This is a genomic window from Streptomyces sp. NPDC005794, assembly GCF_042871445.1.
GTDB lineage: Bacteria > Actinomycetota > Actinomycetes > Streptomycetales > Streptomycetaceae > Streptomyces.
The window spans coordinates 1-56,219 of sequence record NZ_JBIAIN010000017.1; the positions used below are offsets into that span (position 1 = coordinate 1).

Annotated in this window: 53 protein-coding genes, 2 tRNA genes and 2 pseudogenes (1 of these 57 running past the window's edge); 26 read left to right on the forward strand and 31 right to left on the reverse strand. The window is 69.1% G+C overall.

Annotated elements, in window-relative coordinates:
* Nucleotides 1-343: 343 nt before the first annotated feature.
* The 7 genes from ACFYQ5_RS25365 to galU all read right to left on the reverse strand — a co-directional run bounded on the left by ACFYQ5_RS25365 (nt 344) and on the right by galU (nt 5,804).
* Nucleotides 344-417: transfer RNA gene (locus ACFYQ5_RS25365), tRNA-Ala, on the reverse strand.
* 87 nt (nt 418-504) lie between these two features.
* A complete protein-coding gene (gene glpR, locus ACFYQ5_RS25370; protein WP_389200696.1) occupies nt 505-1,668 on the reverse strand; it encodes a gephyrin-like molybdotransferase receptor GlpR in 1,164 nt (387 codons plus the stop codon).
* 124 nt (nt 1,669-1,792) lie between these two features.
* Complete coding sequence (locus ACFYQ5_RS25375; RefSeq protein ID WP_389200698.1) at nt 1,793-2,422, reverse strand: GNAT family N-acetyltransferase; 630 nt, start codon at nt 2,420-2,422, stop codon at nt 1,793-1,795.
* 17 nt (nt 2,423-2,439) lie between these two features.
* Nucleotides 2,440-2,964, reverse strand: coding sequence for a molybdenum cofactor biosynthesis protein B (locus tag ACFYQ5_RS25380; protein WP_389200700.1), 525 nt, complete (start codon nt 2,962-2,964; stop codon nt 2,440-2,442).
* A complete protein-coding gene (gene moaC / locus ACFYQ5_RS25385) occupies nt 2,961-3,461 on the reverse strand; it encodes a cyclic pyranopterin monophosphate synthase MoaC (protein ID WP_031098527.1) in 501 nt (166 codons plus the stop codon). Before moaC ends, ACFYQ5_RS25380 begins: the two co-directional genes overlap by 4 nt.
* 125 nt (nt 3,462-3,586) lie before the next feature.
* The gene (glp, locus tag ACFYQ5_RS25390; RefSeq protein WP_389200702.1) at nt 3,587-4,897 is read right to left on the reverse strand and encodes a gephyrin-like molybdotransferase Glp; all 1,311 of its coding nucleotides are present in this window, start codon (nt 4,895-4,897) and stop codon (nt 3,587-3,589) included.
* Between the two features lie 4 nt (nt 4,898-4,901).
* Nucleotides 4,902-5,804: a UTP--glucose-1-phosphate uridylyltransferase GalU gene (gene galU, locus ACFYQ5_RS25395; protein WP_389200704.1), complete on the reverse strand. Its 903-nt coding sequence runs from the start codon at nt 5,802-5,804 to the stop codon at nt 4,902-4,904.
* A 106-nt stretch (nt 5,805-5,910) separates the two neighbouring features.
* On the opposite strand from galU, the gene ACFYQ5_RS25400 reads away from it, so the two are divergent.
* The gene (locus ACFYQ5_RS25400; RefSeq protein WP_389200706.1) at nt 5,911-6,507 is read left to right on the forward strand and encodes a 5-formyltetrahydrofolate cyclo-ligase; all 597 of its coding nucleotides are present in this window, start codon (nt 5,911-5,913) and stop codon (nt 6,505-6,507) included.
* Here ACFYQ5_RS25400 and ACFYQ5_RS25405 read toward each other — a convergent pair.
* Nucleotides 6,494-9,238, reverse strand: a complete 2,745-nt coding sequence (locus ACFYQ5_RS25405) for a penicillin acylase family protein (protein WP_389200708.1) — start codon at nt 9,236-9,238, stop codon at nt 6,494-6,496. The genes ACFYQ5_RS25400 and ACFYQ5_RS25405 overlap by 14 nt on opposite strands.
* A 277-nt stretch (nt 9,239-9,515) precedes the next feature.
* On the opposite strand from ACFYQ5_RS25405, the gene ACFYQ5_RS25410 reads away from it, so the two are divergent.
* From ACFYQ5_RS25410 to ACFYQ5_RS25435, 6 genes are all read left to right on the forward strand, one after another.
* The gene (locus ACFYQ5_RS25410) at nt 9,516-11,069 is read left to right on the forward strand and encodes a potassium/proton antiporter (protein WP_389200955.1); all 1,554 of its coding nucleotides are present in this window, start codon (nt 9,516-9,518) and stop codon (nt 11,067-11,069) included.
* 319 nt (nt 11,070-11,388) lie between these two features.
* Complete coding sequence (locus ACFYQ5_RS25415) at nt 11,389-12,669, forward strand: MFS transporter (RefSeq protein WP_389200709.1); 1,281 nt, start codon at nt 11,389-11,391, stop codon at nt 12,667-12,669.
* Between the two features lie 66 nt (nt 12,670-12,735).
* Nucleotides 12,736-13,083 (forward strand): FmdB family zinc ribbon protein, encoded by a 348-nt coding sequence (locus ACFYQ5_RS25420; protein WP_389200711.1) that lies wholly within the window; start codon nt 12,736-12,738, stop codon nt 13,081-13,083.
* Nucleotides 13,084-13,171: 88 nt separating this feature from the next.
* The gene (locus ACFYQ5_RS25425; RefSeq protein WP_389200713.1) at nt 13,172-14,020 is read left to right on the forward strand and encodes an S-methyl-5'-thioadenosine phosphorylase; all 849 of its coding nucleotides are present in this window, start codon (nt 13,172-13,174) and stop codon (nt 14,018-14,020) included.
* A 277-nt stretch (nt 14,021-14,297) separates the two neighbouring features.
* Nucleotides 14,298-14,858, forward strand: coding sequence for an RcpC/CpaB family pilus assembly protein (locus ACFYQ5_RS25430; protein WP_389200715.1), 561 nt, complete (start codon nt 14,298-14,300; stop codon nt 14,856-14,858).
* A gap of 119 nt (nt 14,859-14,977) precedes the next feature.
* The gene (locus ACFYQ5_RS25435; RefSeq protein WP_389200717.1) at nt 14,978-15,439 is read left to right on the forward strand and encodes an MscL family protein; all 462 of its coding nucleotides are present in this window, start codon (nt 14,978-14,980) and stop codon (nt 15,437-15,439) included.
* A gap of 29 nt (nt 15,440-15,468) precedes the next feature.
* Here ACFYQ5_RS25435 and ACFYQ5_RS25440 read toward each other — a convergent pair whose 3' ends face one another.
* The 3 genes and pseudogenes from ACFYQ5_RS25440 to ACFYQ5_RS25450 form a co-directional block, all read right to left on the reverse strand.
* Entirely contained in the window at nt 15,469-15,696 is a 228-nt protein-coding gene (locus ACFYQ5_RS25440) for a hypothetical protein (RefSeq protein ID WP_389200718.1), read from the reverse strand.
* Between the two features lie 21 nt (nt 15,697-15,717).
* Entirely contained in the window at nt 15,718-16,122 is a 405-nt protein-coding gene (locus tag ACFYQ5_RS25445) for a hypothetical protein (RefSeq protein ID WP_389200720.1), read from the reverse strand.
* Nucleotides 16,119-16,292: pseudogene (locus tag ACFYQ5_RS25450) on the reverse strand ((2Fe-2S)-binding protein); the annotation flags it as partial. The pseudogene ACFYQ5_RS25450 and the gene ACFYQ5_RS25445, both read right to left, overlap by 4 nt.
* A gap of 307 nt (nt 16,293-16,599) precedes the next feature.
* Here ACFYQ5_RS25450 and ACFYQ5_RS25455 point away from each other — a divergent pair.
* On the forward strand, nt 16,600-17,688 hold the full coding sequence (locus ACFYQ5_RS25455; RefSeq protein WP_389200722.1) for a P1 family peptidase: 1,089 nt from the start codon (nt 16,600-16,602) through the stop codon (nt 17,686-17,688).
* A gap of 153 nt (nt 17,689-17,841) precedes the next feature.
* Nucleotides 17,842-18,588: a DUF6227 family protein gene (locus tag ACFYQ5_RS25460; RefSeq protein WP_389200723.1), complete on the forward strand. Its 747-nt coding sequence runs from the start codon at nt 17,842-17,844 to the stop codon at nt 18,586-18,588.
* A 101-nt stretch (nt 18,589-18,689) separates the two neighbouring features.
* On the opposite strand, the gene ACFYQ5_RS25465 is transcribed toward ACFYQ5_RS25460, so the two are convergent.
* On the reverse strand, nt 18,690-20,306 hold the full coding sequence (locus ACFYQ5_RS25465; RefSeq protein WP_389200724.1) for an MFS transporter: 1,617 nt from the start codon (nt 20,304-20,306) through the stop codon (nt 18,690-18,692).
* Nucleotides 20,307-20,368: 62 nt separating this feature from the next.
* Between ACFYQ5_RS25465 and ACFYQ5_RS25470 the strand changes: the two genes are divergently transcribed.
* Nucleotides 20,369-21,355 carry a helix-turn-helix transcriptional regulator gene (locus tag ACFYQ5_RS25470; RefSeq protein ID WP_389200726.1) on the forward strand — a complete coding sequence of 329 codons (987 nt, stop codon included), beginning with the start codon at nt 20,369-20,371 and terminating at the stop codon, nt 21,353-21,355.
* A gap of 147 nt (nt 21,356-21,502) precedes the next feature.
* Here ACFYQ5_RS25470 and ACFYQ5_RS25475 read toward each other — a convergent pair whose 3' ends face one another.
* Nucleotides 21,503-22,504, reverse strand: a complete 1,002-nt coding sequence (locus ACFYQ5_RS25475) for an RNA polymerase sigma factor RpoD/SigA (protein WP_389200728.1) — start codon at nt 22,502-22,504, stop codon at nt 21,503-21,505.
* Between the two features lie 147 nt (nt 22,505-22,651).
* Here ACFYQ5_RS25475 and ACFYQ5_RS25480 point away from each other — a divergent pair, with 147 nt between their 5' ends.
* Complete coding sequence (locus tag ACFYQ5_RS25480) at nt 22,652-23,233, forward strand: GNAT family N-acetyltransferase (protein ID WP_389200729.1); 582 nt, start codon at nt 22,652-22,654, stop codon at nt 23,231-23,233.
* Here the strand turns inward: ACFYQ5_RS25480 and ACFYQ5_RS25485 are convergent.
* Nucleotides 23,181-23,963: a dioxygenase gene (locus ACFYQ5_RS25485; RefSeq protein WP_389200731.1), complete on the reverse strand. Its 783-nt coding sequence runs from the start codon at nt 23,961-23,963 to the stop codon at nt 23,181-23,183. The genes ACFYQ5_RS25480 and ACFYQ5_RS25485 overlap by 53 nt on opposite strands.
* 182 nt (nt 23,964-24,145) lie before the next feature.
* On the opposite strand from ACFYQ5_RS25485, the gene ACFYQ5_RS25490 reads away from it, so the two are divergent.
* Entirely contained in the window at nt 24,146-24,658 is a 513-nt protein-coding gene (locus ACFYQ5_RS25490) for a MarR family winged helix-turn-helix transcriptional regulator (RefSeq protein WP_389200733.1), read from the forward strand.
* A 36-nt stretch (nt 24,659-24,694) separates the two neighbouring features.
* Here ACFYQ5_RS25490 and ACFYQ5_RS25495 read toward each other — a convergent pair whose 3' ends face one another.
* Together ACFYQ5_RS25495 and ACFYQ5_RS25500 are read right to left on the reverse strand one after the other, a co-directional pair.
* Nucleotides 24,695-26,215, reverse strand: a complete 1,521-nt coding sequence (locus ACFYQ5_RS25495) for an MFS transporter (protein ID WP_389200734.1) — start codon at nt 26,213-26,215, stop codon at nt 24,695-24,697.
* A 193-nt stretch (nt 26,216-26,408) separates the two neighbouring features.
* Complete coding sequence (locus ACFYQ5_RS25500; protein ID WP_389200957.1) at nt 26,409-27,026, reverse strand: TetR/AcrR family transcriptional regulator; 618 nt, start codon at nt 27,024-27,026, stop codon at nt 26,409-26,411.
* A gap of 310 nt (nt 27,027-27,336) precedes the next feature.
* Between ACFYQ5_RS25500 and ACFYQ5_RS25505 the strand changes: the two genes are divergently transcribed.
* Complete coding sequence (locus ACFYQ5_RS25505; RefSeq protein WP_389200736.1) at nt 27,337-28,614, forward strand: M6 family metalloprotease domain-containing protein; 1,278 nt, start codon at nt 27,337-27,339, stop codon at nt 28,612-28,614.
* Here the strand turns inward: ACFYQ5_RS25505 and ACFYQ5_RS25510 are convergent.
* Complete coding sequence (locus ACFYQ5_RS25510) at nt 28,601-30,340, reverse strand: class I adenylate-forming enzyme family protein (RefSeq protein ID WP_389200958.1); 1,740 nt, start codon at nt 30,338-30,340, stop codon at nt 28,601-28,603. The genes ACFYQ5_RS25505 and ACFYQ5_RS25510 overlap by 14 nt on opposite strands.
* Before the next feature lie 820 nt (nt 30,341-31,160).
* Between ACFYQ5_RS25510 and ACFYQ5_RS25515 the strand changes: the two genes are divergently transcribed.
* Nucleotides 31,161-31,233, forward strand: a tRNA-Arg gene (locus ACFYQ5_RS25515).
* Between the two features lie 460 nt (nt 31,234-31,693).
* Nucleotides 31,694-31,881: pseudogene (locus ACFYQ5_RS25520) on the forward strand (IS630 family transposase); the annotation flags it as partial.
* 89 nt (nt 31,882-31,970) lie between these two features.
* Here the strand turns inward: ACFYQ5_RS25520 and ACFYQ5_RS25525 are convergent.
* From ACFYQ5_RS25525 to ACFYQ5_RS25535, 3 genes are all read right to left on the reverse strand, one after another.
* Nucleotides 31,971-33,878 carry a hypothetical protein gene (locus tag ACFYQ5_RS25525; RefSeq protein WP_389200737.1) on the reverse strand — a complete coding sequence of 636 codons (1,908 nt, stop codon included), beginning with the start codon at nt 33,876-33,878 and terminating at the stop codon, nt 31,971-31,973.
* A 487-nt stretch (nt 33,879-34,365) separates the two neighbouring features.
* Nucleotides 34,366-35,916 (reverse strand): tyrosine recombinase XerC, encoded by a 1,551-nt coding sequence (gene xerC / locus ACFYQ5_RS25530; RefSeq protein ID WP_389200739.1) that lies wholly within the window; start codon nt 35,914-35,916, stop codon nt 34,366-34,368.
* Nucleotides 35,913-36,578 carry a helix-turn-helix domain-containing protein gene (locus ACFYQ5_RS25535; protein ID WP_389200741.1) on the reverse strand — a complete coding sequence of 222 codons (666 nt, stop codon included), beginning with the start codon at nt 36,576-36,578 and terminating at the stop codon, nt 35,913-35,915. The genes xerC and ACFYQ5_RS25535 overlap by 4 nt, the downstream gene beginning before the upstream one ends.
* A gap of 109 nt (nt 36,579-36,687) precedes the next feature.
* Here ACFYQ5_RS25535 and ACFYQ5_RS25540 point away from each other — a divergent pair, with 109 nt between their 5' ends.
* The 5 genes from ACFYQ5_RS25540 to ACFYQ5_RS25560 all read left to right on the forward strand — a co-directional run bounded on the left by ACFYQ5_RS25540 (nt 36,688) and on the right by ACFYQ5_RS25560 (nt 41,736).
* Nucleotides 36,688-36,918 (forward strand): hypothetical protein, encoded by a 231-nt coding sequence (locus tag ACFYQ5_RS25540; RefSeq protein WP_389200743.1) that lies wholly within the window; start codon nt 36,688-36,690, stop codon nt 36,916-36,918.
* Nucleotides 36,919-37,133: 215 nt separating this feature from the next.
* Nucleotides 37,134-38,369, forward strand: coding sequence for a DUF3631 domain-containing protein (locus ACFYQ5_RS25545; protein WP_389200745.1), 1,236 nt, complete (start codon nt 37,134-37,136; stop codon nt 38,367-38,369).
* A 192-nt stretch (nt 38,370-38,561) separates the two neighbouring features.
* Complete coding sequence (locus ACFYQ5_RS25550; protein ID WP_389200746.1) at nt 38,562-39,374, forward strand: DUF2637 domain-containing protein; 813 nt, start codon at nt 38,562-38,564, stop codon at nt 39,372-39,374.
* 301 nt (nt 39,375-39,675) lie between these two features.
* Complete coding sequence (mobC, locus tag ACFYQ5_RS25555; protein WP_389200748.1) at nt 39,676-40,089, forward strand: plasmid mobilization relaxosome protein MobC; 414 nt, start codon at nt 39,676-39,678, stop codon at nt 40,087-40,089.
* Nucleotides 40,090-41,736, forward strand: a complete 1,647-nt coding sequence (locus ACFYQ5_RS25560; RefSeq protein ID WP_389200750.1) for a relaxase/mobilization nuclease domain-containing protein — start codon at nt 40,090-40,092, stop codon at nt 41,734-41,736. It abuts the gene before it with no gap.
* 148 nt (nt 41,737-41,884) lie between these two features.
* On the opposite strand, the gene ACFYQ5_RS25565 is transcribed toward ACFYQ5_RS25560, so the two are convergent.
* The 5 genes from ACFYQ5_RS25565 to ACFYQ5_RS25585 form a co-directional block, all read right to left on the reverse strand.
* A complete protein-coding gene (locus ACFYQ5_RS25565; protein ID WP_389200752.1) occupies nt 41,885-42,322 on the reverse strand; it encodes an NUDIX domain-containing protein in 438 nt (145 codons plus the stop codon).
* A 30-nt stretch (nt 42,323-42,352) separates the two neighbouring features.
* The gene (locus ACFYQ5_RS25570) at nt 42,353-43,144 is read right to left on the reverse strand and encodes an SDR family NAD(P)-dependent oxidoreductase (protein WP_389200753.1); all 792 of its coding nucleotides are present in this window, start codon (nt 43,142-43,144) and stop codon (nt 42,353-42,355) included.
* Nucleotides 43,125-44,243 carry a hypothetical protein gene (locus ACFYQ5_RS25575; protein ID WP_389200755.1) on the reverse strand — a complete coding sequence of 373 codons (1,119 nt, stop codon included), beginning with the start codon at nt 44,241-44,243 and terminating at the stop codon, nt 43,125-43,127. Before ACFYQ5_RS25575 ends, ACFYQ5_RS25570 begins: the two co-directional genes overlap by 20 nt.
* Nucleotides 44,240-46,147, reverse strand: a complete 1,908-nt coding sequence (locus ACFYQ5_RS25580) for a nucleotidyltransferase domain-containing protein (RefSeq protein ID WP_389200757.1) — start codon at nt 46,145-46,147, stop codon at nt 44,240-44,242. Before ACFYQ5_RS25580 ends, ACFYQ5_RS25575 begins: the two co-directional genes overlap by 4 nt.
* 240 nt (nt 46,148-46,387) lie before the next feature.
* A complete protein-coding gene (locus ACFYQ5_RS25585; protein ID WP_389200758.1) occupies nt 46,388-46,717 on the reverse strand; it encodes a hypothetical protein in 330 nt (109 codons plus the stop codon).
* A 174-nt stretch (nt 46,718-46,891) separates the two neighbouring features.
* Between ACFYQ5_RS25585 and ACFYQ5_RS25590 the strand changes: the two genes are divergently transcribed.
* Complete coding sequence (locus ACFYQ5_RS25590) at nt 46,892-48,211, forward strand: tetratricopeptide repeat protein (protein ID WP_389200760.1); 1,320 nt, start codon at nt 46,892-46,894, stop codon at nt 48,209-48,211.
* A gap of 103 nt (nt 48,212-48,314) precedes the next feature.
* On the opposite strand, the gene trxB is transcribed toward ACFYQ5_RS25590, so the two are convergent.
* A complete protein-coding gene (gene trxB / locus ACFYQ5_RS25595; protein WP_389200762.1) occupies nt 48,315-49,295 on the reverse strand; it encodes a thioredoxin-disulfide reductase in 981 nt (326 codons plus the stop codon).
* Nucleotides 49,292-49,714 carry an arsenate reductase ArsC gene (locus ACFYQ5_RS25600; protein WP_389200764.1) on the reverse strand — a complete coding sequence of 141 codons (423 nt, stop codon included), beginning with the start codon at nt 49,712-49,714 and terminating at the stop codon, nt 49,292-49,294. The genes trxB and ACFYQ5_RS25600 overlap by 4 nt, the downstream gene beginning before the upstream one ends.
* 94 nt (nt 49,715-49,808) lie before the next feature.
* Between ACFYQ5_RS25600 and ACFYQ5_RS25605 the strand changes: the two genes are divergently transcribed.
* From ACFYQ5_RS25605 to ACFYQ5_RS25615, 3 genes are all read left to right on the forward strand, one after another.
* The gene (locus ACFYQ5_RS25605) at nt 49,809-50,117 is read left to right on the forward strand and encodes a helix-turn-helix transcriptional regulator (protein ID WP_103492416.1); all 309 of its coding nucleotides are present in this window, start codon (nt 49,809-49,811) and stop codon (nt 50,115-50,117) included.
* A complete protein-coding gene (gene arsB / locus ACFYQ5_RS25610) occupies nt 50,114-51,241 on the forward strand; it encodes an ACR3 family arsenite efflux transporter (protein WP_389200765.1) in 1,128 nt (375 codons plus the stop codon). The genes ACFYQ5_RS25605 and arsB overlap by 4 nt, the downstream gene beginning before the upstream one ends.
* Nucleotides 51,242-51,458: 217 nt before the next feature.
* Nucleotides 51,459-52,523: an ArsO family NAD(P)H-dependent flavin-containing monooxygenase gene (locus tag ACFYQ5_RS25615; RefSeq protein WP_389200767.1), complete on the forward strand. Its 1,065-nt coding sequence runs from the start codon at nt 51,459-51,461 to the stop codon at nt 52,521-52,523.
* Between the two features lie 60 nt (nt 52,524-52,583).
* On the opposite strand, the gene ACFYQ5_RS25620 is transcribed toward ACFYQ5_RS25615, so the two are convergent.
* The 3 genes from ACFYQ5_RS25620 to ACFYQ5_RS25630 all read right to left on the reverse strand — a co-directional run bounded on the left by ACFYQ5_RS25620 (nt 52,584) and on the right by ACFYQ5_RS25630 (nt 55,331).
* Complete coding sequence (locus ACFYQ5_RS25620) at nt 52,584-53,057, reverse strand: GNAT family N-acetyltransferase (protein WP_389200768.1); 474 nt, start codon at nt 53,055-53,057, stop codon at nt 52,584-52,586.
* 119 nt (nt 53,058-53,176) lie between these two features.
* A complete protein-coding gene (locus ACFYQ5_RS25625) occupies nt 53,177-53,644 on the reverse strand; it encodes a DUF4145 domain-containing protein (RefSeq protein WP_389200770.1) in 468 nt (155 codons plus the stop codon).
* A gap of 643 nt (nt 53,645-54,287) precedes the next feature.
* On the reverse strand, nt 54,288-55,331 hold the full coding sequence (locus tag ACFYQ5_RS25630) for a flavin-containing monooxygenase (protein ID WP_389200772.1): 1,044 nt from the start codon (nt 55,329-55,331) through the stop codon (nt 54,288-54,290).
* Between the two features lie 64 nt (nt 55,332-55,395).
* On the opposite strand from ACFYQ5_RS25630, the gene ACFYQ5_RS25635 reads away from it, so the two are divergent.
* Nucleotides 55,396-55,722, forward strand: coding sequence for an ArsR/SmtB family transcription factor (locus ACFYQ5_RS25635; protein ID WP_389200773.1), 327 nt, complete (start codon nt 55,396-55,398; stop codon nt 55,720-55,722).
* 22 nt (nt 55,723-55,744) lie between these two features.
* Here the strand turns inward: ACFYQ5_RS25635 and ACFYQ5_RS25640 are convergent, their stop codons facing one another.
* Entirely contained in the window at nt 55,745-56,110 is a 366-nt protein-coding gene (locus ACFYQ5_RS25640; protein ID WP_389200775.1) for an ArsR/SmtB family transcription factor, read from the reverse strand.
* A 104-nt stretch (nt 56,111-56,214) separates the two neighbouring features.
* Here ACFYQ5_RS25640 and ACFYQ5_RS25645 point away from each other — a divergent pair, with 104 nt between their 5' ends.
* A protein-coding gene (locus tag ACFYQ5_RS25645) for an NAD(P)-binding domain-containing protein (RefSeq protein WP_389200776.1) crosses the window boundary here: on the forward strand, nt 56,215-56,219 show its 5' portion. 1,390 nt of this gene lie beyond the right edge of the window; only the first 5 of its 1,395 coding nucleotides appear in the window; it begins with the start codon at nt 56,215-56,217; its stop codon lies beyond the right edge, outside the window.

Genomic DNA, 56,219 nt, shown 5'->3' on the forward strand with positions numbered 1-56,219 from the left:
CTACCTCACGCCCCACGAGACCCGATTGCGCTACCAACAGGGCCAGACCCTCGCGGCGTAACAACATCGTGTTCAAGATCACGGGGAAACTTCACGTTCCGGATAATTGAAGATCGACACGTCGCGAGACCGCAGAAACCTGCCTCCACGCCTGCGGTCCCCGCGGCATGTCCGCATCCCGACCCCCGGTCCGTTCCGACGCGGGCCGCCGCGCTTCCCGGCGGCCCGGCAGGCTGACTTTCACACAAGCAGGAGCTCAAACGACGAGATCCCGGTCAGACGGTGACCGTCTGACCGGGATCTCGTGAACCGTTCCGGGGTGAACCCGTGAACGGCCCTGCGGTGGACCTGTGGGGATTTGAACCCCAGACCCCCTCGATGCGAACGAGGTGCGCTACCAGACTGCGCCACAGGCCCTTGCAACGAGTGAAACTCTAGCACCCTCATCGGGGTGCTCGGAAATCCGTATCCCGGCAGGTCACCGAGTCGGGTTCACCGCCGGTCTCACTCGTTGGCCGCACGCGGCCGGTCCTCGTCGTCGTACTGGTCGAAGAGGGGGGTCCGGCCTCGGTCGCGGGTGCGCCGGGGCGTGTTGCCGCGGCGGCGCGGCGCCGGGTCGGCTGCGGGAGTGGCGGCGTCCTGGATGTCGTGGCTGCCCGTCCGGGTGGGCTCGGCCGAGCTGGAACGGGCCGCACTCCAGGTCTCCGGATCACCGACCTCCACCCCGCCCGTGGCGCGCGGGGCGACGGGGGCGGTGACATAGGTCGGCAGGGGGACCGGGACCGGCTCCCAGCTGTCGCCCTGGGCCGGTCCGCGTTCACGCTGCTGATCGACCCACTCCGCGTGGTCCGTCTGCTCGACGAGAGCACGCCGGCCCGCCTCCTGGGGCGAGACCGTCGGTGCGGGCGCGGGCACCCCTCCGGGCTCCTCGTCGGGCTCGGCGGGAGCCGAGGACACGGGCTGGTGCCTGCGGGGGCGGTTCTCGCGCAGCCGCTGCGCGGCCACCTCGGCCCGGCGCCGATCCATGGTGAAGACGAACCGACGGCGCTCCTGGGTGCGCAGATGCACGATGTACGTGCTCAGCAGCAAGGCCGGCACAGCCGGTGCCCACAGGAACCGCAGTCCGCCCACCGCCGCGACGACCGCGCCGAGCGTGAACGCCATGAACAGGATCGTGGTGGTACGCCGTCGGCGCGCCAGGACCTGCGAGCGCTGACGGCGCTCACGCTCGGACTCCGCGCCGGAAGGCCGTCGGCCCACCCGTCGGCCGGGTGCCGGACGGGGAGCCCGGTCCTGCGGACGCTCCTGGTCCGGACGGGCCGTCGCCGGATCGGTCAACCGCGCTTCCGTGTGCGCCGGAGGCGCGGAAAAGGCCCGGACGTCGACGGACTCCAATCGGTCCGTGACGGCATCCGGGTCGACGTCGCCAGGCGCCTGCTCGGCATCCCGCTCCCGCAGCTCCTTGGCGTAACGACGCTCCATGGCCGCCCGTCCGGACAGCAGCCGGATGGCGGTGCTGAAGCGTTCCGTCGGACGGGCCTCATTGAGTTCGTCCTGCCTGCGGAGCCACATCGGCACCAAGTAGGCGGCCCAGGCCCCGACAATGACTGCGTAGATCAGGCCGCTGCTGCTCACACGCACACCGTAGAGGGGTTTGCACGGAGGCATCCGCCAATTGGCCCGGTGTGTCGCACGATCAGGCTGATATGACGGACTTTTTTTGCGATTGTTCGGGCCAGCAGTGGCCGAAAGTGAGCCTGATTACATTCAGGGAGCGTTCAAATTCGAACACTTATTTCATTTCCCCGGGGGTGCATGGCGATCCCGATGTACCCGGCCGCATCCTGCGCCAACGCCGCAGCAGCCCGTCGGGCACCTCCTCGGCAGTGAGGGCGAAGATCAGATGGTCCCGCCACGCACCATCGATGTGAAGATAGCGTGGACGAAGTCCTTCCGCGCGGAATCCGAGTTTCTCCACGACCCTTCGACTGGGGCCGTTCTCGGGCCGAATGCACACCTCGATCCGGTGCAGTCCGACCGTACGGAAACAGTGGTCGACGGCGAGCGCCACCGCCGTCGGCATGACGCCGCGGCCCGCCACGCTCCGGTCGACCCAGTACCCCACATGGCCCGAGCACATCGAGCCCCAGGTGATGCCCGCCACCGTCAACTGGCCGACGAGACGGCCCTCGTACTCGATCGCGAACGGCAGCATCCGGCCGGCGTTCGCCTCGGCCCGCAGATGACGGACCATCTGCCGGTAGGTGGGGCGCTGGGCCACCGGGCCGCCGGGGGCGGGTGGCGGGACGGTCGCCTCCCAGGGGCGCAGCCAGTCACGGTTACGCCGGTTGACCTCACGCCACACGCTCTGGTCGCGCAGCTTTATCGGGCGGAGGGTGACGGCGCCGTCGGACAGGATCACCGGCCAGGTCCGGACGTTCAGCTCGGGCTCCCCGGTCGGGGGTGGTCTCCGCCGCGCAGCTGGTCGACGGCGTGCACCAGAAGCCTGCCCAGGACCGCGAGGCCGTCGCGTACACCACCGGTCGAGCCGGGCAGGTTCACGACGAGGGTGTGGTCCGCGATGCCTGCGAGGCCGCGGGAGAGCGCGGCGGTGGGGACCGTGTCCCGGCCCTCGGCGCGGATCGCCTCCGCGATGCCCGGGATCTCACGGTCCAGGACGCGGCGGGTGGCCTCGGGCGTCCGGTCGGTGGGCGAGATGCCCGTACCGCCGGTGGTGACGATCACGTCGTAGCCCGCGGCCACTCCGGCCCGGAGGGCCGCTTCCACCGGATCTCCGTCGGGCACGACCTGCGGACCCTCGACGGCGAATCCGAGACCGGTGAGAGCCTCGGCGATGACGGGGCCGCCTCTGTCGGCGTACACGCCGGCCGAAGCGCGGTTGGAGGCGGTCACGACGAGGGCGCGGTATCCGCCGGTGGCAGGGGGGCTGCCGGGCGTGGTCATGCGTCCGCCCCCTCCGGTGCGGGGCGCCGGTAGTCGCCGGACTTGCCGCCTGATTTCGCCTCGACGCGGACGTCCGTGATCACGGCGCTCTTGTCGACCGCCTTGATCATGTCGATCACTGTGAGCGCGGCGACCGACACGGCGGTCAGTGCCTCCATCTCGACCCCCGTACGGTCCGTGGTCTTCACGGTGGCCAGGATCTCCACCGCGTCGTCGGCCACGCTCAGGTCGACCTTCACACCGGAGACGGCGAGCGGGTGGCAGAGCGGGATCAGGTCCGGGGTGCGCTTGGCCCCCATGATCCCGGCGATGCGCGCGGTGGCGAGGGCGTCGCCCTTGGGGACACCCTCGCCCCTGAGGAGTTCGACGACACGCGGTGAAACGAGGACCCTGCCGCTCGCCCGGGCGACACGTGCCGTGACGTCCTTCTCGGACACGTCGACCATGCGGGCGGCACCCGCCTCGTCGATGTGCGTCAGCCTGTTCTGCGTACTCAACTCACTCCGCCTAGCGGTAGGGCGCCGGTTGCCCGCCCGTCCCGCACCGACGTGCGGACCGAGGGGCCCGGGGGCTTCCCCCGGTAAGGCACAGCGCCAGATACCGTACCGCCACAGCGCCGAAGTCAGCGGAGGAGGATCACCTCGGCCTCCGCGCCGGGCTCGGCGGAGGTGACGTCCTCGGGCAGCACGATCAGCGCGTCCGCCTGTGCGAGGGCGGCGATCAGGTGCGATCCGGGGCCCCCGACGGGAGTCACGGTGCCCGCCTCGGCGTCGTAGGTCCCGCGCAGGAACTGGCGCTTTCCGGATGGTGAGGCGAGCGCCCCGTCCGTGCTGAGCGTGGCCCGCACCGTGGGACGGTGGACGTCCTGAAGGCCCATCAGCGTCAGGATCGCCGGGCGGACGAACAGCTCGAACGAGACGTAGGAGGAGACCGGGTTGCCGGGCAGCGCCATCAGCGGCGTGTGGTCGGGGCCGATCGAACCGAAGCCCTGCGGCTTGCCCGGCTGCATGGCGAGCTTACGGAAGTCGACGCCGCCACCGGCCTCGTCCTCGTCCCCCACGGAGGACAGTGCCTCCTTGACCACGTCGTACGCACCGACGCTCACACCGCCCGTGGTGACGACGATGTCGGCGCGGATCAACTGGTCCTCGATCGTGGTCCGCAGCGTCTCGGCGTCGTCGGCGACCGCGGGGACACGGTAGGCGATGGCCCCCGCGTCCCGCGCGGCGGCAGTCAGCGCGAAGCTGTTGGAGTCGTAGATCCGGCCGCCGGTCAGCTCCTCGCCCGGCTGCACCAGCTCGCTTCCGGTCGACAGCACGACGACGCGCGGACGGGGCCGCACCCGCACCGTGGACCGGCCGATCGCGGCGAGCAGGCCGATCTGCGGCGGCCCGACGACCGCACCCGCGCGCAGCGCCATGTCACCGGGGCGCACATCACTTCCCTTGGCCCGGACATGGGCGCGCGGCTTGACCGGGCGGTGGATACGGACCTCGCCGCTCGCCCCCTCCGGGGCGTCGCTGTGGGCCCGCATGCCGTCGACGGGGCCGCCGCCCGTGCCGCCGTCGGTCCACTCGACCGGAACGACCGCCTCGGCGCCCGCGGGCAGCGGAGCACCGGTCATGATGCGGGCGGCCTCGCCGGGGCGGACGGACCGCCCGTCGGCCAGGCCTCCGTCGCCCGCGGCGACATCGCCGATGACGGTGAGGACCGCGGGGAACTCCTCGCTGGCGCCCTCGACGTCCGAGATCCGGACGGCGTACCCGTCCATCGAGCTGTTGTCGAAGGGCGGCAGGGCGACCTCCACCACGACGTCCTCGACCAGGACACAGCCCTGGGCGTCGAGCAGTTGCAGCTCGATGGGTTCGAGCGGCTTCACCGCGGCGAGGATGTCGTCCAGGTGCTCGTCCACCGACCAGATCGTGCTGCTCAAGCTGCTACAACTCCTCGGTGACGTAACTGCGCAGCCAGGTCCGGAAGTCCGGGCCCAGGTCTTCACGTTCGCACGCGAGTCTGACAATGGCACGCAGGTAGTCACCGCGGTCACCGGTGTCGTAACGGCGTCCCTTGAAGACGACGCCGTGCACCGGTCCGCCGATCTCCTCGTCCTCGGCCAGTAGTTGGAGGGCGTCGGTGAGCTGGATCTCGCCACCGCGTCCGGGCTCGGTCCTGCGCAGTATGCCGAAGACCGCGGGGTCGAGGACATAGCGGCCGATGACGGCGAGATTGCTGGGCGCTTCAGCCATCTCGGGCTTCTCCACGAGCCCGGTGACCCGGACCACGTCGCTGTCGGTGGTCGCCTCGGTGGCCGCACAGCCGTACATGTGGATCTGTGCGGGGTCGACCTCCATCAGGGCGACGACGCTGCCGCCCTCACGTTCCTGGATCTCGACCATCCGGGCGAGCAGGGGGTCGCGCGGGTCGATGAGGTCGTCACCGAGAAGGACGGCGAACGGCTGGTCACCGACGTGCGGCGCGGCGCAGAGGACGGCGTGGCCGAGGCCACGCGGGTCGCCCTGGCGTACGTAGTGCATGGTGGCCAGGTCGCTGGACTCCTGGACCTTGGTGAGCCGTTCGGCGTCTCCCTTGCGGGTCAGCGCGGACTCCAGCTCGTAGTTCCGGTCGAAGTGGTCCTCCAGGGGACGCTTGTTGCGACCGGTGATCATCAGTACGTCGGAGAGGCCTGCGGTGACCGCTTCCTCGACGACATACTGGATGGCGGGCTTGTCGACGACAGGCAGCATCTCTTTGGGAGTGGCCTTGGTGGCCGGCAGGAACCGGGTGCCGAGACCTGCAGCTGGAATGACAGCTTTGCTGATCCTGGGGCGCGACTGAGTCATGCGCAGAACTGTAACCGGTGCTTATGGGCGGAAGATGAGCGTCCGGTTAACTTCGTTCTCATACATCCACATAATCGAGCTATGCGAGCACCCGTTGAACGATGACATGTCCCGAAAGGCGGCGCTGCGACGCGAATTGCTCGCCGCGCGACGGCTCCTCACCTCGGAAGACGTCAGAAAGTACGCCGCGGTTCTCTCCTCGGCCGCCTCGGATCTTCCCGAGCTGACCGGCGCCCGGACCGTGGCGGCCTATGTGTCCGTGGGGCGCGAACCGGGAACCCACGCGCTCCTGGACGCTCTTCGGGCGCGGGGCGTACGCGTGCTGCTACCGGTGCTCCTGGCGGACAACGACCTGGACTGGGCCGTGTTCGAGGGTGCGGAACACCTCGTGCCCGCCGGCCGGGGGCTGCTGGAACCGTACGGCACGCGCCTCGGGCCGGAGGCGGTCCTCGAAGCGGACGCGGTTCTGCTGCCCGGGCTCGCCGTGGACGAGCGCGGGATGCGCCTGGGACGCGGCGGGGGCAGCTACGACCGGGTGCTGGCCCGGCTCTCTTCGGCCGGGGCACACCCCGCGCTGGTCGTCCTGCTGTACGACCACGAGGTGGTCGCGCGGGTTCCCGAGGAACCGCACGACCACCCCGTCGATGCCGTGGTCACGCCTGCCGGAGCGCGGCGCTTCCGCTTCCCGCCTACGGTTTCCTGAGCGTCAGGGTGTCGACCGTGGACTGCTCCACGGCGTTCTCCTTGAAGGACCAGTCGAGCAGTTCGCCCTCGACCCACTTGTCCGTCTGATCGGTGTAGTGCGCGCTGAACGCGTGCCCGGAAGCCCCGGTGAGGTTGATCCACCGGGACTTGTCCCAGTCCCCCACGTTGACGACCATCCGCATCGACGGGACCCAGATGACCTCGTAACCGCCCGCCGCGTTCCAGCCGGAGGCGTTGACCGCCGCCTCGCCGCCGCCGAGATCCCAGGGACCCCGGTTCAGGGCCCTCTGCAGAAGGTCGGGGCCTTCGGTGCCGAGCGTCTGGTTGCGCAGGGTCAGCTGGTGCAGCCGGCCCCAGCTCCAGGTGGTCACGTCCTTGCCCAGCTCGGCGGTCAGCTCCCAGCGCGCGTCCTCCATGGCACGGGCGAAGAGCTCGTCACGGCTGTCGATGGCCTCTTCGCGCCCCTTGGCCGGGACCTTCCACCACTCGCTGTCCTGGTCGTCCAGGATGCTCTCGACCACCTCGTACCAGCGGTCGCCGCCGTCCGGCTGCGCCGCTTCCGGGGCACGCTGACCGCATTCCCGTACGAGCTTGTCCTGCTCGTCCACCGGGCCGACGCCGGCGACCGGCTCCACGTAGATGCAGTCGCCCTTGGCCCGCATCTCCTTGGGGAGCTTGTTGCCGAAGGCCAGCTTGAGGATGTTGCGCCACACTCCGTTGAAGTACGCGGCGGCAGCCGAATCGGGCTCCTGGGTGTAGTCCCAGCCCTCCAGCAGCTTCTGGGCCTCACGGACGTTCTTGTCGGAGATGCCGATCTTCTTCAGTTCGGGCACCAGCTTCGCAGCGATCGCGCTCTGGTTGTCCATCTGCATCGTCTGCATGTCGTCGGTGGAGATCTTCTCGCCGCCGTCGATCTTCTTCTTGAGCAGGTCGTTGATCCGCTGGCTCCGGGCGCCGTAGCCCCAGTCCTTCGTGAGCATGTGCTCGTAACCGTCACCGATGACCGCCTGGTTGGCGGTGACGATGTAGCCCCGGTCCGGGTTGTACTCGTACGGCAGCTCGTCGAAGGGGATGGGCTCCTTCTCCCAGCCGTAGGCGGGGGACCAGCCGGGGCTCGGCAGTGTGCCGTCGCCCTTGAGACGGACCGGGATCCTGCCGGGCGCCTGGTAGCCGATGTTGCCCTCGGTGTCGGCGTAGATGAGGTTCTGGGACGGCACCTCGAAGTGCTCGGCCGCCTTCCGGAAGCTCGTGAAGTCCTTGGCCCGGTTGAGCTCGAACACCGCGTCCATGGACTTGCCGGGCTCCAGCGCCGTCCACTTCAGGGAGACCCCGTAACCGTCACCGCGGTCGGGAGCAGAGGTGGTGACAGGAGCCTTCTTGCCGACCTTCTCCAGCTCGCCGTTGCGGTCGGAGACCAGCGGGCCGTTGTTGGTCTCGCGGACCGTGATCTTCCTGGTCCTGCCCCCGGCGACCTTGATGGTCTCCTCACGGGTGACGAAGGGCTCGGTCTTGCCGTCGTACTGGTAACCGTCGGCGGAGACCTTTTCCAGGAAGAGGTCGGTGACGTCGGCTCCGAGGTTCGTGAAGCCCCACGCGATGTCCTGGTTGTGACCGATTATCACGCCGGGCATCCCGGAGAACGTGTAGCCGGCCGTGTCGTACCGGCACGACTCGGAGAGCTGACGGCAGTGCAGCCCCATCTGGTACCAGAGCGAGGGGAGCTGCGGCGCCAGGTGCGGATCGTTGGCCAGCAGCGGCTTGCCGGTGGTCGTGTTGTCGCCGGAGACGACCCAGGAGTTCGATCCGATGCCGTTGCCGTTGGGGCCGAGGAGCGCCGGGATCTCGTCCAGGGTGTCGCTGAGCGAGGAGAGCTGGGTGTTCAGGCCCTCGGTCGCGCCCTCGACGGTCCCGGATCCGATGCTGTCGGACGGCTCGGCCTCCGGGTCGAACGTTCCGGTGACCGGGGAGATCCCGCCCTGGTCGACGATCGGCTCGTTCTTCTCGTACGGGTAGTCCGGGTAAAGGTCCTTGATCTGCTTCTCGTTGAGCCTGCTGGTCATCAGCGAGCGGTCGATCTCGTCCTGCATGTTGCCGCGCAGGTCCCAGGCCATCGCCTTCAGCCAGGCGACCGAGTCGACCGGGGTCCACTCGGTGGGCTTGTAGTCGTTGGTCAGACCGAGCGCCGCGTACTCGACGGAGATGTCCGCGCCGTCCTTGCCGTCCAGATACGCGTTCACCCCCTCCGCGTACGCCTGGAGGTTCTTCTTGGTGTCCTCGTCGAGGACCTCGTCGTACTCCTTCTGCGCGACCTTGCGCCAGCCCAGCGTGCGCAGGAAGGAGTCGGTCTCGACCTGGCCGGCACCGAACATCTCCGAGAGGCGTCCGGACGTCATGTGACGGCGTACGTCCATCTCCCAGAAACGGTCCTGGGCCTGGACGAAGCCCTGGGCACGGAAGAGGTCGCTGTCGGTGTCCGCGTAGATCTGAGGGATCCCGTAGTCGTCGCGTTTGACGTCGACGTCGCCGGAAAGACCCTTGAGCTCGATCGAGCCGGTGGTCTGCGGGTACGAGGCCCGGACCGTGGAAACGGACCAGTACGCGCCGAATCCGACACCCGCGACAAGCGCCAGCACCAGGACGATCACGAACAGGCGGGCGCGTCGCCCCTTCTTCCTGCCGGTCTTCTTCGCATCGGAAGACCCGGAAGGGGCGGTTGTGTTGGCGGGCATCGCTGTCCTTCGAGGGGCAGGGTGGTCCTGGGAGTGCAGGAGCAACCATAGGCGCCCCGCCGAAGCCACTCGGACGCGGTATGGGGATGCATCCATTTGCGCACCGGTTCGCACGGGCGCTCGAAGGCGTCAAGAAAACGTTAAAGATTAGGTAAGGTAACGAAGTACTGGCCGCCGGAGGCCGATCCGGAAGGCGTACGCAGGGAAGGAACGGACCCTGACTGTCCACGCGCTCAACGAACTTCTGCTGGTCTGCTCGGTCGTGCTGCTGGTCGCCGTGGCGGCCGTCCGCATCTCGTCCCGCAGCGGGCTCCCCAGCCTGCTCCTGTACCTCGGCATCGGGATCGCCATGGGTCAGGACGGCATCTTCGACGTCAAGTTCGACAACGCCGAGTTGACCCAGGTGATCGGCTACGCCGCCCTGGTCGTCATCCTGGCCGAAGGCGGACTGGGCACGAAGTGGAAAGAAGTGAAACCCGCACTGCCCGCGGCGGCCGTCCTGTCGACCGTCGGCGTGGGCATCAGCGTGGGCGTGACCGCGAGCGCGGCGCACTACCTCGTCGGTCTGGACTGGCGGCAGGCCCTGATCATCGGCGCCGTCGTCTCCTCCACCGACGCCGCAGCCGTCTTCTCCGTCCTGCGGAAGGTCCCCCTCCCCTCCCGGATCACCGGTGTCCTGGAGGCCGAATCCGGCTTCAACGACGCCCCCGTGGTCATCCTGGTGGTGGCGTTCTCCACCGTCGGCCCGGTGGAGCACTGGTACGCGCTGGTCGGCGAGATAGCCCTGGAGCTGGCCATCGGCGCGGCGATCGGCCTCGCGGTGGGCTGGCTCGGCTCCCTCGGGATCCGCCATGTGGCACTGCCCGCCTCCGGGCTCTACCCGATCGCCGTCATGGCCATCGCGGTGTCCGCGTACGCGGCGGGCGCCATGGCCCACGGCAGCGGGTTCCTGGCCGTCTACCTGGCCGCGATGGTCCTCGGCAACTCCAAGCTTCCGCACTGGCCCGCCACCCGCGGCTTCGCCGACGGGCTCGGCTGGCTGGCGCAGATCGGCATGTTCGTCCTGCTCGGACTGCTGGTCACCCCGCACGACCTGATCGACGACTTCTGGCCCGCCGTGATCGTGGGGCTCGTCCTCACCGCCGTCGCCCGGCCGTTGTCGGTCTTCCTCAGCCTCGCGCCGTTCCGCCTGCCCAAGCGCGAGATGGCCCTGATGTCCTGGGCCGGGCTGCGCGGAGCCGTCCCCATCATCCTGGCGACGATCCCCATGGTGTCCGGCATCGAGGGCAGCACCCGGGTCTTCAACATCGTCTTCGTGCTCGTCATCGTCTACACGCTGATCCAGGGACCGACGCTTCCCTGGCTGGCGAAGGCCCTGAAGATCTCCGAGGACCCGTCGGAGACGTCGGACCTCGGCATCGAGTCGGCCCCCCTGGAACGACTGCGCGGCCATCTGCTGTCCGTCGCGGTCCCCGGCACGTCCAAGATGCACGGCGTGGAGGTGGCGGAACTCCGGCTGCCCGCCGGGGCGGCGGTCACCCTCGTCGTACGGGACGACAAGAGCTTCGTCCCCGCGCCTTCGACCGTGCTGCGCCGCGGGGACGAGCTCCTGGTCGTCGCGACGGATCCGGTGCGCGACGCCACGGAGGCACGGCTGCGCGCGGTCGGCGAGGGCGGCAAGCTGGCCGGCTGGCTGGGCACCGGCGGGGCGGATCGCCGGATCGGCGGGACGACGCACCTGCCGCACGTCGCGCGACTGGCCAAGAAGCCGGGCAAGAGCTCCGAGGACCGCCGGGAAGACAAAGCGGGCGGCAGGCGGGGCCACCACTGACCGGAGGTGTCACGTGAGCGTCCGCGCACATTCACAGGTGTGCCCGGGCCGGAGCCTGTAAGATGAAGGACTGGATCTCTTGATCCACTCGATGTGAACCTGATCGACCAACTCTGCCTGACGCAGAGCTGGCGCGACCGTATGGCGGTCGTGGCGTCCTTTCGCCTCTTGCGTGGCCTCTTTCGCCCCTGGAGCGAGCGCCCGGCATCTACCGCAGTCCCGCGCGAAGAGGACAGCTCTCGGCAGCTCCCGCAGGCCCCGCACCCCGGTGCGGGGCGCCCCGGGAGCACGGCCACCAGGCGGCAGAAAGGCAAGGACCGTGGCGTCCACGGTCTCCGACCGCCCCGGTTACGGGCAGTTGCTGCGCACCCCGGGTGCGTGGACCTTCCTCCTGCCGGGCTTCGCAGCCCGGCAGCCCTTCGCGATGCTGACCATCGGCATCGTGCTCCTGGTTCAGCACACCACCGGCTCGTACGGCAGTGCGGGCGCCGTGGCCGCCGTCTCCGGCGTCTCCATGGCCCTGTTCGCGCCGCAGAGCGGCCGTCTCGCCGACCGGTTCGGCCAACGCGCCGTGCTCCTGCCCGGCGTCCTGGTGCACGCCGCCTCCGTCGGCGCCCTCACGGCGCTGGCCCTTGCGGGCGCGCCCCTGTGGGCGCTGGCCCTGGCGGCGGTGCCCACCGGGGCCTCCATCCCGCAGATCGGGCCGATGGTGCGGGCCCGCTGGGCCGCCCGGCTCGGCGCCGCCCCGGGGCGCCCGGCCTCCCCCCTGATGACCACGGCCGCCGCCTTCGAGTCCGTGACGGACGAGTTCACGTTCGTCGTCGGACCCGTGCTCGCGACGGCGCTGTGCACCGGCGTGCACCCGGCGGCCGGGCTGATCGCGGAGGCCGCGCTGACGCTCGTCGGCGGCCTCCTGTTCGCCGCCCAGCGCTCCACCCAGCCCGCCGTCCGGAACGCCGCGACCGCCGCCGAGCCGCACCGCTCCGCGCTCTCCGTACCGGGCGTCCGTGTCCTCGCGATCACCTTCCTGGGCATCGGCGCCGTCTTCGGCGGCATGCAGGTCTCCCTGACGGCGTTCTCCGAGGAGATCGGCCGGCCCGGCGTGAACGGCCTGCTGTACGGAGTCTTCGCGGCCGGCAACATGCTGGCCGGTATCGCCTGCGGGGCCATCGCCTGGAAGAGCGGTCCGCGCCGCCGGCTGATCGTCGGCTACGTGGCCCTGACGCTGACCGCGTCCGGGCTCTGGGCCGTGCACTCCGTACCGCTGCTGGCGGGGCTCGGGCTGCTGGTCGGACTGTGCATCGCTCCCGCGCTGATCAGCGGCTACACCCTGGTCGAAGCGCTGGTCCCGGCGTCCGCCAGGACCGAGGCCTTCACCTGGCTGACGGGCGCCGTGGCGCTCGGCCAGGCGGCCGCCGTCACGGTGGCAGGACAGCTTGCGGACGCCCATGGCGCGAGCACCGGTTTCGTGGTCCCCATGGCCGGTACGGCGCTGGCGCTGGCGACCCTGCTGACCCTGCGTTCGCGGCTGACGCCGCGGCCCGGGGGCCGGACCGTGGCACGTGGGATCGGTCACCGCGAGCCGGTCACGGTGGACTGATCGCTCGGAATACGTCAGTATGGAGCGTCGTTAGCACTCATTGAGTGAGAGTGCCAGGAGGAGCAAGTGCCGACCTATCAGTACCAGTGCACCGAATGCGGCGAGGGCCTCGAAGCGGTGCAGAAGTTCACCGATGATGCCCTGACCGTGTGCCCGAACTGCGAGGGACGCCTCAAGAAGGTGTTCTCGGCCGTCGGCATCGTCTTCAAGGGATCCGGTTTCTACCGGAACGACAGCCGTGGCTCCTCGTCGAGCAGCACGCCGGCCACGTCGTCGTCCAAGGCGTCCGACTCGTCCACCGGGTCGTCCTCGTCGAAGTCGGACGCGAAGCCGGCCACTTCGGCCGCGGCGTCTTCGTCCTCGAGCTCCACCTCGGCGTCGTCCACGTCGTCGAGCGGTACGTCGGCCGCCTGAGGCCGCCCGCGTACACCACACGTTTCACCGGGACCCCGCCGATCGACTCGGCGGGGTCCCGGTTGTGCGTGCCCGTTAGTGTGACCGCATGGTGAACGCAGAAACGGGTACAGCGGAAATCGGTGTCATCGGCGGATCGGGCTTCTACTCCTTCTTGGAGGACGTGACCGAGATCCAGGTGGACACCCCGTACGGCGCGCCGAGCGACTCCCTCTTCCTGGGTGAACTCGCGGGCCGCCGGGTCGCCTTCCTCCCCCGCCACGGCCGGGGCCACCATCTCCCGCCGCACCGGATCAACTACCGCGCCAACCTCTGGGCCCTGCGTTCCGTCGGCGTACGCCAGGTGCTCGGCCCGTGCGCGGTCGGCGGCCTGCGTCCGGAGTACGGGCCCGGCACTCTGCTCGTCCCGGACCAGATGGTCGACCGCACCAAGGCCCGCGCCCAGACCTTTTACGACGGTGAGCCCTGGGCCGACGGGACCGAACCGAACGTGGTGCACCTCGGCTTCGCCGACCCGTACTGCCCCGAAGGACGCAAGGCGGCCTTGGCTGCGGCGCGCGGGCGCGCCTGGGAACCGGTGGACGGCGGCACCCTGGTCGTGGTCGAGGGCCCGCGCTTCTCGACCCGAGCGGAGTCGCGATGGCACGCGGCGATGGGCTGGTCGGTCGTCGGGATGACGGGGCACCCGGAAGCGGTACTCGCCCGTGAACTGAACCTCTGCTACACGACGCTGACGCTGGTGACCGACCTGGACGCGGGAGCCGAGGCGGGCGAGGGCGTCAACCACGCGGAGGTGCTGGAGGTGTTCGCGGCCAACGTGGACCGGCTGCGGTCGGTGCTCTTCGACGCGGTGGCCGCTCTGCCGGCGGTCGAGGACCGCGACTGCGTCTGTGCGCACGCGCTGGACGGGATCGACACGGGGATCAAGCTGCCATAGCGCGCGCAGCCCGGAGGCTTAGCGCGCAGCTCGGGGCCTTGGTGCGCGCAGCTCGGGGGCCTCGGCTCGCGGTCTGTTCCTGCCCGACCGGCCTTTCCAGCCGTTTCCAGCCGTTCCCAGCCGTTTCCAGACGCGTTTGGGTCGTACGAGTGGCCGGGTTTTCCACATCGGGTGGGTTGTCCACAGGGCTGAGCGGGATCTCCGCGGTAGGTGGATCGTGAGGGGAGTCCGGCGGGGAATCCTGCAGGGCTCCCCTTCACGGCAGGTGGTGTCAGCCATGTCCTCTTCGGTGCCCGATACACGTCCCGCGCCTCCCGCACCGTGCGGGGTCCCGTCCTTCGGGCCCCTGCGGGTGCGGGGCGGCGGCGGGCAACGACTCCGGCGGGCGATCCGCGGCCAGCGCCGGGCGCTGGCCGCGGGATTCGCACTGACCTCCGCCTTGCTCGCCGCTTCGGGGCTGGACGGCCAGAGGGGGGCGGCCGCCCTTCCCGGAGGCGCACCACCGGGGCCTGAGCGGCGGGCCGTACGGCTGGTGTCCGCTCCGGTGCGGATCGCCGACGCGGCGACGGTCGGGCTGCTGAGGCCGGGCGACCGCGTCGATGTGATCGCCGCGGTCGACGGGGACCCCGAGGCCCGGGTGGTGGCACGCGACGTACGGGTGGCAGAGGTTCCGCGCGGTGCTGGCGAGGGGCAGATGTCATCCCCGGAGGCCGATGTCGGGGCGGGTGTGGGAGGCGGCGCCCTGGTGGTCCTGTCCGTGGAGCGGGACACCGCGACGGCCCTGGCGGGTGCTGGCGCCTCGGGGCGGCTCGCGGTGGCGGTGTCCCATGCCGAATAGAACGGGGACCGCGTCAATTCACCCGATGGAAGTGCCCGATTGGACAACGTGGTCTTCTGCCGCCTTATGCGGCGGGGCAGTTCGCTCCCCCTTCCGCACGCACAGAGGAAGGCTCGCATGTGAGCGAGAAGAAGGTCAGCCTGCTGGAAGGGTTCAAAGCCTTCCTGACACGCGGCAATGTGATCGACCTCGCGGTGGCCGTCGTCATCGGTGCCGCGTTCACGAACGTGGTGAACGCGGTCGTGAAGGGAATCATCAATCCGCTGGTCGGTGCCTTCGGCACCCAGGACCTGGAGAACTACAGATCCTGCCTCCAGGGTCCCTGCGTGGTGGATCCGAAGACCGGGAAGATGGACGGCATCGAGATCCTGTGGGGCTCGGTGCTCAGTGCCACCCTCAGTTTCCTGATCACCGCCGCCGTCGTCTACTTCCTGATGGTGCTGCCGATGGCGAAGTACCTCGCCAGGCGCGCGGCCGCCCGGGCGGCGAAGGAGGGCGTGCAGGAGACGCTGGAGGTGAGCGAGCTGGAGGTGCTGAAGGAGATCCGGGACGCTCTGGTCGCCCAGCGGGGCCAGGCGTAGTCAGCCGGAATCCTCACCGGCCGCCGATGTCAGATGTGGTGGGGCGGCTTCTCGTCCAGGAAGCGCGCCAAGTCGGCCGCGCCGCCGCCGGCCGGAGCCCGCTCGCCCCACCCCTGATCCGTGTCGTCCGAGGACTGCCGGTCCAGCGGATCGTCGAAGATCAGAGCCGGCGGCTTGGGCCTGGACTCCTGCGGCGGTCGCTGCTGCGACGGCTGCGGCTTCGATTCTCGCGGTCCGGGGGTGGGGGCGGTACTCATACGTCCAGGGTACGGCCGGGCTCAGCGATCCTTCGGGTCGAGCAACCACAGCCCCAGCACGACGAGGAACGACAGGCACAGGAAGCCGGCGCCCCACCAGGCCGTGCCCGTGTTGCCCTCCATCCACACGTTGACGACCTCCGTCAGCGCCCACAGCTGACCGATGACGACGCTCATCGCCAGCACCAGCCGGGCCGTCAGCTTCGCGGAGCGCTCGGGTTCCTGCTCCGAGCCCGCCCCGAGGCCCGGGCCGGTGTGACGCACCCGTGGATCGGCGTAGCCACTGGTGGGCCAGATCTGGGGGTAGCGCTTGTGGACGGGGCGGTTCAGCTCGGCGCGCGCACTGCCGGGGTGGTAGTCGGGATACCGCGTTCCGGCGGGGCTGGGGGGCCGAGGCGGCTCGATCGGGTCCAGGGGCTCGGTCATGACCGCCTCCCCATGGCCGTGGCATCGGACGGAGCGGGCGCGGGTGGTGCCTCCGCGCCGCCTCCGGTACCGGGGCAGCCGATCCGCTCGGCGAGATCCGGACGGTCGTCGCTGAGCTGGCGGCACAGCCCCTCCTCGATACTCTCCCCCGAGCGGGTGGCCCTCGCGGCGACGGAGGGCCACCGGCCGGCCGCCGGACCGTCCCGTCGGACGTGCCGGTCCGGGCACCGGGCTCGGACTGCTCGGCTGCGGCGGGTTCTGGCGGCTCGGTCACCCGGCCACCGTAGGACCGAAACAGTCGTTCGGTCCCGTTATGCGCATCGATGGTGTGATCGCGTCGCCCAGGTGGCCCGCGCCCTGAGGCCTGCGGCATGCGCCCGCTACCCGAGGGCCTGCGGCATGCCCCGCTCCCCCGGCCGTCACCTGTACGTTCGCCGGTACACGGCACCACCACGTCCATGAGGAGCTGAGCTCGACATGACCGAAGCACTGTCCGCCCCGGGCCCGTTGGACGCGCTGACGGATGTGGCCGGGATCCGCGTCGGGCACGCCCGGGTGCCGGGCCGGGGCGCCCTGAGCGGGACCACCGTCGTCCTGGCCCCGGAGGGCGGAGCCGTGGCAGCCGTCGATGTGCGCGGAGGCGGGCCCGGCACCAGGGAGACGGACGCGCTCGACCCGCGCAATCTGGTGCAGCGGATCGACGCGGTCGTCCTCACCGGCGGCAGCGCGTACGGGCTCGATGCCGCGTCCGGCGTGATGGCCTGGCTCGAGGAACAGGGGCGCGGAGTCCGGGTCGGCCCGGACCCTTCACAGGTGGTGCCGGTGGTCCCGGCGGCCTGCCTCTTCGACCTCGGCCGTGGTGGTGACTGGCGGGCCCGCCCCGACGCGTCGACCGGCCGCGCCGCCGCGGAGGCAGCCGCCGCTTCCGCACCGGGCGCTCAGGTCGCGGAGGGGTCCGTGGGCGCCGGTACGGGGGCGGTGGCCGGGCAGCTCAAGGGCGGCGTCGGTACGGCGAGCGTGCGCCTGCCCTCCGGGACCACGGTCGCCGCGCTGGCCGTCGTCAACGCGGCGGGTTCCGTCGTCGATCCGCGGACCGGGGTGCTGTACGGAAAGTACGGCGCGGGAGAGCCGCCCGCGCACCCCGCACCCCCGGTGCACGAAGCCGCGTGCCGTCGGCTGGCGGAGATCAGCGGCAGCACGCGGCCGGACGGCGGGCCGGACGGCGACGCACCAGGGAGCGGCGTCTTCAACACCACGCTCGCCGTCGTCGCCACCGATGCCGCCCTCACCCGCGCCCAGGCCCAGAAGCTCGCCGGCACGGCGCACGACGGTCTGGCGCGTGCGGTGCGGCCGGTCCACCTGCTCACCGACGGGGACACCGTCTTCGCCCTCTCCACCGGCCGGCTGCCGTTGCCCCAGGAGCCCACCGCCGCACTCAACGGCATCCTGGCGGCAGCGGCCGACGTCCTCACCCGCGCCATCGTGAAGGCCGCCGGCGCGGCCGAAGGTGTCGACGGCCCCGGAGGCACGTTCCCCTCGTACAGCGAGCTCTACGGCACGGCCTGAGAAGACCGGGAAGCCTTGCCCGGTGAATCGAACAAGCCGGGAACTTTCTGCGTGCCCTGTACGTTTTTTGCGAACCCCGGTCACGATGTCAGACCCAGGGACTACGTTATGCACGCATCGGGTAACACGCGGCGACGGCCTGGAGACAGCACCTTGAGCGATCCGTACGAGACAACCGAGCAGCACCTCGAGCGACTCCTGCGATGCGCCCTCAACTCCTTCGATTTGTCCGATGCCACGGTCGACCGGCTCGGGGCGGCACTGGCGCACAGCAGTGCCCTGCACTCGTCCCACCACAGTGCCGTCCTGCACCGCGAGACCTACCGGCACAGCTACCTCCTCTCCGACGGCACCACGCTCACCCTGTGGGAGCTGGTGCACGGCGGCGGCAGGGACGTCCCGGCCCCTCTCCGGCACGAGCTGTACGACGACGAGGGCGACGCGCAGATCGCCGCCGCACGCCTCGCCGGCAGCTTCTGGGACACACCCGCCTTCGGTGACGACAGCCTGCGGGAGGACCTGGAGGCGTTCACCCTGCTCCTGAGCGTCCCCCCGGCCCCCCTGCCCCGCATGTACGCCCCGGACAACTCCGCGGACCACGCCCGCCGCGTCCTGCGCCGCGCGGAGAACGGCGACCGGCCGGGCGCCGGGACGGCCGGGCTGCTCCGGGCGGCGTTCGCCCACCACATCACCCAGGTCTTCGGCCGCCAGTACCGCGTCGACGGACGCGATGCCGGTTTCACGCTCTACGAGCACGCCTTCCTCCTCCTGGACGGCAGCGAGACGAGCCTGTGGGAGGTCGAGCACACGGCCACGCCCGACGGCCGCCACATGTGCGAGGTCTACGACGACGAGCAGAGCGCCCGTCTGGCCATGGAGAACCGCACCCGGATCTGCTGACCGTTCCCAGCGCCTCACACACAACGCCAGGCGGGCACGGCCCCGGAGTTCCGGGGCCGTGCCCGCCTGGCGTCGGGGCGGTCCGAGCGGCCGCCGCCCCTTCAGCTCGTCAGCGCGGGCTCCTTCGAGAGCGTGTCGCCCTGAGTCCGTGCGGGCGGCATGTCGTCCTCGCCTCCCTCCAGATGCACCCGGGGCCTGGCGGGCAGGGCGAACATCACGAGGAAGATCACCGCGAGGACGCCGGCCACCCACCACAGCGACTGCTGGAACGCGTCCACGAACGCCGGTCCCATCGCTTCCGGCGGCAACCGGTCACTGATCGACCCGAAGAAGACGACCGAGACGAGGCCGAGCCCCAGCGCCGTGCCCATCTGCTGCACGGTGTTGATCAGCCCGGACGCCGATCCGGAGTGCTCCTTCGGGACTCCGGAGAGCACCGCGTCCGTCAGCGGAGCCACGATCAGCCCCATGCCCACGCCCATGACCACGAGCGGGAGTGCCATCTGCCAGGGGCTGATGTCCAGTCCGTAGCGCCCGGCCTCCCAGATGTAGAGCAGCAGCCCGGCGATCATCAGCAGCGCGCCGGTCTGCAGCACCTTGCGGCCGAAGCGGGGCACCAGCTTCTGCACGGAGACCCCGGCGGCGCACGAGACGGCGATCGAGAACGGGATCCCCGTCGAACCGGCCCGCAGGGCGCTCCAGCCCAGCCCCATCTGCAGGTAGAGCGTCCAGACCAGGAAGAAGATGCCCAGGGCGACACCGAAGGTCAGCTGCACGGCGGTGCCCGCCGCGAAGCTCTTGACCCGGAACAGCGAAAGCTCGATGAGCGGCGAGCCGTCCCGGCTCGCCTTCCGGCGCTCGAACACCACGAGCGCCGCGAACACCAGAAGACTGGCGGCCATCGACACATGGCCCCACAGCGGCCAGCCCAGCTCGCGTCCACGGGTCAGCGGGTAGAGCAGCATGAGGAGGCCGAGCGTCACCAGGGCCACGCCGGCCAGGTCCAGCCGGAGTGCCTTCGGCGCCTTGGACTCGCTGATGAACATGCGACCCAGCACCAGTCCGGCGATGCCGACCGGCAGGTTGATCAGGAAGATCGGCCGCCACTCGAGGCCGAAGAAGTTCCATTCGGTGAGCAGGGCGCCCAGCAGGGGCCCGGACACCGCGCCCAGCCCCACGATCGCGCCGAACAGTCCGAAGACCTTGCCACGCTCGTGCGCCGGGAAGGTGGTGTGCACGATCGACAGGACCTGCGGCACCATCAGCGCGGCCATACCGCCCTGCAGGATGCGCGAGGCGACCAGCATCTCCGGATTCACGGCGAACCCGCAGAGGGCGGAGGCGATCGTGAAGCCGCCGATGCCTATGAGGAAGAGCCGCTTGCGGCCGTAGATGTCACCGAGCCGGCCGCCGGTGATCAGACCGGCCGCGAAGGCCAGCGCGTATCCGGCGGTGATCCACTGGATCGACGTGAACGAGGCGCCGGTGTCCCGCGTGATGCTCGGGATGGCGATGTTGACGATCGTGACGTCGACCAGGTCCATGAAGGCCGCGGTCATCACGATCGCGAGCGCGAACCAGCGACGCCGGTCCGCGGGACCCGCCGTGTCCGCCGGGTCCGCCGGGTCCGCCGGGTCTGTCGGGTCCTGCGGCGTGGCCGGCCCCGTGGACGCCGTGCGGACGGCTGCCGTGGCCGGCAGAGATTCGGAAGAAGGCATGGGAAGAAGGTAAAGGCCGAACAGGTCAGGTAGTGACCTAATGGGTGGGCATCCTGTACCCCATGACCGACACCCCGGCACGCCTGCTGAATCTGCTGTCGCTCCTCCAGACACCGCGCGAGTGGCCGGGCAGCGAACTGGCCGCGCGGCTCGACGTCACCCCGCGCACCATCCGGCGCGACATCGACCGGCTGCGCGACCTCGGCTATCCGGTCGAGGCGTCGCGCGGCTCCGTCGGCGGCTACCGCCTGGTCGCCGGCACCGCCATGCCGCCGCTCCTGCTGGACGACGAGGAGGCGGTGGCCATCGCGGTGGGGCTGCGGGCCGGAGCCGGGCATGCCATCGAAGGCGTCGACGAGGCGTCTGTACGGGCCCTGGCCAAGCTGGAGCAGGTGCTGCCCTCGCGGCTTCGGCACCGGGTCTCGTCCCTGCAGAACGCCACGGTCCCTCTCACCCGCGGCGACGGCGCGACCATCGATCCTCGGACGCTCACGGTGATCGCCTCGGCCGTCACCGCGCGCGAACGGCTTCGCTTCGGCTACCGGGCGCGGGACGGCGCCGCGTCGAAGCGGCAGGCCGAGCCGTACCGGCTGGTGAGCACGGGCAGCCGCTGGTATCTCGTCGCGTACGACCTGGACCGCGAGGACTGGCGCACCTTCCGGGTGGACCGGGTGAGTGAACCGTTCGCCACCGGGTCCCGCTTCACCCCGCGCGAGCTGCCCACCGAGAGCGGGGACGCGGCGGAGTTCTTCGCCCGGTCGATGTCGCGTACGCAGCCCGAGCTGCACATCGATGTGACGTTCGAGGCGCCGGCCGATGCCGTGGCGGCCCGGCTGCCCGCGGAGTTCGGCGCGCTGGAGCCGGGCGGCGAACACCGCTGCCGGCTGCGCACGAGCACCCAGAGCTCACTGGAGTGGGTGGCCCTGCGGCTCGCCCTGGTGAACTGCGAGTTCGTGGCGCACGGCCCGCCGGAGCTGGTGGAACACCTCGGCACCGTGGGCGCGCGCCTTTCCCGCGCCGCGTCACCCCGGCCGGCGGGGCGGGCATGACCAGGCGGCGGACGTGACCAGGAGGGCGGACATGAATGAGCCCCGGCGCCGGGGGGGGGCGCCGGGACTCAGCTCAGGGGACCGGAAAGGAGACCGGTCGTCGGGCCGGTGCGAACCGGCTTGATGGGGAGATTACGGGTTATCGGCTCACGCCGCAGCGTCAAAGCCCGTGTCGTGAGCCATTCGCTTCAATTCGAGCAACGCGTGCTTCTCGATCTGGCGGATCCGCTCCCGTGTCAGACCGTGCTGCTTGCCCACCTCGGTGAGGGTCCGCTCACGGCCGTCCTCGATCCCGTAACGCATCTTGATGATGGAGGCGGTGCGGTTGTCGAGCTTGCCGATCAGGTCCTCGAGCTCCTCGCTGCGCAGCAGCGTCATCACGGACTGCTCGGGTGACACGGCGGAGGTGTCCTCCAGCAGGTCCCCGAACTGCGTGTCGCCGTCGTCGTCCACGGACATGTTCAGGCTGACCGGGTCACGGGCCCAGTCCAGGACGTTGCCGACGCGCTCGGTGGTGGTGTCCAGCTCGGCGGCGATTTCCGCGTGCTCCGGGTCCCGCCCGTGCTCACGGTTGAATTCGCGCTGCACGCGCCGGATCCTGCCGAGCTCCTCCACGAGGTGCACGGGGAGCCGGATCGTGCGGGACTGATCGGCGATGGAGCGCGTGATGGCCTGCCGGATCCACCACGTGGCGTACGTCGAGAACTTGAAGCCCTTGGCGTAGTCGAACTTCTCGACCGCGCGCACCAGGCCCGCGTTCCCCTCCTGGATCAGGTCCAGCAGGGGCAGGCCCGCCCTCGGGTAGCGCCTGGCCACGGCAACGACGAGCCGGAGGTTGGAACGGATGAATATGTCCTTGGCGCGCTCGCTCTCGACGACCAGCGCCTCCAGCTCCGCCGGCTTCGCTCCGCCGGCTTCGCTCTCCACCGCTCCGTCGAGGATCTGCTGCGCGAAGACGCCTGCCTCGATCGTCTGGGACAGCTCGACCTCCTTGGCGGCGTCGAGCAGCGGTGTGCGAGCGATCTCGTCCAGGTACATGCCGACCAGGTCGCGATCGGCGATCTCCCCGCCCACGGCGCGAACACTGCTTGCCCGGTTGGTCCCGCCGGTGCTGGCGGACGAACGACGGGCGACGGCACGGGTTGCCATGCGTGCTCCCTTGCTGAGTAGGTCGCGACACCCTCCCGGGTGCCCTGCATCCGATGGAAACAACGACTGGAATCCGGACAGAATTCCCACGACCCCCATTCACTTTCGAGATCATGCAGTACCCTGTCCGGCCCCAGAGGAGGACAGATGCCGCAGATACCCGCAGAGGTGCAGGTCAGGCCCGGAGTGGAGGCCGATCTACGGGCGCTCACGGACATCTACAACCATTACGTCCTTGAGACCGCGCTCACCTTCGACACGGTGGCCTTCACTCCGCAGGAGCGCCTGCCGTGGTTGCGCTCCCACCCGGAAGACGGCCCCCACAGACTCCTGGTTGCTCCGGACCCGGATACCCGGCACGACGCGCCGCATGTCCTCGGCTACGCCACCAGCAGCCCGTACCGTCCGAAGGCGGCGTACAGCACCTCGGTGGAGGTGAGCGTGTACCTCGCCCCGGGCGCCACGGGACGCGGCGTCGGCACACTCCTCCACAAGGCGCTGTTCGAGGCGCTGGCGGACGAGGGCGTCCACCGCGCCTACGCCGCGATCGCACAGCCGAACGAGCCGTCGGTCCGGCTGCACGACGCCTTCGGCTCCCACCCCGTCGGTACGTACACGGAGGTGGGCCGCACGTTCGGCCGGTACTGGGACGTGTCCTGGTACGAGAAGGCGCTGCTCAGCCGAACTGCACCGAGCGCTTCGCCAGACCCAGCCAGAAGCCGTCGATGACGCTGCGCCCCCGACCGAGCTCGCCCTCGGCCGCCCCGAGGGTGACGAACAACGGCGCGAAGTGCTCGGTGCGGGGATGAGCCAGCCTGCCCGAGGGTGAGGCGTGCTCGAAGTCCAGCAGGGAGTCGATGTCCTGCGCCTGGAGCGCCCGGTGCCCCCAGTCGTCGAACTCCGCGGACCAGCCGGGGGTGCCGCCGCCGGGGTGCCGCAGCGCCGCCAGGTTGTGCGTGAAGAAGCCACTCCCGACGATCAGCACCCCCTCGTCGCGCAGCGGGGCGAGCTTGCGCCCGATGGCCATCAGCTTCTGCGGGTCGAGCGTCGGCATCGAGATCTGGAGGACGGGGATGTCGGCCGCGGGGAACATCTCGACGAGCGGCACGTACGCCCCGTGGTCGAGGCCGCGGTCGGGGATGCCCTGGACCGGGGTTCCGGCGCCGCGCAGCAGCTTGCGGACGTCGTCGGCGAGCTGCGGGGCCCCGGGGGCGGCGTACCGCACCTGGTAGTAGTGCTCGGGGAAGCCCCAGAAGTCGTAGACCAGCGGTACGGCCTCGATGGCACCGAGGGCGAGCGGGGCCTCCTCCCAGTGCGCGGAGACCATCAGGATCGCCTTGGGGCGCGGCAGCCCGGCCGACCAGGCGGCCAGCTCTCCCGGCCAGACCGGGTCGTCGGCGAGCGGCGGGGCGCCGTGGGAGAGGTAGAGGGCGGGCATGCGTTCCGCGGTGACTGTCATGACACTCCCATTCCTCCGCCGATCAAGGTATGTGTGTTCCCTACAGGTACCGGGAACGGGCTTCTGCGCAAGCACCGGGATTCGGCAGATCGATTCTTCGGAACAAGGTCTTTGAATCTTCAAGTTCCAACTACCGGAGACCTTAGCTCTATCTAGTTCAACTTTCAAGAAAAGGTCGTACAGTGAAGTACATGACCACGGCACCCCACGGCGGACCCCGGTGGCTCACCGACGAAGAGCAGAGCGTGTGGCGCGCCTACCTCCACGCCACCACGCTCATGGAGGACCACCTCGACCGCCAGTTGCAGCGCGATGCCGGCATGCCGCACATCTACTACGGACTGCTCGTCAACCTCTCCCAGGCCCCCCGGCGGCAGAAGCGCATGACCGAACTGGCCAAGGACGCCAAGATCACCCGCTCCCGTCTCTCGCACGCCGTCTCCCGACTGGAGAAGAACGGCTGGATCCGCCGCGAGGAGTGTCCGTCGGACAAGCGCGGCCAGAACGCGGTCCTCACCGACGAGGGTTACGCGATGCTCAGCCGGTCCGCGCCGGGACACGTCGAAGCCGTGCGCCAGGCGATGTTCGACCGGCTCAGCCCCCAGCAGGTGCAGAGCCTCGGCGAGATCATGCAGGTCATCGCCAACGGCCTGCAGCCGGAGGGCACGGACGCGGATCTGCCCTGGCTCCGCTGAGCGGAACCAGGGCAGACCGGAGGCTCGGCGTCGCGCTCAGTGCGCGACGACCGGGATCCTGAACTCGTCCTCGGCGCCGTCCGACAGGCTCCCCGAGCCGTCGGCCGCGCCGGTACCCGGGCGTCCGGTGTTGATCAGGGCCACCGCGATCGCCGAGGCGGCGACCAGGATGCCGACCGCCCACCAGATGGCGCTGGAGAAGCCGGCGACCATGGCCTGCAGCTCGAGCAGCTTCGGGTCGCTCGCACCGGCCGCGTGATCGGCGACGTACGCGGTGGTGGCACCGGCGGCGATGGTGTTGAGCAGGGCCGTACCGATGGCGCCGCCGACCTGCTGCGAGGTGTTCACCATCGCGGAGGCCACCCCCGCGTCACGGGGCTCGATGCCGTGCGTGGCCAGCGACATGGCCGGCATGAACGCCGTACCCATACCCAGGCCGAGCAGCAGCTGGCCCGGCAGGATGACGGCCGTGTAGGAGGTGTTGATGTCCAGCTGGGTCAGGAGCAGCATGCCGATGGCCGCCACCAGGAACCCGGGGCCCATCAGCAGCCTCGGCGGGACCCGGGTCATCAGCCGGGCACCGATCTGCGTGGAACCGGTGATCATGCCGACGATCATCGGCATGAACGCGAAGCCGGTCTTGACCGGCGAGTAGCCCTGGACCACCTGCAGGTAGTACGTCAGGAAGAGGAAGAGCCCGAACATCGCGATGATGGCGAGGCCCAGGGAGAGGTAGACCCCTCCGCGGTTGCGCTCGGTCAGGACGCGCAGCGGCAGCAGCGGCGACTTCACGCGCGACTCGGTGGCGACGAAGGCCGCCAGCAGCACCGCGGCCGCGACGAACATGCCGACGGTCAGCGAGTCCGACCAGCCGGCCGACTCGGCACGGGTGAAGCCGTACACCAGCGCGACCAGGCCCAGCGTGGACAGGACGACGCCGGGGATGTCGAGCGGCGAGCGGTTGCGGCTGCCGCCCGGCTCACGGATGACGAAGTAGGCACCGGCGGCGGCGACGATCGCGAACGGGATGTTGACGAAGAAGGTCCAGCGCCAGTTCAGGTACTCGGTCAGGAATCCGCCCAGGATCAGGCCGACCGCGCCACCGCCACCGGCGATGGCTCCGTAGATACCGAAGGCCTTGGCGCGCTCCTTGGCGTCCGTGAACATCACCGCGAGCAGGGAGAGGGCCGCCGGGGCGAGCAGCGCGCCGAAGACACCCTGCAGGGCACGGGAGCCGAACATCATCGCCTCGCCCTGCGCCGCGCCGCCGAGCGCGGAGGCCGCGGCGAAACCGAGCAGACCCACGACGAAGGTGCGCTTACGGCCCCAGAGGTCGGCGATGCGTCCGCCGAAGAGCAGGAGCCCGCCGAAGGCGAGAGCGTAGGCGGTGATGACCCACTGCTTGTTGCCCTCGGAAATGCCCAGGTCGGTCTGGGCGGAGGGCAGGGCGATGTTCACGATGGTCGCGTCGAGCACGACCATCAGCTGGGCGAGGGCGATGAAGGCCAGCGCTTTCCAGCGACTGGGATCCGGAAGGGTTCCGGCTGTTTTCGACATGGGAGTAGCCACCTAAGGACACGAGGAGTTGCGGGGTCGGCGCACGGGCCGCGAACGGACCCGCGTACGAACCCGAAAAAGGGTGAGCTGTACCGGGGCCGGACCTGCGCGTCAGGTCCGGCCCGGCTTCATGGGACTGGTGTGGGCCGCTGAGTTCTGAGGGTCTGTGGGTCGGTTCTCCGGTGAGCGGGCGTCAGCGCCCGCCGCGAAGGTCCTCCAAAGTCGCCGCCGATCCGGGCAGTTCGGAGCGGGCCGGAGCTTCCAGACCGTCCAGGAAGAGCTGCAGATGGCGGTGGGTGAACCGGTCGATGTCCAGGCAGGCGATGCCGGGCAGCGGCCGGGTGAGCTGGGAGAGGGCGACGAGTACGTCACCGACGGCGATGTCGGTGCGCAGCCTCCCTGCGGACATGGCACGCTCCACGAGCCCCTCGACGGCCTCTTCGAGGCGGCGGCGCTCGGTGAGCAGTTCGGGGTGGGCGTTGTCGAACCCGCCGGACAGCATCGGGCACAGGGCGCCGATCCGTTCCCCGGCCGCCGCGTGCACGAAGCGGCTGAGCGCGGCGAACGGGTCGGACTCGGCCGCGACGGCCTCCTCCAACCGCTCGGTGGTGCGGGAGGTGACGGCGAGGACGACCTCATGGATCAAGGCAGCCCGGTCGGGGAAGTTCCGGTAGAGCGTGGCGTTGCCGACTCCGGCCCGTCGTGCGACCTCGTCGAGCGGCACGTCCGGCCCGAACTCGACGAACATCTCACGCGCGGCCGTCACGATCCGCTCCCTGTTGCGCAGCGCGTCCGCACGTGGACGGGACATGCGGCGCCCTATGGAGCAGGAGGCGGGTTCGGCGACGGACTCCACAGCCACGGCCCTTCCCTTCCGATGTGTACGGCGGCCCTCCGGTACAACCGGGGACCGTGTCCCCGTTTCGCGGGAACACAGATTCAAACGGGGAAAGGATCCCCGGTTATTTCCCGGCTCCATGTGACCTGAGTCACGTGTCGCGTCCGGTAAAAACCCCTCCATCGGCGCACCCAGCGAGCGGTGCCCCACGACCCGGATGAGGCTGATCGCCAGAGCGCAGCCAGGGCCGGCCGGCTGCCGCGGACCCCGAAGGCGCCGCCCCATGCAGCAGCCCCGCCGCCGGATACGCGCATACCGCCGCCCCCTCGCGCTCGCCGGTGCGACGGCCCTGGTCCTCGCGACGATGGCCTCGGCCAGCTCCACCCTCCCCGTCCCCGGCCGTGCGGCCGCCGGGCCGGTGGCAGCGCCGCGCGGCACCGGCCTCGCACCGTGCCGAATACCCACGGCCATGGGCGTACAGATGTCGGAGGGCATGCCGACACCCCCCGGTTACGCACACGCCACCGGCCGGATCAAAGCCCTCAACCTGATGATCGACTTCCCCGACGCGCGGGCGACGGAACCGGCCGCCGACCGGCTCGCGGAATTCTTCCCGCAGACCTCCGACTGGTTCCACACCAGTTCCTACGGCCGGCTCACGTACGTGCCGGAAGCACCCGTGAAGGACTGGCTGCGGATGCCGCTGCCCTTCGCGGAGTACGGCATAGAGCGCGGCTCACCGTACGAACCTGGCTACCGCGAACTCGTCAAGGACCTCGTGACCGTCGCCGATCCGAAGGTCGATTTCACGGCGTACGACCTGGTCAACGTGCTCGTCACCCCGAACGCCGGCCCTTCCGCGCTCGACACCGTCCTGTCGGTGACCTTCTCCGGCAACGACGACGCCCCGTCCGCCGACGGCATCCCGCTGGCCAACACGTCCTTCATCTACAGCCGCCAGGACGACGGCTCCGGCTCCTACGCGGAGACCGGCTACCGGGTCCTGCCCCATGAGAACGGCCATGTCTTCGGGCTGCCCGACCTCTACACGATGGAGGGGGGCGGCTCCGTGGGGCACTGGGACATCATGTCCGAGGACTGGGGGGCCAACAACGACCTCCTGGGCTGGCACAAGTGGAAGCTGGGCTGGCTGGACGGCGACCAGGTCGGCTGCGCCGCCATGCCCGGCACCAGCGAACACGTCCTCGGACCGCTGGCCACGACGGGCGGCCCGAAGCTGGCCTTCGTGCCGGTGAGCGCGCAGTCCGGCTACGCGGTGGAGGTACGGACCGCGGAGGGCAACGACGAAGCGGTCTGCCGGCCCGGCGTCCTCATCTACAAGGTGAGCTCCGACGTGGACACCGGCCAGGGCCCGGTCTCCGTCGAGGACAGCACCGAGGACAGCGGCGGCTGCACCCGGCGGCCGAACGTCCACGCCGAGCTCTCCGACGCCCCGTTCGAACCGGGTGAGACGTTCACCGACCGGGCCCACGGCATACGCATATCGGTGAGGGAGAAGGACCACGACGGTAACTACCGGGTACGGATCACCCGGCCGTGAGCCCTGGGTCCCCGCTCTCGCGCGCGTACTCCTGGACGGCGCCGCGCAGCTCCCGCTTGAGGACCTTGCCCGTGGCGTTACGCGGCAGCGGCTCCCGTGTCACCAGCACATGGGCCGGAACCTTGAACGCGGCCAGACTCCGGCCCACGTGGGCCCGCAGCGCGTCCGCCGTGACGCCGGAATCCGGGCCCACCCGCACGACCGCCGCGACCTCCTCGCCCAGCACCGGATGCGGAACGCCGAGCACCGCCGCGTCCTCGACGTCGGGGTGGTCGTGCAGAGCGGCCTCGACCTCCACGCAGTACACGTTCTCGCCGCCCCTGATCACCAGGTCCTTGATCCGGTCGACGACGGCCACCCGCCCGTCCCGGACGACGGCGAGATCCCCGGTGCGGAACCAGCCTCCGGTGAACGCCTCGGCCGTCGCCGCCTCGTCGCGCCAGTAGCCGCGCGCCAGGGACTGGCCGCGCAGCCACAGCTCGCCGGCCTCGCCCTCCGGGAGCGCCTCCCCCGCGGGCCCGGCGACGCGCACCTCGGTGACCGGCGTCGGAGTGCCGACGGAGTCCGGATGGGCCCGGTACGCGGCACCGAAGTTGGCCAGCACCCCGCCGCTGGTCTCGGTCAGGCCGTAGCCGTTGCGCGGCTCGATCCGCTCGCCGTGCCGGTCCGTGAGCCGGGCGACCAGGTCGGGCGGAGCCGCCGCGCCGCCGGTGTTCAGCCCCTTCAGGCTCTCCAGGCCGTCGCCCGCGCGGTCCGCCGCAGCGAGCAGCTGGAGCGCGGTGGCGGGAACACCGGCGTAGTGGGTGACTCCGTGCCGGCGGATCAGCCGGAGGGCCTCATCGGCGTCCCACCTGGGCATCAGGACGAGGGTGCCGCCCGACGCCATCGCCGCGTACAGGCTGGTGAAGGCGGCGACGTGGAAGAACGGGAACGTCATCAGGGTGACCGGCGCGGGCCCCTGCCCCGGGATGACTCCACGGCCCAGCGCCGAGGCCGCAGCCTGGTAGCGCGGGTTGAGGGCCGCGCCCGCCTGTGCGAGGTGGGTGGCCACGGCGCCCTTCGGCCGCCCGGTGGTGCCGGAGGTGTAGAGGATCGTGGAGTCGTCCTCGGGCCGGATCTCCACCTCGGGCGGCGCCGCCGTCGGATCGGGCTCCGGCAGGTCCGCGTACCGCTCAGCGGCCACGCCGTCCGGCAGCTCCCCCTCGCCGTGGAAGACGACGAAGCGCACCCCTGCCTTCCGGCCCCAGCCGACAGCCTTCGACAGCTGCTCCGCGTCGACCAGCAGGACCTGCGGCTCACAGTCGTCGAGGGCGTAGGCGAACTCCCCTTCGGTCCACCAGGTGTTGAGCGGTACGGCGACGAGGCCGGCCAGCTGGACCGCCCAGAACGCGATCTGCCACTCGGGGTGATTACGCATCGCCACCACGGCCCGGTCACCGGGGCGGAGCCCGTACACCTCGGTGAGCCGCCGGGCCAGCGAGGAGGCGGCAGCGAAGAACTCCCCGTACGAGCAGACACGTTCACCCGAGAGGAGGAACGGCTGGTCGTCGAACGCCCAGGTGGTCTCCACGAACTCCCGCAGCGTGCGCGGGCCGTTCGCGTAGACGAGAGGCCCGCCCTCCTCGCGCACCACGGCGAACGGTGCCCCGGGGCCGGTCAACGACGCCTCGATACGGGCGAGTGCTGCCGGGTCGGGTGAACGGCTGGGGTCGTCGGTGTGCGGCACGAACGGCCTCTCCACGTACGGGGTCAGCGATCCGGCGACGCTATGCCCGCACCCTGCCCTCGTCAACCGGCTCCCCCGCGCCCGCGGCCGGGTCGAGGCGGCCCCTACCGGAAGGCGGGCAGGCTGCGCTCCGCCCAGGCGGCGACGGGGCGGCAGCGCGACATCCCCGAACGGCGCGGGCCCGGTGCGCTCGGCGCGGACGGTCTCCGCCCACGCGAAGGCGTTGGACGCGAATCCTCCGGCCCGCAGGATCGTCCACTCCAGGCCCGAGGCGCGGACGGCCTCCTCGAACACCGCAACCGGTCGTGCGAGGCCGCTCCCGGGCGGGTCGCGGTGATCTGCGAGGAGAATCAGGACGATCGTGCGCACCCCCTCCTCCTCGGCCACGCCCAGCAGCTTTTCCGCGCTCTCGCCGCCGGCCGGCATCTCTCCGGCCAGCACGAGCCGACGAGCGCGACACCTGGCCGGGACCACGCTGCCCACGCATCGAGGAATCGACGCATCAAGGCATCGAGGCCACCATCCGCGAGGCCACGCCGAACGGACGCCAGACGGGCCTCACCGGCACGGAGTTCGGCCTCCTGCATCTATTCGGTTCGCGGCGGGATGGCGTTTCCCCGGCGCCGGCTGCCGCCCCGACGACCGGAGGGCACCTGGTCGCCACGGCCGCCGCCAATACACCCCCATCGCGGAGCGCACCCACCCGCTACACTGATCCCGGAGCAGGGCCACGGCCCCGCACCACACGGCTCACAGGAACCGAGTGCCCGAGTCCACCGGCTTCACCGGACCAGTCACACGCTTCCGGAGCCACGCCTTCGCCTTCGTAGCTCAGGGGATAGAGCACCGCTCTCCTAAAGCGGGTGTCGCAGGTTCGAATCCTGCCGGGGGCACAGCGCAACAAGCCGCTGACCTGGGGTTTCACCCCCAGGGAGGCGCTTTACTCGGCCTCGGACTCCTCGTCCGGGGCCGTTTGCGTGAGCGGTGCGTGAGCGGACGGGGAAGTTGCCACTTCAATCTGGCCCCACGGATCAGCACCGGTCGGCACAGACTCGTCGGCCTCACCGGGCTGTGCGCCCGCCCCGGAACGGGTGTCTCGGCAGTGAATCGCGCTCGCCACACGAGCCGGGCCGCGGCCTCCCCGATCGTCAGGTCCGCCTCGGGGAGCAAGCTCGTGCCAACTTCGCGCTGCCGGCCTCCAGAACCTTCCTCGCCCACCTCCGCCAGCTCACCGTGGCCACGGCCTTCACACGCGCCACCCGTCGCTGGAAGACGCCTACAGGACGGAGCCGGCGGTCTCCCCCTACGCGATCGGAAGGATCCCGCTGCGCCGGCCCTGCTTGCCGCGAGCCGCCCTGCTACAAACCCGGCCATCAGCCCATGCTGATCTACCGGCCTCACCTGGATGATGGCCGGCATGACGGGCGCAAGAGCCTCACCTGGCGCGGATATCGGGACCTGCTGACCACAGCCCACCAGCAACTTAACGGCCCGATCGTGCTCATCTGGGACACCTCAACGTCCACAAGGCCCCCCGCCTGGGCGACGTCACGGGTTCACCCTCAGTTGACAGCCCGCGTGTGCGAATTGGTCGGAGAGGCACGAGGAAGTCCCGGTGCCCATTCCATACCTACGACGAGGCCGTAGCTGTGCGACGAGTCCGCCAGTAGCTGGCTGCGTCCTGGCCTCCCTGCATCGCAGTGAACTCCTCCGACTCTTGCCTGAGTGCGGCAGCGGGCGCCGTGCCCTGAACGTAGGACTCGAGACCACGGTTGAGCGCGCTGCGGCTCAGGAACTCGGCGTACTCGTGCACGGACGCGACAATCGGAAAGCTGGCGGGATTCCCGTGCACCAAGGCGTTGCGAACACGGCTCCGCCTGGCCTTCAACACCGCGCTCTCGGCCTCGTAGTTCGCAATGAGGGCGCTGTACACGGCATGGTCGCTCACGCTGCCGAACATTCGCCTGATCCAGGCGCGCTCGGACTCGATGCGGCACAGCGAGAGGAGATCACCGCAGCGGTCGGCGACGAAGAGAATCCACGGGCGCGACGGTTTGTCCGCGAGCCATTCTCGGGTCAGCTCGTTGCGCAGTGCAATCTGGTTCCCACCGCCGAGCAGGCACATACCAACGGCTTGCTGCACGTCGGTAAGCCACCGCATGTGGGGCCAGCGCTCGCCGAGGAGGTTGAACAGGTCGTTAGGGGCGAGCGCAGCGTGTGCCGCGACGTGTTGCACCACACGGTCCGTAAGGGGGATCACGCTGCTGATATCTGCTTCGGACGGCTTGCGCATCGCCATGGCACGGCTGAACGGGTGGTCGGCGGCAGTCTGCACCTCGAGTGCGGCCGCGAGGAACCGGGGAAGTTCCTCGCGGGCCAGCGCCGAGGCGATGCGCGGCCCATGCTTCTTGATCGCGTCCGCGGTAATACTTTCACCGTAACGATCATCTGGGAAGGCAGCCTGGCGTTGGGAGACAAGCCAACTGAGAGGGCCGGCCTTGCCGGAACGCAGGACCCCGTACTGAGCGAGGTGCGGGCGGACCCCACCGGAGTTGTGGATCGAGACGTTGAGGATCGTGTTCACCACATGAACGGCACGCTCCAACGCACCAGATAGCGTGGTATTGCCGAGGTCAACACGCACCAGGAAGTCGACGTCGGACTCCTCGTCGACCTTCTTCGCGACCTCAAAGATGCCACCGTGCTGCACCAGCTCCCAGAGCTCCGCCTTGTGCTCGAAGTCTTGGCGCTCGGGCATGGCGTTGGGAACCGCCCAGTGGGCATTGATGAAAGCCACCCGCCCGGCAGAGAGGTGCATGAAAGCCTCGCCTTGGTAGCCGAGCCACACCACGATCGGCTCGACCGGGGCCGGAGTGCCGATGTGGGTTCGGGCCCTCGCGATCCGTTGCGGCAGCGGCACATTCTGCTGGCCGATGGGGATGTCGTTGGGGTCACGACCGAATCCGACTATCGAGACCAGATCGCGGAAGATCCCCTCTGCACTGAGGCCACGCCTGCGCAGCTGATCGAAGAGCAGTTCGGCGATCTGACGGTATTCCCGGCCCTCCAAGGTGCGGTCCTGCGCGGTGGCCACGAGGTCATCCCAGCTGATGCGGACAGCTTCGTCTGCCTCGAGCGCTTCGAGGAGGTCCTTCGCAGTCTCGATGACGTTGGTCCAGGAGGCGCCGGTGCGGGTACCCGGCGCCTGCTTCAAGGTCTCCGCAGTGCTTCCGGTGAGCTGTGAGAAGGCGGTTTGGAATCGCTCGAGCGGTGTGGCGATGCGCGCTCGGAGCGAGGTTCCGAGCGCACGGATCGACTCGTCGAGGTCGAGCTGAAGCGACCTTCGGTTAGCGGAGTTCTTCCAGGCATCGACGCCGCTGGCAAGCTCCACCCACTGCAGGACTTCCTCTACGAGCACGGTGAGCGGTACGACAGTGCTGACGCCGTGGCGGCGATCGAGCGATGAGACGAGGGACTTCAGCCAGTCTGGCTCGTCGGCGGACCAGTGGTCGCTGACGTTGTAATCGGTCATCACCATGGGCCGCCAGCCTCTCGTGCAAGCCTCGCAGCAAGCCGGATGGCTGCTTCATCATGTCCTCGTGAGGATACGGGGCACATTCACCCTCAAAAGAAGGGCCAAGGCATCTCCTCCCCGGGGCACGCATCGTCCCGGCCGCAAAGCATGGGACGACCAGCGGCCCAATGTTAGAGCGGCGGCGTCGCTCCTGCGGGCCCGGGCGTCGGACAGACAACTTCCCCTCGACCGCGCCCGTACAGGGCGCCCCCACTCCTGACATGCATGAGCGACGTGTGAACGGACAGCCCCAGCACCAGGTGTCACGAGCAGGACCGAGTGCATAGCCGCATGACGCTGACCAGGCCGAGGACAGCACCACGCGGCAGACTCGGGCACTACTCGGCGAGGATTCGATCCCACCTCGTAGAGCGGGTGTCGCAGCACGAGGCGTTACCGCTCTGTGATGCGGTTCCTCCCCCAGGGTGGGGCCTTACTCGGCCTCGAACTCCTACTCCGCACCGTCGGGATCGGCCTCCGCTTCGGGGGTGGTGTCCTCGGCGGTGGTGCGCGCTCGCGGCACGAGCCGGGCCGCAGCCTCCGCGATCGCCAGATCCGCCTCGGGGAGCAGGCTCGTGTACGTGTCTGACGTGATGGTGATCGACGAGTGGCCGAGCATCTCCTGGATGTCCTTCAGGCCGGCACCTGCTGCGTGAGCCAGGGTTGCGGCACCGTGGCGGAGGTCGTGGAGCCGGACCGGCGGGAGGCCGACCTCCTCGTACAGCTCGATGAATCGCCGCGTGACGTTGGCAGGGTGAAGCCGTTCTCCGTTCTCGCGGGTGAAGACCCTTCCGGTCTCCACCCAGGCGCTCCCCCACTTCTCGCGGTCCTTGTCCTGCTGGGCGCGGTGCTGCTTCAGAGCCAGGACCGTGTCGGAGTCAAGGGCGATGGTGCGCGCTCCGGCGTCGGTCTTGGGGTCGTCCTCGTACACCTCCCAGCCGTTCACCACCAGTTGCTTGGCGACGGTAAGGAGGCCGGCGCTCAGGTTGGTGTCGGTCCACCTCTGACCGCATGCCTCGCCTCGCCGTAGCCCACGGAAGGCGACCAGGTGAAACAACGCGTACAACCGATCCTCGGCTACATGGTCGAGGAAGAGGCCGGTGTGTTCCGGCGTCCAGACCATCACCGGCGACGGCTTCTGTCCGGTGCGCCTCCAGTGGAGGATGCGCTCCTCGGTCCACACGAGCGCCTTGGGTCGCCTGCCCGCCTCCAATTCGACGTGGGAAGCCGGGTTGAAGGTGATCAGCTGTTGAGCGATCGCGGCGTTCAACGCAGCACGCAGTGTGGAGCGAACGCGTTGGCGCGTCGCCGGACCGACAATCCGGCGATAGGGATCCATTTCCGCGATGGCTGCTTTCATCGCCTTACGGCGGGCGCGCGGCTCGCGCCCCTTCCACGGGATCTGTGCGAGATCCTCGACCGCTTTGCGCCGGGCGGCATTCCCCTCGGCGATCTCGACGTTCTCCTCGGCTATGGCCTCGAACATCTCCGACAGGTGAGTGACGCGCAGGCGGTCGAGGCGCAAGTGTCCGATGCGCGGCTGGAGGTGAACACGGATATTGCTCTCGTCGCGGCTGATCGCGCTCTGCCGCCCCTTCTTGCCCACCAGCCAGATATCCAGCCACTCGCCGACCGTGAGGCGGCTGGTGAGGTCCAAGCCGTGGCTCAGCCGCCGACGGGTCGACTCGATGTCCGGCAGCGGGGCCTTCTCGTCTGCCACCTTTTCCAGCAACTCGGCGATCTGATCCAGACCTTCGGAGTCGTCGGCGTCGGCAAGGCCGAGGAGCGCGCGTATGTGGTCGAGGTCGGCCTGTGCGGCCTTGAGGCTCTCATAGCCGGCACGGCTGAACGAGCGGCGCGTTCCGTCGGCACGGGACGGGAGCTCCTGGCGTACGGAGTAGGAGCCGTGCTTGCGTCCGGCGAGCTTGGGGCACTTCTTGCCGAGCGGCTTGCCGGTCTTGGGGTCACGGCAATAGCAGCGGCGGTGGGTGGAGCCCTTCAAGGGCGTTCCTCCTGGGCGGTCTCAGGGGCCCATTCGGGCGGGTCTACGTCGTGAAGTGCGGATGGGAGGTCGGGTGGGGTGGCTCCGTCTTCGCGGAGCTCGCGACGGAGATAGCGGAGTTTGTACTTGGCAGAGAGAGCCTGGTCGGCGTATGCGGTCCGCTGGCGTTCGGCTTCCTCCTGCTGGGCGCGGCTGGTCGCTGTCTTGGCAGCAAACCGTGCCCGCTCCTCCTCCTCGATCGCGGCCAGTGCAGTGCGCACCAGGCTGGTGTGGACTTCGAAGTCGGACACGAGGCCCGAGTCATGCCCGAGCACTTCCTCTTCACCGGTGAAACGCCGCAGGGCGTCCCATGTCGGCACGAGGGCTTGGAATGGGAGTTCCTGCGTCTGGTCGACGTAACCGACCGGGAAGATCAGGCAGGCCGGATACGTCTCCAACGCAGCGGCCAGGACGATGACATCCACCAACGGGAGGCCGGCGCGGCGGCCCGACTCCATGTTGGCAATCACGTTGCGGGGAATGGGGTGCCCGAGGTCCTCGCACCGCTCGGCCAGTTCCTGCGCGCTCCACCCCATCTCCTTCCTTCTCCGACGGACCTCACCGGCCACGTTCGCCTGAACCCGGTCCACCCACTCCGGGAAGTCGTCCTCTTCATCATCCAAACAGCGTTGTGTCATGAAGACACATTAGCTTGAGGATGCTGATTGGTAGACGCCTGGAGCCGGACGGGATGACCGCGTTCGCCGAGGGCTGTACCGAAAGGGATCCCGCATGCGCGAAAACACCACAGAGGGGCAGCCCAAGGGGATGAGCCGAGAGGATCTGCTGGCCTTGCCGGTAGCCGTTGACCTGGAGACGAGCAACCGCGCCCTGGGGCTCGGTCGAAGCAAGGGATACGAGCTGGCGAAGCGGGGCGTGTACCCCTGCAAGGTTCTGCGACTCGGCAACGCCTACCGAGTCGTGACCGCAGATCTGCTGAATTTGCTCGGGTTGGCGGCATGAAGGGACGGCAGCGTAGCAAAGCATTCTGCGTTGAGCTGACACAGAATCGCTGGACTGTTGGCGGGTGTGGCCGTACGGTCCGTGTTCCCTCGGGGTACGAAGTGGGCCCCCGGCGAGGCAACGCCGGAGGCCCAAGCAGCCCCGAACGGCCCTGGAAGAACCAACCCGGCGGCAAGGGCAGGCAAGCCCGCAACCGCCAGACGAGGAGCTGCCCCGTGCAACACGCGGGAACCGAGCCCTATTCCACCCCTAACAAGCCCTCCTGGCCGCCAGTCGCCATACCCGGCCAGCCGACAGTCCACCCTGCTTCACCGGGAGAGCCGCCCGCAGCCGTCTCCGAGATCGCCCCGGTATCCGAGGGGGATCAGGTGCTGACGGAGCTGCTGGAGCAGATCCGTCGTTACGTCGTGCTGCCGAGCGAGGAAGCGTTCACGGCGGTGACGTTGTGGGTGGCGGCGACCCATCTGCAGACGGCCTGGCAGCACGCTCCGCGGCTGGCCGTCGTCGGGCCGGCGAAGCGGTGCGGCAAGTCGCGGCTGCTGGACGTGATCACCGAGAGCGTCCACGATCCGCTGATCACGGTCAACGCCTCGGCCGCTGCAGTGTTCCGGTCCATCACCGCCACGCCGCCCACCCTGCTGGTCGACGAGGCCGACACGCTCTTCGGCTCCGCGAAGGTCGCGGAGAAGAACGAGGAGATGCGTGGCCTGCTCAACGCGGGGCACCAGCGCAACCGCCCCACCCTGCGGGTTTCCGGACCCAACCATGAGGTCTCGAAGTTCCCCACGTTCGCCATGGCGGCCCTCGCCGGCATCGGTGACCTGCCGGACACGATCATGGACCGGTCGGTTGTCATCCGGATGCGCCGTCGCAGGCCGGGCGAGAAGGTGGCGGAGTTCCGTACCTTCCGTGACACCCCGCCCCTTCACGCGCTGCGCGACCGGCTCGTCGCCTGGCTGGTCCCGCTGCACGCCGAGGCGATGGAGCTGACACCGGCCATGCCGGTCGAAGACCGCGCGGCCGACACCTGGCAGCCGCTGGTGACCGTTGCCGACCTCGCCGGCGGGACGTGGCCCGACCTTGCCCGCACTGCCTGCCGGGTCATGGCCAAGCACGAGGCCGAGCAGGACCAGGACAGCAGTAGCCTCGGCATCCGCCTCTTGGCCGATATCCGCCGCGCCTTCGCCACCGAAGGCAATCCACCGGCTCTCCGCACCAGCCGACTCCTCGACATCCTCAACCAGGACGCCGAGACCCCCTGGCCGGAGTACACCACCAACGGCCTGACCCCTCGGGGCCTGCAGATCCTGCTCAAGGAGTACGGCATCAGCTCCGCCCCCCGCCGCTTCCACGGGAACGTCCAGGCCCGGGGCTATGCCCTTCTGCATTTCACCGACTCCTGGGCGCGCTATTGCCCCGAGCCTGCGCCGGACGCCACGACCGGGGCCTGACCCGGCACGACCCGTCGCGACTCGTCTCCGCGCAGGTCAGAGCGGTGACGAGTCGGGACCCGGTGACGAGTCGACTCGATGTCATCTCCGCACCCGTACCTGCCCTGACCAGGCACGCGACGAGTCGCGACAGGTCTCACCACCCCACCGGGCCACGCCAGTCCCACCTCCGTACTGCTGGAGCGCAGTCCCTTGCCTTCTCCCACCTTCACCGCAGCACCTTCCCCTGCCTCGGTGCCCTTGACCGCAGCGATCCGCACGGGAGTGGCGCTGCTGGCCCTGGCAGCCTTCGCGCTCTCCTACGACGCGCTGCGTCAGATGGCCGCCGCCAGCCACATCCACCCGGCGCTCACCTACGCCTTCCCGCTCGTCATCGACGGGTTCATCGCCATCGGGATCGGCGCCCTGCTCGTCCTGCGGACCGCGCCGCTGTCCGCCCGCCTCTACGTCTCGGCGCTGGTCGGCACCGCCACCGCCACAAGCATCTGGGCCAACGTCCTGCACGCCATCCGCCTCAACCAGCAGACCCGCCACAACGGGCTCTCCCTCGATGACCTCACCGTCGGGGCCATCTCCGCCATCGCGCCACTCGCCCTGGCCGGAGCCGTCCACTTCTACCTCCTCGTCGCCCGGCGCCCCGTCACCCCTGAGCGCCACAACCCCGAAGGCCGCCACGAACCCGCCTCGGGCCACCAGACCAGTCCGCTCACTCCGCTAGGCGCCACGGACACCGACGACGACGTGCAGGGGCCGATCGCGAAGCGAGAGACCGAGACGCCACAGCAGCAGTCTGGGAGGCCGGGAAACAAACGGCCGAGCATTTCCCGAGAGGAGGCCGTGGCCATCGGCCGCACGGCTCCTCTGGGACGAGCCGGCCGTGCATCGCGCCGCAGCATCGAGAAGGCAGTGCGGGACGAGGGTTTCGGGATTTCCCGAAGCCGTCTGGATGAGGTCAAGGACCTGTTGCAGGCCGAGCTCGACGCTGCCACCACAAGCACCGGCTGAGACTCGCAGCCCACGTCCCCAGCCCGTCCCTCCCGCACATTAGGCGGGAGGAACGGGCCCTCTCCCTCCGCCACCGCTTACAGGAGCCCACATGCACAGCCGCGACCACGAACCCTCGTCAACCAAGAAGAAGCTGACCTCCTCCCCAGCACCAGGCGGAGCAAGGTATGGCGTTGGACCGTCCAAGGGCCGGTCCAACGCGATCCCCGCCCCAGGGGTGGCGGAGATACCTGGGAGCGAGGGCGCTCCCAGGACAGAGACCGGCGTGGCGCGAGCTGCTGATGAAGCCGCGCTGTATCGGGTGGCCAGCCGCCGTGCACGCCAGGACGTGCAGCGCACCGAGCGAGTCGACGTCCGATACAGCGTGGACGAGAAGAGCGAGATCATGGCCGAAGCCCAGCGGCTCGGGCTTGCCGGCGCCCATTTCGTTGGCGCCGTCGTCATGGCCCACCTCCACGGCGCCCATGTGCTGCCCGGCCACCGCACCCGGATCGACGATCTGATCGACGAGCTTGCCGCTCTGCGCACCCAGGTCGCTCGGATCGGGACCAACGTCAACCAGATCGCCCACCGTCTCAACGCCGGTGGCGATCCACAACCTGGGGACAAAGACACACTCGCGAAGGCCGGACAGGTCCTGCTCCACGCGCGACAGGCGGCGACCGCGATCGACACCGCCGCCGTTGCGACCGCCACAACGCACCAGGCCGCTTAGTTGATCGCGAACATCGTCAAGCCCGGCCGCAAAACCCGCGGTGTCCTGAACTATCTCTACGGGCCCGGACGCGCCAACGAGCATGCAGATCCCCACCTTGTGGCCTCCTTCGACGGCTTCGCCCCCGATCCCGGCCGAGACCCCGACGCCACCCTCGCCCAACTGACCGCCGTACTCGACCTGCGCGTGATGCAGGCCGGCGAACGGGCTCCGAAGGAGCATGTGTGGCACTGCTCGATCAGGGCCGCGCCCGAGGACCGGCCCCTGTCCGACGAGGAGTGGGCCACAATCGCCCGGCGCGTGCTGAACGCCACAGGCGTCGCCCCGGCCGGCGACCCCGATGCCTGCCGCTGGATCGCCGTGCGCCACGCACACGACCACATCCACATCGTGGCCACCAAGGTCCGAGGCGACCTTCGACCGCCACGGAACTGGAACGACTACCTGCGCGCCGACAACGAACTCGTCGCCATCGAGAAGGAGTACGGCCTGCGCCAGGTCCCGCGCGGAGACCGGACCGCCTCGAAGCGATCCACGCGCGCCGAGCAGGAGAAAGCCCACCGCACCGGCCGACCCCAGACCGCCCGCGAGCGCCTGCGGATCACCGCCCGCACTGCCCTTGCCGCAGCCAGCACGCCGCAGGAGTTTTTCACCATCCTCGACGGTTCAGGCGTGCTCATGGAGATTCAGCACTTCCCCTCGGGTGACATCCGCGGGTACAAGATCGCCCTCGATGGCGACACCAACAAGGACGGCCAACCTGTCTGGTTCGCCGGATCCACTCTCGCCCCTGACCTCTCCTATCCCAAGATCAGCGAACGCTTGGCACCTGCAGATACGCCCTCGGCGATGCCGCCCCAACTTGACGCCTGGCGACGACTCGCACAGACCACGGACCGCGTGCCCGATCTGCTCGCAAGCAGCGATGACGGGACCGGGCAGGCGCACATCGCGGCCCTCGCCGAGACCCTCGACGCGCTTCCCCTACGCGCTCCGTCCGATCTGCGCCCCCAGCTCATGCGTGCAGCCGCCGCGTTCGAGCACGCCGGCCGATCACGCATCCGCGCCCAGCATCAACAAGCCCGAGCCACCAGGAACGCCGTCAAGGCGATACTGCGTGAAACCGCTCCCAAGGACGGGGCTGCCCTCGTGATCCTCCTCGACGCCCTTGTCCTGGCCGTCATAGCTGCCCGCCACTGGCACCAGGCCCACCACCACGATCAACAGGCCGAAGCCGCACGACAGGCAGCCGAACACCTCCGCGCCGCATATCAGGCGGCCACGGTCCAGCCGATTGCTGTAATTCACCAGCGGGGCCGCCACCTCGCCTTTTTCCTGCAGGAACAACAAGCCGCAGTCGCCCGCCAGGCCCTGCCAGACCTGGCCGAGCAGATCCTTGCCGAACCCGGCTGGCCCGCCCTCGCCGCCACACTCGCCGCCACGAAGAAGGCCGGACACGATCCAGCCGCTCTCCTGACCCAGGCTGCCCGGCACCGCGAACTGGACACAGCCACCAGCTACAGCGAGGTCCTCACCTGGCGTCTGAACCGCCTCGCCGACCTCCCGCAGTACACCCAACCCATTGCGACCGAACCACCGTCCCCGGCCCGAGCCGTCCGCCCTACTCAACAGCGGCGTACACGCTGAGCATCCGCATACCCAGGAGAACCCCGACGGACTCAGCCCCCACGCCCGCGCGCTCATCACCTACCTGACTACGCGGGCATGACACCGTGATGCCACCGAGGCCCGCGTGCGCAGCGCTGGCCCCGGTGGCATGCTTGCGTGTCATCGCTCAGGCCGTGGCAACACCCGAGAGAGTGCCATCCCCGAGGGCACCTCGGAGCACATGGGCGATCTCCTCGGGCTTGAGATCGATGCCGTCGATCCCTTCCAAGGTCAGCGGGACCTCCTCCAGCGCGTATTCGCCCCGGCCCTCTGCACTGAACTCGGGCCCTGTGCGGTCGGCGAAGGACCATGTCGCGATACGGGCGAAGTAGAACAGCTGACGCTCGTCCTCGGACTCCATCGTGTGCAGGAGGCGGACGATGTCCGCCTTCCCTGCGATCTCCTCGTGGATCTCCCGATGGAGGGCGGCCTCCCGGGACTCGTCTTCGGCTTCGACGCCTCCACCAGGAAGCACCCAGTACACGGGAACTCCAGGCTTGGTACGACGGATGACCAGCATCGTGTCGTGCTCGGTGACGAGGACGGCGCGGACTCGTTCAATCATTCGGTTCTGTCTCCTTGCTTGTTGACGGTCTCAGTGCAGCAGCCAGCCGCCATCAACGTGGACTGATTGCCCAGTGATGAACGATGCGGTGGGCCCGACGAGAAACGCCACGAGCGCCGCGACGTCTTCGGGCCGCCCCCGGCGGGGAACACACTGGCGCTTGATCTGGTCCTCGGGGCTGGCGCGATGGCGGGCGGGGATCGCGGTCTCGGCCTCGACCTGGATGGCGCCGGGTAGGACCGTGTTGACGCAGACTCCGTACGGGCCCAGTTCGCGAGCGAGGGATCTCGTGAGGCCCAGGAGTCCGGCCTTCGCGGTGCTGTACGCAACGAGGTTGGTCCGGCCGGCGCGGGCGTTGACGCTGCCAATGTTCACAATGCGGCCCCAGCACCGTTCGACCATGCCAGGGGTCACCGCGTGGCAGGCGCGGTAATGCGCGGTGAGGTTCACGTCGAGGGAGTAGTTCCAGGCAGCCTCGTCGGTGTCCTGCCACGGGACACGTGGGTAGGCCCCGGCGTTGTTCACGAGGATGTCGATGGGGCCGGCCTCTGCACGGATCCGGTCGGTCATCCTCTGGACTGCGTCAGGGTCGGTCAGGTCGGCGTCCATGGCCACGCCAGGACTACCGCCGCAGTCGAAGGTGGCGAGAAGTGCCTGCGCCTCCCTCTCCTGACCGAGGTGGTTGATGGCCACGGTCGCTCCTGACATGGAGAGTGCGCGGCCGATCTCGGCACCGATACCGGTGGCCCCGCCGGTGACGAGGGCCGTCCGGCCTTGCAGCGGCCGGGCCTGGAGATGGGTCTCAAGCAGGGGCAGGGACATTGCGGCTCCGTTCGGCAGGGTCGGAATGAAGAGCCGGTGCGGTGGCGAGGAAGGCGCCGAGGTCAGTACCGGGGTGCTGGCTCTCGGCTAGCTTGACCAGGACGAGCAGCATGTCGTGGCCGGTCAGCCGGGTTGGCGGGATGACGCCGAGGATGCGCAGGGCTAAGAAAGCGCGGAGTTCATCCATACCGAGGCCGCCAAGGCGACAAAAGCCGTGCAGGGCCCCTGCGATGGCGGCGTGGCGGCCGGGGCCTGTGTTCCAGGTGTACTGGATGTCGATGTGCCGTGTGATGGCGTCCAGTTCCAGGTGGTCGATGCGAGGACGGGTGTACGAGGGCAGGGCCAAGCGAAGGGTGCGTGCGTATACGTCGGGCTGGTAACGGGGGACGAGCCAGCCGCCCAGAGCCATGAGGTACCAGAGCAGGTTCGCGGCTTCGCCCGCGAAGGTGTTGCGACCGGCAAACTCGAAGTCGAGCCAGCACAGCGGGTCGGCGATGTTGGGCTCGGTGGGGTCGCCCTGCGTCAGCCCGGTGGGCCAGCGCCGGTCGGGGTTCAGGGCGTGGCGGACGCCGTCGATGGTTGCGGCGACGTTCAGTGCGAGCGGCCGACCATTGGCAGTGACCGTGTAGCCGGCCAGCTCCTGGGCGGTGAGGGTGACGTCGGTGTGGGGCAGGGGGATTGGCAGGTCCCGTCGCAGGTACCAGCGGTCGAGCCGGCCTCCGGGCCGGATGCGGTCGAGGTAGAGGTCGGGCACACATCTGGCGAGCGGAACCACCTTTCCGGTCTCGTCTGCCGGTGCCCGCAGGTCGTGGCAGACGCCGTCCATAAGGCGGGTCAGGCGAGGCAGCGCGGACGGATCGCGGTCAGCCAAGGCGATCACGTCGCCGAGTAGCAGCTCGCATCGCCCACTGGCGAAGACATCCTCGTACGCCAGCAGATGGCGGCCCGGCAGCGCCGGGCGCCCCCGCAGGGCCGGGACCTGGATCCGGGAGGCGAGCTGCGACCAGCCCCGCACTTCGGCTTCGGCAGCCTCGCGGGTCGCGACTTCCTTGTGGAAGGCCATCGCGGTCGAGTCCCTCAACTGGCCACTCGCACTCACCCCGCTTCTCCCGGAAGGGTGGCCAGCCAGCTGCGCAGGATGACCAGCGCCAGATCCTCTGCGGCAGACCGCTCGGTGCGGGCCGCCGCGACCATGCTCGTGTCCTGGCGGACCGCCTCTACAAGTGTCTGCAAGGCATCACGGTCGGAGGGGCACTCGATTCCGCTGAACCGCAGCTGGATCTTCGCCAGGAGTGCGGTGACCTTGTAGAGGTCGCGAAGGTCGGGCTCGCCCCTGAGGAGCTGGCGCCGGATCTCGACGGCAGCCTGGATCCCATCGCGCAGGCTCACGTCAACGTCGGTGGCGGCGTCCGGGACAGGCAGAGCAAGCCCCGGAGCACACCACAGAGGGACGAGGCCCCCGATGCCGATGAGCGCGAGGACGTGCAGCAGTCTGGAAGTGACCGCTCCGGCCCGGCACTCGGCACGGGTCAGCACGGTCAGTCCGAGCTTGACTCCGCCGAGTTCGGCTGCCAGGTCGGCCAGGACGCGGCGCATCCCGTCCAGGGAATCGGCCTCGGCAACGACGAATACGTCGAGGTCGCTCCAGCCGTGCTGGTACTTGCCCCGGGCCCCACTGCCAGTGACGACCAGGAGGTCGATCAAGGGCTGCGGTCCGGTCAGGCGATCGAGGAGTGCAGAGAGGTAGGACTCCAGGGGCACCGGCAGGCCCAGGGCGTTGACCGGCATGGTGCTCGGCTGATGCTCGGGCCATTGGCGAGCCAGGACCAGTTGGTCCAGTCTGCGTTCCAGCGCCAAGCGGGGCCCGTCGTTGCTGATGACCTCCTGAGCAATTGAGGCGATCTTGTCGGCGCCCCTGGCGCTCTTGACGAGGTCCCGGTCGGCCACGTCCTGGGCACCCGCGGTCCCGCGCTGTGCCCGAACGGCTGCGGAGGTGTCCAGGTAGGTGATGGTGAGCTGAGGTCCAAGCATCCTGGCGAGCTCGACCGCCGAGTCGAGATCGTGCAACGACTCGACGCTGACGCAGTCAATGAAGTGGTGGGCCTCGCAGTACCGATCGAGGCCGTCCACGATCAGTTCGGCCTGGACGACCGGCGGCACCCGGTACGGGTCCGCGATACCCGCCCTGTCCGCGGCTCCCTCGATCAGGTAACCAATCTTGAGGCGGGCGTGCCCTTGGTGTGTTCGCAGGTACTCGCCGGCCGTGCTCTTGCCGCTCTCCGACATCCCGCCGAGGGCAATGACGTGCACGTCTGCCAGCGCTCGGCCGGGAATGGCGGGGTGCAGGGGCGCCAGGAGCCGGCGGACCTCGTCCTGGATGGTGATGGTCGGTCGGTCGCCGATCCGGATCAGCATGTCGAAGCGGCCGTCCGCGACGAGTCGGTTGATCTGCGTGTGGAGGTGGCGCTGGTAGGCCGCGTAGATGTCCGTCACAGTGGCCTCGTGGGACAGGCTGCGGCGGGTACCTTCCTCGGCGTCATCACAGTGCAGGAGCAGGAGGGCGCGTTCGTCTCGTTCGGCTGCTCGGAGATCGGACTCGTACGGCGCCAGGAGGGAGTGAGCACGGTCGGCGGCCCGCCAGGCATCCAGGTCCTCCCGTACGGCGACGGTGGCAGCCACGGATGCCTCCAGCATCGGGATCCCGCGGTCCAGAAACCGCACGGGCGCGGAGTACGGATGCCGGGAGCGCTCCAGGTAGGAATGGGCGAGGACGTCGGCCACCTCCTCGGCCGACCCCGTCTCGAACCACCAGCGGCCCATGCCGTCAGCCTTGATGGCTGCCCAGCGCCGGTCGTAGTGGTCGAGGGGACCTGCCGAGGTGGCTGCAGAGCCCATGCGGCGGGCGAGGATTCCGATCTGTTTGGTCTTGCCGGTGTTGTCGGGACCGCTGAACGCGACCGACACGGGGAGGGGCTGCGTATCACTGCTGAGCTGGCTGATCATCGGCTTCCCTTCGCAGGGTGGTGCAGAGCAGGGAGGGCATGGCGGGACCACGGTGGTCCTATCCGGCCGTGTCGTTCGGGCCCGGGTCGTCGACGTTGAGCGAGGGGTGTGCCAGGAAGTTCTGATCAGCCGAGTACTCGCCTTGGGCGAGCGTGCCGATCATGGCGAGTCCTGCGGCTGTGCCAAGCGCCCACACCCAGGCCAGGGCAGTTCCGAGCGGATCGGATAACGCGGGCCGCATCACGTGGCCGCTGCTCTCTGGGCCTTCGCGCGCAGGGCGACTGCTCGCTCCAGCTGGGCGCTCAGCAGGAGGACTCTGCCCGGGTCCATATCGAGCGTCGTGGTGGTCTTCGTGCCGTCAAGGAAGCGGACCTCGATCGGCAGGGCCGCGTGCCCGGTCCGTCGGTCGTAGCGGGGGTCCTTGTCCAGGAGGGCGAGGCCGCAGACGATCGGAGTCGTCTGTCGAGAGTCACGTCCGGCCACCTTCTGGGGCGCCGGATTCTGCATTGTCTCGTCGCCCGCCGAGGGCGGGGTCGTGCGGCTGCGGGGGTCGTGGCCGGTCGTCGTCACCGATGTTCCTCTCACGCGTCCGTACAGGCAGCAACAGACCCTGAGCAGGGCCTGTTCGAGCCATTCGGAGATCCAAGGGGTGATGTTCAGTCAACGACGATCCGCGCTCCCGGGGCAGGGCCCAGGATGTAGTCCTGCGTAATCCCGCGTAATCCAGGTGGGGAGGGTGACGGGGTGCCGAAGAACCCGGCTGTCGCGGAGCTGATCAAGGAGGCGTGCCACGAACGCGGCTGGGGGCCCTCGGAGTTGGCACGCGCGCTCGGACTGGCAGAGAGCGGCGACCCACGTCGTCTACAGCGCCAGCACGCCCGGCGCTGGATCGAGGGCGAACGGACCCCAGACCACTGGTGGCCCTACATCGCCCAGGTGTTGGAACTGAACCCGGAAGCGATCAACCTTCCAGAGATCGCGCCTGCGGCATCCCACGCCGATACCGTGGCATCAGTCCTCCAGCTGGGAAGGAACGACGTGGACCGCCGGAATTTCATCCTCGCCTCCAGCGGATACGCCCTGTCTGCCCTCGGCCTGCCCGACATGGACAGCATCACCCGCCGGACCACGACCGCCTCCCCAGGGGCCGTCCGCGTCGGCAGGGGCGAGGTGGCAGCCGTGCGCCACATGGTGAAGGCCCTCGGCGACTCGGCGTCCGAACTTGGCGGCGGCCACGCACGCCATCTAGCAGTCCGCTACCTGACCCAGGACGTCGCTCCCTGGCTGGAAGGCCGCTTCACCCAAGCCACCGGGCGCGAACTGTTCGCCGCGACCTCCCAGCTGGTACACCTCGCCGGCTGGATGGCCCAGGACGAAGGCGACACCCCCGAACTCCGGGGGCTCGCTCAGGGCTACTACGCCCACTCCTTCCGCCTGGCCGCCGAGGCCGGCGACGCGGAGCTGTCCGCCACCGCCCTGCGGGGGCTCGCCGTCCAGTGCGTCGACCTGGGCTACCGAGCCGAGGCCGTCCAGCTCGGCGAAGCCTGCGTGGAGTACGGCCGCCACCTGGACAACCCGCGAGCCGTCGCCTACTACGAAGCCACCCTCGCCAACGCCGCCGCCCAGGACGACGACCGCCACATGGCGACCAGGCACCTCGCCAATTCGGAGACCGCCATCGGCAGACCCGCTACCGCAGGCAGCGATTCCTGGGCCGCCCACTACTCCCCCGGCCGCTGGGCCCACGAATCCGGCATGATCCTCTCCCGCCTAGGCGACCTCGACGCCGCCGAAGAACACCTCCACCTCGCCCTCGACATCCACGGCCTGGACCGCCGCCGCACCCGCGCCATCGTCCTCGCCGACCTCGGCGGCGTACGCCTACGGCAAGGAGACATCGACGGCGCCATGGCCACCTGGCGCGACTTCCTCGACTGCGCCGACGGCATCCGCTCGGTCAAGGTCCAGGCCGCACTGCGGGACATGCGCGTACGCCTGCGCCGGTACAGCGCGGTTCCCGAGGCTCAGCAACTTCGTGAACGAGCAGGCCACATCAGTGGCTGACGAGGGGACGGCAGTCAGCTCGGAACCCGTCGCCCCCTCCCCCTCGGGAGCGGGGCGGGGCCACAGGTGTGCCTCTACCTCGCAGACGTCCCGCTGTTCGGGATTAGGCGACCGCGGCAGCGGCTATGGACGCGTCAGCCCGGTCGCCGGAGGGGAGTGCTGCCAGATAGCGCTCGGCATCGAGGGCGGCCGAGGCTCCACTGCCGGCGGCGGTAATGGCCTGTCGATAGGTGTGGTCGACGACATCGCCCGCACCAAAGACGCCGGGGATGTTCGTCCGGGTCGTGGGTGAGGAGACCTTGAGGTAGCCCTCTTCGTCCAAGTCGAGCTGACCGCGGAAGAGCTCGGTGCGCGGGTCGTGTCCGATCGCAATGAACAGTCCGGTGGCCGCTATTTCTCGCGTGGCGCCGCTGAAGACGTCCCGGAGAACGATGCCGCCGAGCATGGCCCCCTCCTGCCGGAGTTCGGCGACCTCGGTGTCGAAAGCGAAGGAGATCTTGTCGTCAGCGAAGGCCCGGTTCTGCATGACCTTCGAGGCGCGAAGGGCGGAACGGCGGTGGACGACGGTCACGGACTTGGCGAAACGAGTCAGGAAGGTGGCTTCCTCCATAGCGGTGTCGCCGCCGCCAACCACGACTATGTCGCGGTCACGGAAGAAAAATCCGTCGCAAGTGGCGCACCAGGAAACTCCTCGGCCGGAGAGCTCTTCTTCGCCCGGGACGCCGAGCTTGCGGTAGCCGGAGCCGGTCGCGACGATCACCGTACGGGCCTGATGGACGGTGCCGGTCGAGTCGGTGAGGAGTTTGACGGGGCCGGTGAGGTCGACATCGGTGATGTCGTCGTCGATCATCTCGGCGCCGAACTTCTCGGCTTGGGCCCGCATCTTTGCCATGAGGTCGGGGCCGTCGACGCCCTCAGGAAAGCCGGGGAAGTTCTCGACCTCGGTGGTGGTGGTCAGGGAGCCGCCGACGAAGATGCTGCTGCCGAAGAGGACGGGCCTGAGCTGGGCACGGGCGGTATAGAGGGCAGCGGTGTAGCCGGCGGGGCCGGAGCCGATGATGACGACGTCCCGTATCACGCTCACGCCTTGGCCTCCGGGGCAATCTCGGCGATCAGGCCCTCCACAAGGGTCTTGATCTCGTCGCGGATGGGGCGGACGGCCTCCACGCCCTGGCCTGCGGGGTCCTCGAGCTTCCAGTCGAGGTAGCGCTTGCCGGGGAAGACAGGGCAGGTGTCGCCACAGCCCATCGTGATGCAGACATCGGACTCGCGGACCGCGTCGATGGTGAGGACCTTAGGGGTCTCGGAGGAGATGTCGATGCCCACCTCAGCCATCGCCTCGACGGCGGCAGGGTTGACGGAGGCGCCCGGATTGGAGCCGGCGGAGCGGACCTCGACGCGATCCCCAGCCAGATGGGTCAGCCAAGCGGCGGCCATCTGGGAGCGGCCGGCGTTGTGGACACAGACGAACAGGACGGACGGCTTGCCGGAAGACTCGGCCATGATGATCGTTCTCTCTCGTCGCACGGCGGGACCAGCCGCCAATGACTTCAGCTCCCGCTGGTATCAGCGAGCGATGATGTGAGAGTATCAGTGCATGCTGACTTCAGTCGATCCTGATCTGATCCGGGTGCTGGGCGATCCGCTCCGCCTCCAGATCGTGACCCTGCTGGCGCGCGAGACGCTCTGTACGACGCACCTGGTCGAGGAGACCGGCGCGAAGCAGACCAACCTGTCCAACCACATGAAGGTCCTGCGCGAAGCCGGCGTGGTGGAGACCGAGCCGTGTGGCCGCTTCACCTACTACAAGCTGCGCCCCGAGGTCCTCGCCGGGCTCTCCGAGCAATTCGCGGCGCTCGCCGAGTCCGCCCGCACAGCCGCCGAGAACAAGAGGGCCTGCCCGTGACCTCCACCGAGCCCACCACAGTCTCCACCCAGGGTGCCGGCCCGGCCGGGGACGACTCAATCGTCAAGAAGCTGTCCACTCTCGACCGCTACCTGGCGGTGTGGATCCTGCTGGCCATGGCCGTCGGCCTGGGGCTGGGCCGGCTCATCCCAGGGATGAACGACGCGCTCGCGAAGATCGAGGTCGGCGGGATTTCCCTGCCGATCGCGCTCGGTCTGCTGGTGATGATGTACCCCGTGCTGGCCAAGGTCCGCTACGACCGGCTGGACACGGTCACCGGCGACCGCAAGCTGATGGTGTCCTCGCTGGTGATCAACTGGGTCGTCGGCCCCGCGGTCATGTTCGCCCTGGCGTGGATCTTCCTGCCCGACCTGCCCGAGTACCGCACCGGGCTGATCATCGTCGGTCTCGCCCGCTGCATCGCCATGGTCATCATCTGGAATGACCTGGCCTGCGGCGACCGCGAAGCCGCAGCCGTCCTCGTCGCGTTGAACTCCGTGTTCCAGGTCATCATGTTCGGTGTGCTGGGCTGGTTCTACCTGGACCTGCTGCCGCAGTGGCTGGGCCTGGGCAACGGACAGGGTCTCGATGTCCCCGTGTGGCACATCGCGCTGAACGTCATCGTCTTCCTCGGCATCCCGCTCCTGGCCGGTTTCCTCACCCGCCGCATCGGCGAGAAGAAGATGGGCCGCCAGTCCTACGAGACGAAGTTCCTGCCGAAGATCGGCCCCTGGGCGCTGTACGGGCTGCTGTTCACGATCATCATCCTGTTCGCACTTCAGGGAAAGACGATCACCTCGCAGCCCCTGGACGTCGTACGCATCGCCCTCCCCCTGCTGGTGTACTTCGCGATCATGTTCTTCGGCTCCTTCCTCCTCGGCAAGGGCCTTGGCCTCGCCTACGACCGTACGAGCACCCTCGCGTTCACCGCGGCAGGCAACAACTTCGAGCTGGCCATCGCCGTCGCCATCGCGACCTTCGGCGTCACCTCCGGCCAGGCGCTGTCCGGTGTGGTCGGTCCGCTGATCGAGGTGCCCGTCCTGATCGGGCTCGTGTACGTGGCGCTGGCCTGGCGCAAGAAGTTCGCCCCTGCAGCCCTCACCACATCAGGAGGAGAATCCTGATGCACTGCCTCGACTGCCGCACCGCAGGGACGAACAGCCCCACCATCGGCATCTGCCAGGCATGCGGAGCGGGGGCATGCGCGGTTCACGCCCGCATCGCACCCCGGACTGTGCGGCTCGGCAGCCAGCTAGGAGTTCCAGGTGAAACCGGAGCTCGCCGGGTGCTGTGCCTACTGTGTGCCGCAGCCGAGGCGCCGGGCGCGGCGGTCCTGACGCCGTGACCAGGCAGACAGACGTAGTGGTGATCGGCGGCGGGCAAGCCGGCCTCGCCGCCGGGTACTACCTGCGCCGCAAGCAGCTGGACTTCGTGATCCTGGACGCCCAGGGCATGCCCGGCGGAGCGTGGCAGCAGACGTGGGACTCGCTGCATTTGTTCTCACCGGCCGCGTTCTCCTCGCTGCCTGGCAGGCTCATGCCTGGCCAACCCGGTCAGGAGTACCCGGACGCCAAGCACGTCGTGGACTACCTGACCGATTACGAGCAGCGCTACGACCTCCCGATTCACCGCCCGGTCCGTGTCCAGCAGGTGCGCCGGGACGTTGATCGACTACGAGTGGAGACAGGCACCGACACCTGGTCGGCCCGCGCGGTCGTCTCGGCGACCGGCATTTGGTGGCGCCCCTTCCTGCCCGCCACTCCCGGCCGCAACGATTTCGTCGGCCGCCAACTGCACACCACCGGCTACCGGAGACCGTCCGACTTCGCCGGGCAGCGAGTCGTCGTGGTCGGCGGCGGGAACTCGGGGGCGCAGATCGCTGCGGACCTCGCTACTCACGAAGGCGTTGACCTGTCCTGGGTCACCCAGCGGCCACCCCACTTCCTCGCCGACGACATCGACGGCCGGGCCCTCTTCGACGCTGCGACCGCCAGGCGTCGCGCCCTGGACGAGGGACGCACCGATACCGGCGGGGTTGCCTCGCTGGGCGACATCGTCGCTGTCTCCCCAGTCCGCGAGGCCCGAGATGCCGGACTGCTCAAGGCGTCACCGATGTTCACCCGGCTCACCGCCGATGGCATCGAGTGGGCCGACGGCACACGTGCCGAAGCCGACGCCATCATCTGGTGCACCGGCTTCCGACCAGCCCTGTCTCACCTCGCCCCACTGGGCCTGCGGGGTCTGCGCGGCCACATCGACACCCACGGCACCCAGGCCGTCGGCGAACCGCGCCTGCATCTCCTGGGCTACGGCGACTGGACCGGGCCCGCCTCGGCCACGCTGATCGGCGTGGGCCGTCCTGCCCGCGACGCGGCCGCAGAGATCGCTGAACTCCTCAGGCGCTGAGGACGGCTGAGGACTGACACCTCAAGCCGGCTCAAGGACGACTACTGGTCCACCGGCAGCTCAGTTGACGTGATGGCTTCGGCGTTCAATCAGTTGAACGTCCCGCCACATTCCGTGGAGTCGGCCGACGCGCTCGCGTGTCCCGATAACGCGGAAACCGGCTTGCCGGTGCAGGGCGAGACTGGCCGTGTTCTCAGGGAAGATCCCCGACTGGATGGTCCAGATCCCAGCTGCCTCCGTGGAGGCGATCAAGGCGTGCAGAAGAGCACGACCAATGCCCTGACCGCGGGCGGCAGGGTGAACATAAACGGAATGCTCGACCACACCGGCGTACGCGACACGAGCCGAGACCGCAGAAACGGCGATCCAGCCGATCACGCCCGCGTCGGGAGTGCGCGCGACCAGTCGATGGCTGGTCAGCCTGGGCCTGTCGAACGCTTCCCAGGACGGAGCCGCAGTCTCGAAGGTGGCATTGCCCTCGTCAATCCCGGACTGGTAGATCGCCAGGACCTGTTGAGCGTCCTCTGCAAGCATGGGGGTGAGGGTGAATTGCGCGGGCACTGCGAATCCTTCCTGCCACACGATGCTGGCGCTGATTGTGCCGCGCGGCACAGCGGCGGCAGGTCGGAAAGGTTCGAGTGCCCACAAAGTAGTTAGAACGGAGGGGCGGTCGTGATTTGACTTGCAGGAACCCCCCTTCGGGCAATTATCCCTTCCGCCTTCTTCTTGATTTCATCAGCGGATGCATCATAAATCACTTGTAGGGTGCGATCGAGGATTTCAACTGCATCTAGTACATCTCGAACCCGAACGCCACTTCCATGACTCCCGACGTTTCCCGTCCACTTGACGGCCAACATGAGGTCAGCAGCGTCGGAAAATTCTGGTCGCGCCTTTTTGAATCTCACGATCCTGTTATGGAGGCTCACGTCGTAAGCCTTCCCCTTACTGAACCCTTTCCGCGGGATGCCGTGGTGATCCATCAGCGCTTCAACCGCCGAACGGAGCCTGTTCGCTGCGGAGCTCGGATCTGCCCAGAGGACCGTGGATGCGGACTCAATCCGCTCACGAACCATCTGGGGACAACTTCCGAAGTTCTCAACCAGGGGAAGTTCCGGCATGAAGAACAATGGCGTGAGAAGTTGCTCGTACCCGTTTCCACTTTGCGTGAGGTAGATACTTGTTCGACCGACAACTCTGACAAGGTCGCACGTCTTTTTATGGCATTTCAGAATGCAGTTAAATGCGCCATAAATCCAGTCAGGATCCCAATCTTGGTGCGAGTGCCAAGATTCGCTTCTGGCGGCCTCTTCCTGAACTAGGGAGTCCGGGACGAGAGTCAGTCCAGACCGCTTGCACGTGGGGCACGGAACGTGCGGCCAGTCAGCTGGGTCTTCAGAGAGGCCCTGCGCTATTTCGCGTAGATCTCGCACGAATAGGTTTGCCATGGTGCGCATCATGTCAGCTCTCGATGGTCGCACGCATGGGTTTTGGATGCGCAGTCCAGGCACGGGACAGGCTGCAAGAATGCCTCCGTGCGCCCAGGCGCCGTTGGCCCTCAGGAACAAGTTGCTACAGCACCGCAGACACGCCCGGCTGAGCGGACAGTCCTACGCCCTCGGCCCTCTCTCTTCGTGCCGCCCCACGACGGGCTTCAACCGTGGGGCCACTCCGCGGTGTGGCCCCACGACCCGAGCCATTCCACGACGGACTACAGGCGTTCGCCCACACGGCACGGTTCCAACTGGCCTGGAGCTGCGGTCGTCAGCCCTTCCGCAGCCGGGACAGCACGTGCCCTGCGTCGCGGCCGACACCGCGCAGGGTCTTGGAGGAGAAGCTGCGCTGGAACTCCATGCCAACGAATCCGAAGCACGGCACGGTGGTGGCGATGCCGCCGCGGTGCAGCGGTGCACCGTCGGCGCCAAGGGCGCCGCTGTCGTGCAGGTAGGGAAAGGTGAGCCGGTAGCCAGTGGCGAGGAGGACCGTATCGACGGTTTCCTTCGTTCCGTCGGCCCACACCACGCCCTCGTTCGTGAACCGGCTGAACATGTCGCGGCGTTCGACGCCATGCCGGTCCAGTGCAGCCAGGTAGTGGCCGTCATCGATCACGGAGACGGGGACCTTCGTCAGCAGCCGTCGAATCGGGGCGGTATCGAGGCGGGTGTGCTTGAGCCACCAGTGCAGGTCCCGGCCGAGAGGGCGTTGGGGCATCCAGCCGATCGGGCGTCGACTGGCCAGGGTGGTGTCGGCAACTGCGCCGAGATCCGCGGCGATCTGGATCGCGGAGTTGCCTCCGCCGACCACGACGACCCGCTGCCCTGCGAACGCGTCGGGGCTGCGGTAGCCGGCGGCGTGCAGTACCTGGCCGCCGAATTCAGCCCGTCCAGGAATGTCCGGGATGAAGGGTGTGCCGTATTCGCCGGTCGCGGCGATGACCGCCCCGGCGGTGAACTTCCGCCCGTCGCCGGCGAGCACGGACCAGGCGCCGTCCTGGTGCGATACAGAGGTAACGGAGGTCGAGATGCGAATGTCGGCGGGCAGGCGGTTGGCGTAGTCGCGCAGGTAATCCACGACTTCGTCCCGCCGTGGGTAGCGGTCCGGGTCGCCGGGGAACCGCATGCCAGGAAGGGAGGAGTACCGGGCCGGGGAGAACAGGGTGAGGCTGTCGTAGTAGCGCGGCCAGGACCCGCCCGGCTCCTTCGCGGCTTCCAGGACCAGAATGCGGGTGAAGCCGTGCTGCGGGGCAAGCGCCGCGGTGGCCAGGCCCGACTGTCCGGCGCCGATGACGATGAGATCGGCATGCTCCATGAGAATGTGGACCTTCCACTTGAGTCGTTATTTCGGGAAGTGACGAAATGTTGGGCAGGGAGCTGTGACAGAGAACAGCGCCGAGACATCCCCGGTGGATCCGGCGACGGCCGACTTCCTCAAGGCTTTGGCCAGCGAAACCCGCCAGAGAGTGCTGCAGCAGTTCGCCGGCGGGATCGAGCTGACGGTCGGCGAGATCGCCGAGCGCTGCGCGCTTAAGCCGTCGACCGCCTCGGAGCACTTGAGCCTGCTGCGCCGCGGCGGCTTGGTGATCTCCCGCAAGGACGGCAAGCAGGTCTACTACCGGGCCGACGGCGCCACGATGGTCCAGCGCCTCTCCGCGCTCCAGGCGTACCTGGCGAACTGCTGCCCGCCCGACTGCGCTGCTTGACCCGCAGGGGCGGGCGGGGAGGTCAGCTGCGCAGGTCGAGCATGGCGGACATGGCCGCCACGACGGACGGGGCGACCTGGTAGTAGACCCAGGTTCCGCGTCGCTCCGAGGTCAGCAGGCCGGCCTCGCGCAGCTTCTTCAGGTGATGGGAGACCGTCGGCTGGGAGACGCCGACGTCCTGGATGTCGCACACGCACGCCTCGCCGCCGGGATGTGAGGCAACCCTGGAGAACAGCCGAAGCCGGATCGGGTCGGACAGCGCCTTGAACATCGCGGCCATCCGCTCCGCGTCGTCCTGCGACAGCTCTCCCGCAGTGATCGGCGGGCAGCACGGCACCGCCGTTCCGGGGTCCAGAACCGGCAGCTCCACTACCTCTGACTTCGACATGCGTCTATGTTGACACTCATCAATGCGAGTGGCAAGCTTCAAATATAGACAGCAATCGAAACAGCGACCGGGTACGGTCGCCCATCCCGGAGGACCTCACCGCCATGAC

Excerpts from the sequence above, each read along its gene's own strand:
- glpR (WP_389200696.1), bottom strand. The coding sequence starts at position 1,668 with ATGCCTCCGTGCAAACCCCTCTACGGTGTGCGTGTGAGCAGCAGCGGC.
- ACFYQ5_RS25380 (WP_389200700.1), bottom strand. The coding sequence starts at position 2,964 with ATGACCACGCCCGGCAGCCCCCCTGCCACCGGCGGATACCGCGCCCTC.
- galU (WP_389200704.1), bottom strand. The coding sequence starts at position 5,804 with ATGACTCAGTCGCGCCCCAGGATCAGCAAAGCTGTCATTCCAGCTGCA.
- ACFYQ5_RS25400 (WP_389200706.1), top strand. The coding sequence starts at position 5,911 with ATGTCCCGAAAGGCGGCGCTGCGACGCGAATTGCTCGCCGCGCGACGG.
- ACFYQ5_RS25405 (WP_389200708.1), bottom strand. The coding sequence starts at position 9,238 with ATGCCCGCCAACACAACCGCCCCTTCCGGGTCTTCCGATGCGAAGAAG.
- ACFYQ5_RS25425 (WP_389200713.1), top strand. The coding sequence starts at position 13,172 with ATGGTGAACGCAGAAACGGGTACAGCGGAAATCGGTGTCATCGGCGGA.
- ACFYQ5_RS25430 (WP_389200715.1), top strand. The coding sequence starts at position 14,298 with ATGTCCTCTTCGGTGCCCGATACACGTCCCGCGCCTCCCGCACCGTGC.
- ACFYQ5_RS25440 (WP_389200718.1), bottom strand. The coding sequence starts at position 15,696 with ATGAGTACCGCCCCCACCCCCGGACCGCGAGAATCGAAGCCGCAGCCG.
- ACFYQ5_RS25445 (WP_389200720.1), bottom strand. The coding sequence starts at position 16,122 with ATGACCGAGCCCCTGGACCCGATCGAGCCGCCTCGGCCCCCCAGCCCC.
- ACFYQ5_RS25455 (WP_389200722.1), top strand. The coding sequence starts at position 16,600 with ATGACCGAAGCACTGTCCGCCCCGGGCCCGTTGGACGCGCTGACGGAT.
- ACFYQ5_RS25465 (WP_389200724.1), bottom strand. The coding sequence starts at position 20,306 with ATGCCTTCTTCCGAATCTCTGCCGGCCACGGCAGCCGTCCGCACGGCG.
- ACFYQ5_RS25470 (WP_389200726.1), top strand. The coding sequence starts at position 20,369 with ATGACCGACACCCCGGCACGCCTGCTGAATCTGCTGTCGCTCCTCCAG.
- ACFYQ5_RS25475 (WP_389200728.1), bottom strand. The coding sequence starts at position 22,504 with ATGGCAACCCGTGCCGTCGCCCGTCGTTCGTCCGCCAGCACCGGCGGG.
- ACFYQ5_RS25480 (WP_389200729.1), top strand. The coding sequence starts at position 22,652 with ATGCCGCAGATACCCGCAGAGGTGCAGGTCAGGCCCGGAGTGGAGGCC.
- ACFYQ5_RS25485 (WP_389200731.1), bottom strand. The coding sequence starts at position 23,963 with ATGACAGTCACCGCGGAACGCATGCCCGCCCTCTACCTCTCCCACGGC.
- ACFYQ5_RS25495 (WP_389200734.1), bottom strand. The coding sequence starts at position 26,215 with ATGTCGAAAACAGCCGGAACCCTTCCGGATCCCAGTCGCTGGAAAGCG.
- ACFYQ5_RS25500 (WP_389200957.1), bottom strand. The coding sequence starts at position 27,026 with ATGTCCCGTCCACGTGCGGACGCGCTGCGCAACAGGGAGCGGATCGTG.
- ACFYQ5_RS25505 (WP_389200736.1), top strand. The coding sequence starts at position 27,337 with ATGCAGCAGCCCCGCCGCCGGATACGCGCATACCGCCGCCCCCTCGCG.
- ACFYQ5_RS25525 (WP_389200737.1), bottom strand. The coding sequence starts at position 33,878 with ATGGTGATGACCGATTACAACGTCAGCGACCACTGGTCCGCCGACGAG.
- ACFYQ5_RS25540 (WP_389200743.1), top strand. The coding sequence starts at position 36,688 with ATGCGCGAAAACACCACAGAGGGGCAGCCCAAGGGGATGAGCCGAGAG.
- ACFYQ5_RS25565 (WP_389200752.1), bottom strand. The coding sequence starts at position 42,322 with ATGATTGAACGAGTCCGCGCCGTCCTCGTCACCGAGCACGACACGATG.
- ACFYQ5_RS25570 (WP_389200753.1), bottom strand. The coding sequence starts at position 43,144 with ATGTCCCTGCCCCTGCTTGAGACCCATCTCCAGGCCCGGCCGCTGCAA.
- ACFYQ5_RS25580 (WP_389200757.1), bottom strand. The coding sequence starts at position 46,147 with ATGATCAGCCAGCTCAGCAGTGATACGCAGCCCCTCCCCGTGTCGGTC.
- ACFYQ5_RS25600 (WP_389200764.1), bottom strand. The coding sequence starts at position 49,714 with ATGGCCGAGTCTTCCGGCAAGCCGTCCGTCCTGTTCGTCTGTGTCCAC.
- ACFYQ5_RS25605 (WP_103492416.1), top strand. The coding sequence starts at position 49,809 with ATGCTGACTTCAGTCGATCCTGATCTGATCCGGGTGCTGGGCGATCCG.
- ACFYQ5_RS25620 (WP_389200768.1), bottom strand. The coding sequence starts at position 53,057 with ATGCTTGCAGAGGACGCTCAACAGGTCCTGGCGATCTACCAGTCCGGG.
- ACFYQ5_RS25625 (WP_389200770.1), bottom strand. The coding sequence starts at position 53,644 with ATGCCGGAACTTCCCCTGGTTGAGAACTTCGGAAGTTGTCCCCAGATG.
- ACFYQ5_RS25630 (WP_389200772.1), bottom strand. The coding sequence starts at position 55,331 with ATGGAGCATGCCGATCTCATCGTCATCGGCGCCGGACAGTCGGGCCTG.
- ACFYQ5_RS25640 (WP_389200775.1), bottom strand. The coding sequence starts at position 56,110 with ATGTCGAAGTCAGAGGTAGTGGAGCTGCCGGTTCTGGACCCCGGAACG.